Raw genomic sequence first — 57,546 nt, 5'->3', positions numbered from 1 at the left:
GATAATTATCCTTTGCTTGTGTATTTGCTAAAGAACACTCTGAGAAAGCTTGAGTGACTTTACCATCAAGCTGCTCAATTACTTGGCACAGGGCATCCAGTTTTTTGCTTAAAGTCAGGATCTGCTGCTGTAATAGCTCCATTTAATACCTTTATCCGTACATTTTCTATATGTTATTCAATTTACTCCGAATCTTAACAATACTTATGAATTATTTAAGTATTGATAATTTTTGGGGAAAATGTAACATTTAAATCTTTACTTATAAATATAAGTAAAGATTTACTACAAGTAGCACTAAGGAAATTTATGGGGAAAAATTAATGCTTAGGTAGTTATTTGCCGAAAAACTTGCTAATTTGAGTCAAATATTCAGATTTATCCGTATTATTAAGGAAAAATACCGATAATTTTCCAACTCCACTTTTTCAGCTAGTCAGCCTCTGGTGAATCTCTGCTTAATATTAGGTATAATCCAAAATCTCAAATCCAAAATCAATGGATCGACGGTCTTTTTTGCTAGGTACAAGTACACTGGCACTTTCACAACTGCTTTTTGGCTGTGGTGGAAACAAGCAAACGCAACTAAAAGTACAGTTATTAAAAGGTTCTATACCCGGTCAGGTGGTGAATCAGTTCCACAAAGGTTTGCAGCAACAGGTGCAGTTAAAGTTTGCTCCAGTCGAGCAGATACAGGATTTATTTCGGCAATTACAAAATTGGCAGCAGAAACCAAAAACCACTGATGAGCAGGGATGGAGACGTTTTATACCCTTTAGGCAAGGTCAAAAAACGGCTGATGTAGACCTAGTGACATTGGGAGATTACTGGCTAAAAGCAGCTATTGAGCAAAAACTGATTCAACCACTCCAAGAGGTACAGGGAAACCAATTAAATCAGTGGTCTGATCAAAGGTGGAAGAAACTGGTAACGCGTAACAACCAAGGGAACTTGGATACTCAAGGGAAGGTGTGGGGTGCGCCTTATCGGTGGGGTAGCACAGTGATTGTTTATAACCGTGACAGCCTGCAAAAATTGGGATGGACACCCACAGATTGGAGTGATTTGTGGAAAGATGGAATACAGCAGCGCATTTCCCTACTTAATAACCCACGAGAAGTTATTGGTCTGGTCTTAAAGAAGCTAGGAAAATCTTACAATACAGAGAATCTTGACCAAGTACCAGACTTGGAAAAGGAATTACAGATATTAAATCAACAGGTGAAGTTCTACAGTTCCGATAACTACTTGGAACCTCTAATTATGGGAGACACTTGGCTAGCGGTTGGTTGGTCAAGCGATATATTGCCAGTTCTGGGACGTTATCCGCAACTTACCGCAGTTATCCCTCAGTCAGGAACAGCAATCTGGGCAGACTTGTGGGTACGTCCCGCTGGTATTATTAATGATACTTTATCAGGTCTATGGATTGATTTTTGTTGGAAACCAAGTACAGCTAAACAAATTTCGGTGCTGACCAAGAGTAATTCACCAATTTCTACAAATATTGCAGCTGACGATATCCAAGAACCATTATGGAGCCTGTTACAGAGCGATCGCAAAGTTTTTGATAAAAGTGAATTTTTGCTTCCCTTACCCCCATCAGCAATAAAACAATACGAGTCTTTATTCGCCAAAATTAAGGTTTAATTGGGCATTGGGCAATTCAATTTTAGATTTTGGATTGACAATTTTAGATTGAAATTTAATCCAAAATCTAAAATCTAAACTTTCAAATTACTAGAGTGAACGCTGTAACCCGATCTTGTTCTTAACAGTCGTTTGGATACTGCATAAAGCTGGACTTATAGTAAAGTTGCAAGTGTAGGTTGCTAAGGGTTCTTTTTGATAATTAAATACCCGGACGTTGTAACCAAAGTTCCTTGCAGTGCTACCCAAGCGATTTACGAAGTCGTAGCGCTTTATAGTGTCTAGTAAGCTCCAAATTTGCTGATTCACGATCAAGTCTACTCGTGCAGGTTCTTTTTCAGAAGCTGGATATGCTATCCAATTATCCAATAGCTTTGTCTCAAAGTTTTCTTGTGCCCACCATAAACTGGGAACGGTTAATCGTGCTGGGTTTATGGTGTTAGCTGTGATTACATAGTCTTTGGGTTTGGTCAATAAGTCTAGTTCCAGAGGCGCACTAGAAGGCGACGGTATTGGGGGGGTTTGCGCTAGTGAGGGCGGGATTAGTAAAGTGGTGAGGCTAATGGTTAGTAGTAATGAAAACGATATCTGGCGATGGCTGCGCCAACGCCTGCCGTAGGATGCCCGTACCCCTACGGGGAAGCAAGCTACGCGTAGCGTCTCCTTTAGGAGAAGGGCTGTAGGGCGATCGCACAATTTGGGTATATGCATAACTGATACTAATTCGTAATTCGTAATGACGCTGGCGGACTCGCTACCGCTACGCTAACGTAATTAAAGCACAAGTCAAAATTCGCACAATTTAAAGTTTAATAGCAACGATGCGAATTCTTCGATAGTCTGCTGTCCAAGTTCCTTGTTGATACAGCGTCGGCTTGAGATATTCCTCTACGGCGTGAATTACTTGTGTTTGTTGGTCAGCAGGGAGCAATGTTAAAAAAGCACTGGCGAACATCTGAATCCAGTTTGCCATACCTGCTTCTTTGTCTGCTAAAGGAGTTGGACGAGCAAAAAGCATGGCATGAATGACATCAAAGCCTTGCTGTTCCAGTAAGCTGGCGTACTCACCAATACTAGGGTAATACCAAGGATTTAGGGTTTGTGCAGAAATATTAAATGGTTCTAAGGCGCTTTCCAAAGCTGTAATGATCGCCTGTATATTCCCCTTACCACCAAATTCTGCCACAAAACGTCCTCCGGGTTTTAGGGCTTGGTATATAGAAGCGATCGCACTATCTGCTTCTTTCACCCAATGTAGTACAGCGTTGGAAAATACAGCATCCAATGGCTTGTCTACTTGAAAGTTCCTAGCATCAGCAACATCAAAGCCGATATGGGGATAGTTTTGTCTTGCCTTCTCGATCATCGTGGCTGCATGATCAACTCCCATTACTTCAGCCCCAGCTTGGGCAATTTTTTCTGTGAGTTGTCCAGTACCACAGCCAAGATCCAAAATCGATTCTCCTGGCTTAGGGTTGAGGAATTTTAGTAAGTCCTCGCCATACTGCCAGACAAAGGCGTGTTTGTCTTGGTAAAGGGCAGTATTCCAATTATTGGGTATGGAAATATTATGCATAACTATAAAAGTACAAATTGTTAGCTTGCCAATTCTCAACCATATGTCTGAGGTGGATGACTAGCTGATCATCACAGTAAAAAAGATTTTTACTTATATCCAATATATATTTTCACCTTAGAGGATGTTTTAAAGATATCCGACTCAGTAAAATTTTGTACCCGCATTCTTGCGTTAAACCGATCTAAACCGAAGTAAATCGCATCTGCCCCATTTTCCACAGCAGCTTTAACACAATTCTAATTACCTGCTGGCGTGAGTAGTTCAGAACATTGAAGGGAAGGTTGGGGAGCGATCGCTTTTGATCAGATTTAGGGAGGGTTAGGGTTAACTAGCACCATAGTGATTTTATCGAAGTTGGTGGGGGAGGAAGGCGATCGCAGTCTTCATCTCTCCACAACGATTGCCTCCCTCTATTGTCCAATAATTTAGTCAACAATATCTACCCTTGATCCAGCCAAAGCTACAAAATTTGATGAATACTCTCTACAACCTGTTCAAGAAAATTAACTGTATCACCAACCATTGATTCGTCGATATACCAGCGATTACCTATGTTGAGGGTAGGATCTATATCTGCTTCATGAGCAATTTTGTTTCTGCGATCCACAATTAAAGTAAGTTGTTGCTTAATATCTTTAGGAGGTTTACTCATTTTACTAGCAACTTCATCCCACAATTTTTTATCCGAAATTTGCCTAATTGCATCAGCTATTTTGTCAGGCTGCTGAAAGCTTTGATAACTTAGACGTTCTCGAATCTCATCTTCTAACCATGAAGTATTATTTAATCTATTCAAAATACTATTTGATATAGCTGGAATTAAATTAGAAATAGTATGAGACTGCTGTAAAAAATTAGCTCCATAAATCTGCTGTATGTCACTCTCTATCCAAGAGGCGATATCTATGGCTATTCTTCTATCCTCACGAGCGCTTCCTAAGGAAACTTGAAAACGGGAAAAGGCTGATTGAGCAGTATTAGCTGAAGAGACTGGTTCAGCACGTTGTCCTCGATGAATTTATAGCATACCCAATGTGACAACCTCATGGATATAATAATCCAAGGCACTAACAGTTAGAACTAGGGCAGCTCGTAAAATGTCTGAAAGATCCAGAACAGCAGTAGCTTGAGCCTTAACGGAAGTATGAAGAGCAATCAGATCCCGAACACGCTGGATACTAACGCGAAATTGGTCAAGTGCTGACTGCATAACTGGATGATAGTGCAATAATTTTATCTGCTAACTCAGAAAAAGTTTTTCTAAATTCATTTTGCTTTTTTTGATTAACTTCTAACATTACGCCTTTCTGGTCTAATTGTTGAGGTGTTAGCGCATAAACAGGTGTACTATGTTCCTGTGATAAAGCAATTAAGCTACCAAAATCAGAAATTTTTGTCATAATAAAACTACTATTTATACCCTGTTCAGCATAGACTTGCTTTGGTAATAAGAGATTATTTTGCTCTAGAACTGGTAATAGTTTATAAGTAACTGTATTCTCTATTTTTTCTATCCATGTTTGAAATGCTACTGTTTCTTTACCCCTAGTAATTCTATAGTTTTGAACTATAGTTCCTAAAAATTTCAAGGTAAATTCTGGAAATGGATAAGCAGCTTCTTTTAATATAGCGTTTGCGCTTGCCATCCTTGCCCAACCACACCACTTTGATAAAATTCTAGACAGAGAATCAATTGCCATCGCAGAGAAAAAATCAGCCGTTGTGGGCACTAAGAAAAAGTCACTTGTCATCAGTAAATTCTGGTTGATTGCTCCTAAGCTTGGACTCATATCAATCAGAATATAGTCAGCATTAAATTTCTTAGCAGTTTTTTCTAAAAGATCAGAAATAGCACCTGGCAAGTTTTTGAGTGTCTGAATTGAGCCACTGAGTTCCTGCGCGATACCTAATGTTACTTCGTATTCAGCAAAGCCAACATGACCAGGTAATAAAAATAAACCTTCTTGTCCTTCTATCGGAATACAATTTACAGCTTCAATAGCCCGTGGCTGTGACTCAAAAGCAGGAGCCAAGCCAGTTTTGATATTTGAATGTGTGTTGTAGATGTTTTCTATCCTTGCTTCGTCATCTTCAGTTTCTTCTTTTAGAGCTATTCCTGTTAGATTACATTGAGGATCGGTATCTACAAGGATAACTCTTTTACCCTTTGAAGCAAGCATCCAACCTAAGTTAAAAGTCGTTGTGGTCTTACTGACACCACCCTTGTGATTGAACAAGGCAATCTTGTGAACCATCTTATTTTGCTTTTGATACTTCTGAAATTTTTTGAGTACAGGTATCATTTTTGAACCTGTATGACTTAAATATAGCTTCTAAAAAGCTTACAGAACAGCAAGTTATTTAACGTCTCCCTTACCCCAATCCCTCAACATCAGCACTTTCACCTTCGGACTCAACAGGCTCAAACTTCACCTTGTTATATAAATCCTGTAGGGAAATCTCAAAGGGTACGGTTACAAGTGCGATCGCTTCATCTTCTTCATCATATTCACGAAGCGTCCATTGCTTTTTACCAGTTTTGGAAAATTGATCTACATGAATCCGAGTTTGGTCAATTAATAGATATTCTTGGAAAGTGGAAATAGTTCGGTAAGCCTGAAATTTATCTTCGCGATCATAGTCTTTAGTAGACTTAGACAAAACCTCAACAATAACTTGGGGATTTGTAATAATATCTGTACGGTTGTTGAAAAATTCTGGTTCACTGGCTATTACTGTCACATCTGGATACGTGTAAATACGCTTTTGGTGTATCCATAGACGCATATCGCTATTAAAGACTTCGTATTCTTGTTGTCTGAACGCGAAGTTTAACACAGCATAGAAATTACCAGCTATACGATTGTGATTTGCTGTTCCACCCGCCATAGGAATTATTTGCCCGTCAATGTATTCACTTTTGTAATCAGCAGCTTCTTCTAGCTCTAAATATTCCTCTGGGGTATAATATCGCTGTTGTGTTATTTGCATAGTTTTATCGGGTAACAATGTTTAATGATACGGAGCATCTAGGCACTAAAGAGATTTCACCCATGTTTACCGAATAGTTTAACGTGGTTGTATAGAGATATTATGTGCTTTCTACAAAGTGTGCGTAGGCGCAGCCTGCCGTAGGCATCGCTATCTCAATTCACAAAGTCTGTTAGCTTCTTTTCCTATTGATAACCGGCTGCTTGTAAGAGAAACAACTTGGCATAACGTCCTCCTAGCTGTAATAATTCCTTGTGAGTTCCCTGTTCTATAACTTCCCCGTTTTCTATTACTAAGATTTTGTCAGCCATCCGTACTGTCGAGAAGCGATGGGAAATCAAAAGTACCATCTGATTTTGAGTAATAGCGCGAAAATGATTGAAAATCTCAAACTCAGCTTGGGCATCTATTGCTGATGTTGGTTCATCTAACACCAAGATATCTGCTTGCGATCGCATGAAAGCACGAGAGAGGGCAATTTTCTGCCACTGTCCCCCAGAAAGTTCCTGTCCATCTTTAAACCAACGACCAAGCTGAGTTTGGAAGCTTTGGGGTAATTGGTCAATAAAAGATTGGGCCATGCCTTTTTGGGCAGCAGTTTGCCAATTGGTTTTATTTTCGAGATGTTCTACATCGCCCACGCCAATATTCTCACCCACAGTGAACTGGTAGCGGACAAAGTTCTGAAAAATTACACCAATGCGACGCCGCAACACATCCACATCCCATTCCTGCAAATCCAAGCCATCTAAGAAAATTCGCCCAGAGTCAGGAGTGTAGAGTCGGGTAAGTAGTTTGATTAAGGTAGTTTTACCAGAACCGTTTTCACCCACAATTGCCAGTTTCTCTCTGGGTTTCAAATGCAGAGAAATGTTTCTCAACGCTGGCTTGGAACTTCCTGGATAAGTAAATGATACGTTCTCAAAACGGATACCATCTTGGGGATTTAAACCAATGGTTGCCTTACCCCAAGACTTTGGTACTTCTTCTTCTAGGAAATCATAGAGATTTGATAGATATAGGTTGTCTTCATACATCCCTCCAATAGAAGTGAGGGCATTGGAAAAAGTAGATTGTCCTTGGCGAAACACAGTGAGATACATTGTCATATCTCCCAAGGAAATTTTACCTAGCACTGTTTCCAGCACAATCCAAGCATAAGCTAGGTAAAAAGCACCAGTACTGACTAAACCCAGGAGATACCCCCACAGTCCTCGCCGCAGAGTCAAATCGCGGTCTTCGCCATAGAGTTGATCAAATAGGTCGCGGTAACGTCCTAGCAACATCTTTCCTAGCTGGTAGAGTTTGACTTCTGTGACAAAATCTTCTCTTGCTAGGAGACTTTCTAAGTAATGCTGTTCACGAGTTTCTGACGCACGCCAACTAAACAAGCGAAAGGCTTCTCCAGCAAATTTAGTTTCCGCAATAAATACAGGCATGGCTGCCAAAATCAGTACCAGCACCGCCCAAACTGAGAAATTTACTAGCAAAATACCGTAGGTGATTAGGGAAAGAGCATTTTGCACTAACCCAAAGGTGCGGCTTACTAGGGAAAGGGGACGAACTGATGCTTCTCGTCGGGCATTAGTCAATTTGTCATAAAATTCTGAGTCTTCAAACTGCCTAAGATCCAGTGTCAGCGCCTTTTCTAAAATCAGTACATTCACCCGCTGACCCATTAGCGCCCGCAATAACGACTGACAAATGGTGAGTCCTCGCTGACTGCCTGCTAGTAGAATTACAGCGATCGCTTCTAATCCTACATAAAATAGACACGGATAAATATTGACAAAACTATTGTTTTGTGAGTTAACTTGAGATGCAAATACCACTGCATCAACAATTAACTTACTAATGTAGGATATGGCGGCCGGTAAAAGACCAGCAACTAAGGTTAAACTTGCCAGAAGAATAGTAAGCGATCGGCTAGTAGTCCATACCAAGCTTACAGCCCGTCCACTGTAGCGGAAAACCGTCAGCGATTGGCGGAGGATATTTCTTTTTTTTTAATCTTCATTTTTCTTGCCGCGAGATACCCCAGCTTGGGCGGATCTTCCTGACTCTATTAAATCTTTATTAATTTTACATTTTTCTAAGAATGTTGGCTTTAGACCGCTGAGTTACCTGTTGGGGTGTGGCGAAATTAATCCGTTGGATGCGATGCTTAAGTAAGTGTGAATTTCTTATTAGAGATAGTTGAAAAGCGAGCCGGCGCAATCGACTTAGCAAGGTGTTTACACAATTATGAATAAAATTTAAAATGATAACGAGGTTGAGCTATGAATTCTACAGAACCACCCCAGCAGCGTCCTGAAGAAAGTGTGACTTTTGTCATCAGTAAGTCAACTAGGAACGTATTTATTGCGAAGATAGTCATACTTTTAGGCTTAACCCTACTGGCTGGTTATTGGTTTGCAAGAGAGAGTGCCAATAAGTATGAGAAAGGTCGTGAACTAACACAGGAAAAATATCTAGAAAGGTTTGATGAGTACAAAGGCGCTTTACTAAATGCCAAACAGTACGATGATAATCCGCTATTTACAACCTTTATAATGCTTATAGTTGTATCGTTCTTAATTGGTTCGTATGAGTTAACTGCTTTGATAATAGGTTTTATTATTGGGAAAGTGATTAGGCGGTAAGCCCCAGCCCTTTCAACGCGAACAAATGAACTACTAAACCAAGGGCTGAAACCCGCTCCCAGACTACAGCCAAAAATTATGCTTCTGGGCTATCGATGCCAGTTTATGCGATCGCACATCGAAAGCGGTCAATTTATTGCCTCTAGAATTGAGCATTTTTTTGGAGAATCTCGCCTAAGTCTGATTATGTAAGGGTTTATTGAGCGTGTATTTTTGGAGGAAAATATAGTACAAATGATCGCGTTGAAAGGGCTGGCGGTAAGCCCCCTTCTGCTGTACGTCGCGCGGTCTAACAATCCGGTTGTAGCGGACTATCGAAAGTCGATGGTTTGAATGCAAAGGTGACTTGCAACCGTTCAACCGGAACGTTAGCCAGTTGACAACAGGAAACCCAGCATCACTTTTCTCTGGCAGTACTAACCAGAAGCCAGATTGCACTTTAAGCTGCAACCGTGGATGCGATCGCGAGGCTAAAATGAGAAGGCGATCGCTTCCTTTCACCAGCCCTCAGACGAGGAGATTCTCAAATGCCATTAGCTGAACTCATGTCACAAATCCAGGAACTTCCAAAAATTGACAAGCTTCGGCTAATGCAGTTCCTTGCCACAGAACTGGTCAAGGAAGAAGATGCAAACTTCTTTGTTACGAACCGGGAGTATCCAGTCTGGTCGCCGTACAATTGTTCTGAGGCTGCCAATGTCTTGATGAATCTTCTGGCGACAAAGCAGCAAGAGAAGAATGGTTGACACTCAAAAATTTCCGTACAAAATCATTGATAGCAGCCTTGGCATGGTTGATCGAGTGCCATACCTACCTTTAACGCTCAGTCTTGATGGTCAATCTCTGAACACTGAAGGTTTATTGGATACAGGTGCAAGCGTTAATGTTCTGCCCTATGAGTTGGGTTTACAACTGGGCTTAATTTGGGAGGATGAAACTCTCTCAGTTATATTGGCAGGGAACTTGGCTCGATTTGAAGCTCGTGCAGTCGTTGTTGATGCTCAAGTCAGTTCATTCCCCACCATTAATCTTGCATTTGCTTGGACACAAGCACCTAATGTGCCTTTAATCTTGGGGCAAGCTAATTTCTGCTTTGAGTTTGATGTTTGTTTCTTCCGTGCGCGTTCTGAATTTGAAGTTCGTCCCAAACAGGTTGGATAAAATGAAGACAGGAGCGTCGGTTGGCAGCGAACGCTGAGGTACGGTCTAACAATCCCGTTGCACACCGACCGTACCAGATTCAAGCCAATGTGGATGAGGTTTTGCGACTTGTGTGTACACAGTAAGTCTTTAGACCGCAGAGTGTCAACCCCACAATCTCCTACCTACTTTCCCACTTAATTTTTGGTGAGTATCTTCCAATAAAGCTGGAATATCTAACTTTTCTGGACACCGAGGCAAACAGTCACCGCATTCTGTACAGCGGTTGGCTTTCATTCCAGGGAACCAGTGACCAGCATTTTCAAACATTCCGTAACGATATTGTCCATAGTCTTTCATGTCGTATGCTACTGCCAGATTACGTAACCGCAACACCTCTGGAATATTGATATTTTCTGGACAGGGTAAACAAGCATAACACTGGCTACACTTATCAGTTTGCAAAGCAATTTTTTGGTGATTTTCTAATTTCTGGAAAGCATAAATTTCTGCTGATGTTAACTCTCCATCATAGTCAGCTATTCGCAAAGGTTGCTTTAATTCATCTGGGTTTGCTGGCCCGATACTTAAAGTAGTAATACGGCTATCTGCAAGTAAAAAACGATAACTTAGCTCTAAGGGTGAATACGGCTGACACAGGTCTGTTAGGGTTTGGGGTGGCGTATAGAGGCGTCCTCCCTTGTCAGCAGGGGAAATTATAAAAATGCCCATGTCCTTTTCGGCAGCTAGCTGAATCGCTGATGTGTGCCGTTGGAAAAAATAGTAATAATGGAGATAAACAAATTCAAAAAAATCTGTATTGATTGCTGCCTGAATTAACTCTAATGGCCCGTGGGTGGAAAAACCAACGTGTCTGACTCGACCATCAGCGATCGCTTCCTCTACGGCTTGCATACAGCCATTTTTGGCTTGCACCCACTCCAAATGTTGCCAAGTGTTCAAGCCATGAACACCTAAGCAATCTAAATAATCTAGCTGTAATCGTTCTAGGGATTCATCGATGTACCGACGCATGGAGTCAGCATCTGCTGTGGCTGGGATTTTGGTAGTAACGTGAAGCCTCGTTCGGGGTACTGACAACCCAGCTTTTAGCGCCCTACCAAGATACTCCTCACTTTTGCCGTAACCTTTGGCGGTTTCTAGATGATTAATTCCTAGCGCTAAGGCTTGTTCGATAGTCTGGTGAGCATTTTCAAAAGAAGCCAGGTAGCGCATTGTTCCCAGAGAAAAAACCGATAGGCGCAGATTCGTTTTCCCAAAACGTCGGTATTGCATCTTTAACAAAGTTAGGAGCTATTCAATTTTAGATTTTAGATTTTAGATTTTAGATTTTTCCTTCAATCTAAAATCCAAAATTCAAAATCTAAAATTGGCCTAGCTGTCGCCATTACCAAAGCGCTTGATCAAATCTTCAGGACGGAGATTGGAAATAAATTCACGGAAGGCTTGCTGTTCGGCTTCATCTGCATCGCGATCAACAGGGATAGAAGCATCGGCAATAACTTCTTCCATTACCCATATGGGGGTATTTGTACGCAGGGCAATGGCGATCGCATCGCTAGGACGCGCGTCAATTTCTTTTTTGACCTCGCCTTGCTGAACAATTAAAGCTGCATAAAATGTATCCTTTTGCAGGGAATGAATGATCACCTTTTCTAGAGTCATATTCCAAGTCTCTAGAAGATTCACAATCAAGTCGTGGGTTAAGGGTCTGGGAGGCTTCTGATTCTCCAATGCACCCATAATTGCCCTAGCCTGTTCCTGACCGATGTAAATTGGCAAAGCCCGCCGATCTGAAGAATCTTTCAAAAGGACGATCGGGCTGCGGGTTATGGCATCTAATGCTATGCCAGCGACTTTCATTTCAATCATTGCCTAAGCCTCTACCATGCTTTGAGAGCATTGAATGCCGTGTATTAAATAGCACCCCTTTTTAGGCAGTTTTGTGACAGTAATAAACATAAGCATTTGTTCTCTATAATTGCTTCTATTAAACTCCGAACTTGTGGTGAAAACCAGAGTAAGTCAAATTGGTCTTCTTAGACAATAACCTTCTTACCCAAGTATGCCTCGTGAAGGATGCTAATGTGTTAATATTCCTATGCGAACAAAAGTCAGAAAATATACTTGGATGCTCTAAATTTCTGTGACAATTACCAATTGACTTCAGGCACAATTAGGCAATAAATAGAGTTAGTTTGACAAAAAAGCCGTGTTTACAGGATTAATCCAGGCATTAGGAACGATGGAACCCTTAGGGGGTGATTCTTGGCAAATTACTTGTGTAAGCCAGGCGGGTGAAGTAATTATGCAAGATTTGGCTTATGGTGACAGTGTTGCAGTAGATGGCGTTTGCCTGACAGTCGAAAAAGTTTTAAACGACGGGTTTATCGCCACGGCTTCACCGGAAACGCTACGTCGCACGACGTTGGGAGGTGAGCAAACGCAACAGAAATATGTCAATTTAGAAGCGTCGCTAAAGGTAGGCAGCAAAATTGGCGGTCATTTTGTGATGGGTCATGTAGACGGCATAGGTCGATTGCTAGTGGCAGAACAAACGGCTAGTTCTTGGGAAATGACCTTTATTGCATCGGAGGCGATCGCCCGGTACATTGTCCCCAAAGGTAGTATTGCTGTCAATGGCATCAGCCTCACAGTAGCCTCATATGAGCCAGAACTCTGCCAATTCAAGGTGGCAGTAATTCCCCTCACCTATGGCGAGACAAATCTTCGCTATTTGGTTCCTGACAGTTTGGTGAATCTAGAAGGGGATATTCTCGGCAAATATGTGGAAAAATTCTTTTCCTCTGGCAACCCACACACCACAGCCCCTGATGAAACTAGTATAGATGGCATTACACCCGCATTCTTAGCAGAACACGGGTATCTCTGAATTTTAGATTTTAGATTTTGGATTTTGGATTTTAAATTAATCCAGAATCCAAAATTTCCAATCTAGCTGCCTGGTTGTTGGCTTACCTGGGCGGTTTGCGTACCTCGAACTAACTGGCTGAGAGCGCTTTGTAATTGCACGCCTGGGTCAGTCGCAACCCACCCATCTTGTGTTAGGTGGCGAACTTCAAAGTGCAAGTGAGGGCCTGTGGAGTTCCCGGTGCTGCCAACTCGCCCGATCACAGTTCCAGGTTGTACCCACTGACCAGGTTGAACAAGGATCTCTGACATGTGACCGTAGAGAGTTTGTTCAGCGGATTTGTGATTCAGGATAACGGTTAAACCATAACCACCCACCCAGTTAGCAGTATCCACTTGACCAGCAGCTGCTGCCAAAACTGGTGTTCCCATAGGCGCACCCAAGTCTGTACCAGCATGGAAGCGTTGATTACCTGTGATTGGATGAACTCGCCAACCAAACAAAGAAGTAATGGGAGCGGGAATAGATAATGGATACATCATTCCCGTACCACTATAAGCGACTACCCCAGTGTAGGGGATTTGCGGTAATACTGAGGCCAGCGAGAAGTCGTAAGCTACGGTGCTGGGGCGGGGTGCAATGTTGCCATCTGCCATTGGTGGAGGTAAAGTCCCGCCACTCGGTGCGATGGGAGTTGCACTGACTGTTGTGGGGCTGAACTCGCCAGGACTCGGGATAAACCGATTAGGACGAAATGCGCTCTTGGTGACACCACTAGAACCACTTTGAGTAGGATGCCATCTACTAGTGTTGCCAGTAGTTGCAATCTGCCGCACGGGTGGAACTACTGGTAATTGGGCATTTTGACTTCTTCTGAGCCAATTAGGTGCTGGTTTACCATTAGAATCAGCTACACTCCTCTGGGGTATTTTGGCACAAACGCCGCCTAATACGCTTTGCCCTGACGGCAAGATGGCTCGACAACCACTGGCGCGTTCTGTGAGGATTACGGAATTTGGTGCTTGATAAATACCTGTGGCACCACTGTCATAACTATTAGGATCAATATAGGCGTTATTATAATCCTTGGTTTTCCCCGCCGTTGCACTGACAGTGCTGTTGGAGTTATTTGCTGGTTGAGCAACTTCTCTTAGTTTTTCAGGTAAAGAACGGGCAGGGGTATTGGGTTTTTCCAGTCTCACCCTTGCAGGAATAGCCTGGGAGGTTTCTACCTTGGGTTTTGATTGTCTGATAATCACAACAGCTTGGGCAGCTTCGATTTTGGGTGTAGACTGCCTAACTGGCTCTTTTGATTGAGCAACCTTTGGCTTATGTAATCTCTGGCTGAGTCTAACTCGTCGTTGAGAAAATTCCGGTTGCGCTTGAGCTGCTTCGGGTGCTACAGCCTGTTTTTTAACTGGATTTGTAACTGCTGTTGGTTGGGAACTTTCAACAGTGGGAACGATATTGTCTACTTGTGTTTCCGTTTGGGCAAACACAAAGCCGCCGCTGAGAAGGCTGACGCTACTCAGCCAACAAAGGCTCTGAGCTGGTAGCGTTGAGGCAAAACGTTTTTTTGTTAGACCTTGCTGCCATAAGTAATGCAAACGATGATGGGCAGAATTATTGCGCTGCGTCATTTGTTCTCTCAGTTGTGTGTAATTAGCAAGGAAGAGATGATGCTAGTGGTTTGTCTTGCCCAAAGAGCGAAATTTTGAACAAACCTCAAATTTAAACGGAAGATTTTTGGTACCCCAAACTGATTGTACCGGGTTGAATATAAATTTCCGGTGTAATTAGTTCCTTTGTATCATCTGTTTCTAAATCAACTCGTAAATTTCCTTGAGGAGTCACCCCAACTACAGTACCTGAAAGATTATTGACGTACACTTTATCACCCATGTTTGTAAGCAAATCTAGATAGCGAGACAAGAGTATGCTTACTCCTTCTTGACAAAGGCACTCCATACCGGATTCTATTCCCAGTAAAACTTTAGAGGTTAGCATTTCCAAACAAGAAATTGGTCTGAAATCTTGGGAAGCTTGCCACGATTCCAGATTGATTCCAGTTTCCGGTACTGGGTTTGTCCAGTTAATACCAACACCAATTACTGCTTGGGTGATTTGTCCTTTGTTTACTTTGGTTTCTGTCAAAATGCCGCCTAGTTTGCGACCATTTAAAACTAAATCATTGGGCCATTTTATCCCAACATCTACACCGCATTGGCGTAATTGAGACGCAATTCCCCAAGCAGTAGCGAAAGTTAGCTGGTAGCTGTCAGTAGCCTCTATTTTGTAGTCGAAAGAAATTGCTACCGAAACATATAATCCCCCAACAGGAGAAATCCACTGGCGTCCCCATTGTCCCCGCCCAGCAGATTGCACAGTTGCAATTACTACTGTTCCTGAAACAGCCCCTTGGTTGAGCAAGTTCCAGAGGGTTTGGTTAGTTGAGGAGACGCTTTCAAAAAAGTGAAGAGAAAATGGTAAATATGTATACTTACGCCCTGCTTTCAAGGCTGCTTCCAAGTTTTGCAGATTAAATTCCACAGCAATTAAGCCAAATTCGGTTGTTCAAGTTAACATTGATTGGCTGATGAGTGATTTCTGTTTAGGTTTGGTTGAAGATGCACACTTGGTACTGGCGCAATTGGGAAGGACTGCCCTATTTAACTTGTAGTATTCTGGAACATTGGCATCACGGCTTCTTTACACAGCAGTTTTGGCCGCGATCGCCACAAGTGATCACAGAAGTATTGCAACCAGCGGCATCAGTCTATCGCTTAAAGCAGGTTCATGGCAATACTATTCTCACTCCCCAAGAAGTTGAGAGCTTCTTAAGCACTGTTGGGGAGGATTTAGCATCGGCGGATGGTTTAATTAGTGAGCAGCCTTTACAAGCAGTCTGGGTAGCTAGTGCAGATTGTACACCCGTACTGATTGGGGATGTGGTAACTGGACGGGTGGCAGCATTACACGCAGGCTGGCGGGGGACTGCCAAAAAAATTGTGCCCTTAGCGATCGCTCGACTCCAATCTCAAGGCAGCAAACTCGATGATTTGAGAATTGCGATGGGCCCGGCGATCGCTGGTGAGGTTTACCAAGTGTCTATCGAAGTGGCTGCTGAAATTGGGGCTAGTATTATACCACATGATGATCAACAAAAAATTATAACTGGATTACATGAGCTACCCAATTCACCCTTGCTGGAAGATCCCAATCCTGGAAAGGTAAAGCTGGATGTGCGGCGAGTGAATACCTTACAGCTGGAAAATTTGGGGATTAGTGCAGAACAAGTTGCGATCGCACCTTATTGTACTTTTCAAACTCCAGAACATTTCTTTTCTTACCGCCGGGAGAAAGAGAAAAAAGTTCAATGGTCAGGAATTGTCAGCGGCAAAACGAATCAGTAACCCCTATTTTAAAATTAGATTCTCATCTGAGATCGGAACTTGGAGAATGGAAAATATTCTTGGCTTCGTCTTGACTGAATTGGTTTAGGGAACTTAACTGCTCACCACCATATCAAGGGTTAATAAACATTTCGGTTTATTAACGACCAACTGCATGATGTCCAGCCACAAAGAACCTATGATGGTATCAGGGATGTCATCTCCAACATGAACGGGAATTACAAATTCAGTTCCGTCAATGATAAGTTTGCCTTCATAGATATCAAATCGTGCTTCCCCTCGTGCTGTCTGCATCTCTATTTGTGCGCTCATTAATGACCACTCCAATACTTCCAAGTCTTGAGTATTGATGGCTAACCACCCATCTGTAAACCCGGTATCGAATAAAGCTTCAACAGAAAATTTCTGATCATTAGCAGCAACAAGCTGAATTTCAAATAGTAGCTCACCATTATCCCCAAACGAACCTGCAATCATAACCTGCCGCAGGTTCCTGTGTCGTTGAGTCGGAATATGGTGAGTTTTACTTGGTTAGTATTGCCATAAGCATCATGGATTTTTTGCGTTATCCCTAAGAATGTTGGGTCAATGAGGTACTGTTCTGTTTCAGGATCGATGGCAATATGCCAGTTGTAATGCGTTTCGATCAAAGTTGGACGTAAGCGCTCGAAAACAGCACGACACTTCATAGTAAAAGCATCACGTTGTTCCTGACAGTAGGGTACTTCTTCAGGTGCTAAGGTTGATGCTTGTATAATGCGGGTGCGTCGTGGGTGCGATACCTGTGTCATATCAATGAAATGTACGCGCTTGTGTGATTTTATTATGGCGTGATTTCGAGCGCTTCCCACAGACTATCTAGATTTAGGTTTTCTTCCTAAACTTAAAGCACCATCCACCAAAGATTGCATTTTCTCTAATGATAAAGGATCGCCATTGGCGTAATGCTCCATCCAAGTCAAACTAATCAAATTGGGGTCATCTGTGGTAGGTAGTGAGCGGCTCTAGACCTATTTGAAGGACTAGAGCCGCCTTACTACAAACCTTTAATTATTCACGCCCACTTACTTATGACTCTTGATATTCTAAGTTGACACCCGATTCAAAGGTTCAAATTTCATAACCTGTTTTTGACGAAAGGAACTAATTGCTAAGACTAAAATACTTAAGGTGATTCCTAAAACGGCATAACTCGGTAGGGCGAAGATAGTTACTTTCATAATGTATGGCAATTCTCCTGCTTTCACCTTCCAGTTCTTTGCTAAAGAGCCGATGAGCCAGCCATGAATAACTGCTGTTTGCACTGCAAGAGAGCAAACCCCTGCTAACCAAACAGACATTCTTCTTTTAGAGAATGTACAATGCCTGATCTGATACAGCAAATCATTTAGCAAAAAAACCACAGCAGGTATTAACATTACAGAACTAGTTCCCTGTGAATAGTTGATGCCAATACTCAAGCAAGAAACTATTACCATTTCTGCTAAGTAGATTTTTTTTGACCAGGCTGTGAAAGATTGTTGTAGATACCAATACCAACCTGCCAAACCAAGGAGAATCAGAACAATTATATCTGACAAAAGCTTGGCAAAGAATGGGTTATTAGGGAATAATCTTGGACCCACAACCATCAAATCGAGGCGACCGATCGAAATATAAGGGCTAACTGATGGATCATTTTGCCAGAGTGAAAATCCCTGAGCTGCATCCGACAGGAATTGTGTCAAAGAATTGCCCGTTAAGGCTAGACCCAAAAATACTAGAAAAGTGACTGTGACAACAGATACAAAAACTAAATAAAATCTTCTTTTAAGGAGAAAATACAGAATAAATAATGCAGCTAATGTTGGTTTGCAAAGGGCAAGCCCCAAGCAAATTCCTGCTGGAATATCCTGATGTTTTCTAGCCAAGATAAACATCCATAAAATCAGAACTGCAATGAAAATGGCAATATTACCAACTTGAAAATTGCGAACTAGGCCATAAATCAAGGCAACCGAGATTGTGCAAATAGTTCTCAAAGCTGGCGACTTCGACTCTAAGAGGATATTCGCTCCCCATAAGGCCAAACCGATTGCTAATATATGCATCACAATCGAGATTTTAAATGCAGTATTCATCGAAAAATAACCCAGAAACCAGACCAGAGGAATAATATTAGGTGGATAGACAAACGGTGGAAGAGATCCACACACCTTAGTTATGGTACAGAAAGTTTGGTTAAAAATCTCGACATTAAAAGGACTCAAATGTTGATGAGCCAATTTACTCGCCACATAATACCACTGAAAATCCCATAAGGGTGGATGTGGTTGGTTTAGGAAATAAACTAACCAACCTGTATAACAGAGAAATCTTGTAACGACTAATACAACAGTTGCTTGGACGATAAAGTTAACAATTGGTTGACGAAAAAACTGTATCAACCGTTGGCTTACAGAAGATTTTAAGAATAAAGAATTTTTCCAGGCTGCCTTTTCACCATCTAATCGCCAATTATTTTTGAGAACTAAAGCAACTACAATTACTATAATTAGGTTCCAAAAGCCAAAGCTGATCATCTGAATAATCTCAATAATTATTTCTATATTTCGGAAATAATATCGCTAAAGTTAATTTTTCTAACAGATACTTAAGTAATTCTATAATCACTTTATAAAATTTTGACAATGACTTCCTAGTAATTTCATAATCACTTCACAAAATCTTGACAATTATTCCCTTCCCGCCATAAGATTACCAACGAAGACGCGTCTTTCCACGCCACTTGCTTCCAGGTTGGGTACCTTCCGTACTCCTACGGAAAAGCAAGCTAGCAAGAGTGTTTTTGTCCCTTGTGCGTCCCGTTGGCGCAGCCTCTCGTTGAGAAGCTGTAGGGTGTGTTACGGCTTCCATAGGGCACCATTTCAGGTTTTTGGTGCGTTACGCAACACCATCTTCTAATTATTTGCGCTTACTTACTTAAACGAAGTTTTATATTTTTTTTAGTCTTAATTATTAAATAAAGCTTGGCTTAATAACTCACGGTGCATTAACGCTCTATCTACCAAAGATTGTATTTGCTCAGGTGATAAAGGATCACCGTTAGCGTAATGCTCCATCCAAGTCAGACTAATCAAATTGGGATCTTCGGGTAAACTCGCTAAATCCCACCCAGGCATTTCCAAGTCTTCCATAAGACGATTTACCTTAGGGTCATAACTCAGAGCAAAACAGCGACAACCAACAGATGCACCCATAATCAAGCTGTGTAGGCGCATCCCAATTGCCATCTCGACACCGCGAAACACACCTTTCAAAAGTTGCGGATCTTCCAGACACAAAATCTTGCTGACATCTTTAAGTTGGGGTTGAATAGCTTCGGCAATACTTAAATCTTCACTTTTTTGAAACGGCAGTAGTAAAATAAAAGCCTGCGTGGCTTTTTGAAAATCCACCAAAGCACGAGTCAAGTTTGCTAGGCGTGTTTGAGTCAGTTGGGGATGCGATCGCAACGTTAGAGCAACTCTTGGCGCAGGTAAATCCCAAAGTCCTGGTACTGGTTTAGATTCCAACGCCCAAACTGGGTCAGGAGCTATAATACAAGGAATTTGCCAATCAGATAATAAAGCAGCACTGGCGCGATCGCGGACACTAACTTTGGTACAATTAGCAAAGGTTTGCCGTGCTAACCAGTTAGTTTGCGGACGCACTAACGGGCCAATACCCTGCGCCCAAGCAACAGTTTTTAAACCCATTTTCTGCGCCAATGCCATCAGTCCCCCATAATAAAATGGGCTGATAGTACTGGTAACATCCTGAATGAGACTTCCGCCGCCCCAAATCAAGGCATCACAAGAGCGTAAAGCTTGCAGTACAGGTAAGGGAGCCATGCGATTGTAGGTTTCTACATTGTAGCGATCGCGCGTTTCCTCTGGATTCCCCGAAAGCACCACAGGCGTAACATCTGGTGGTAACATTTGCAAAAGCGTTGCCAACAAAGCTTCGTCACCACCATTACCTTTACCGTAATATCCAGACAATAACGCCCGCATCTTGACCATTTTAGATTTTAGATTTTGGATTATCAGCTATTGTTAAATGAATTTCTGTCCCCAATACAGATGGTAAACTCATTCCCAAGTTCTATTTTGAATAGTGCAGAAGATAGTTAGAACTTCTAACTCCCCACTCTAGCGCTGTCAAGGTGAGTTTTGTATTCATTACTAGCTCAAAACTCGGCACTTGAGCCTCTGAGGGTGAAAGTTGAGCCTCTGAAGGTGAACGTTGAGCCTCTGAGGGTGAAAGTTGAGCCTCTGAGGGTGAACGTTGAGCCTCTGAGGGTGAAAGTTGAGCCTCTGAAGGTGAACGTTGAGCCTCTGAGGGTGAACGTTGAGCCTCTGAAGGTGAACGTTGAGCCTCTGAAGGTGAACGTTGAGCCTCTGAAGGTGAACGTTGAGCCTCTGAACTCGGAATTTTCAAAATTCTAAAAGAACAAGTGAAGATTTTGTTTAAACTAATATGAAATTCAAGCTACATATTACGTTGACAGGGCTATTCCCCACTCCTAACTCCTAACTCCCCACTCCCACTGTATGCACGCTCTATCGATTCCCACCTGGATTATTCATGTTTCTAGCGTTATTGAGTGGATTGTCGCCATTTGGTTAATTTGGACTTATGGCGAACTCACTGGTAATCGCAATTGGTGGGGCTTATCCCTTGCCATGTTACCAGCTTTAGTCAGCGCCATGTGTGCCTGTACCTGGCATTATTTTGACAACGCCGAATCTTTAGAATGGCTGGTAACGCTGCAAGCTACCATGACATTAGTTGGTAATTTTACGCTTTGGGCAGCGGCGTTTTTGATTTGGCGTTCTACCAAATCTCCTGACACTGTTGAACCAAAAACTATCAAATCAGAGCAATGATTTCTAAAGAAACCCTATTTGCGCTTTCACTGTTTCCCTACTTGGGTTTCTTGTGGTTTATCAGCCGCAGTCCGCAAATGCCGCGTTTAGCGCTGTATGGATTTTACGGCACTCTCGTGTTTGTTGGCGTCACCATCCCGGTGGGGATTTATGCTGTATTGCATTATGGCAAGTCTTTGGCCAATGTAGATTGGTTGCACGGCGGTGCAGAAGTATTTTTGACCCTTTCTAACATCTTGCTTGTGGTGGGTTTTGGGCAAGCTGTAAGGCAATTAAAAATGAAAAATGAAAAATAGTAAGTTCAGCTATAGCTAGCGGTTTGATTGCATTGAGTTATGAGGAACAAGTAAATGGATGTAATTCCAGCGATTGATTTACTAGAAGGTCGGTGTGTGCGACTGTATCAGGGAGACTACGATCGCTCGCAAGTTTTTAGCGAAAATCCTGCTGATGTTGCCAAACAGTGGGTAGCGCAGGGTGCTACTAGATTACACATAGTTGATTTAGATGGTGCTAAGGCAGGTAAAGTAGTAAACCTGCGGGCAATTGAAGCGATCGCTCATGCGGTGTCAGTACCCATTGAAATTGGTGGAGGATTGCGCGATCGCACCAGCGTGCAACAATTATTTAATCTAGGCGTAGAGTGGGCAATTCTCGGAACCATCGCCGTAGAACAACCTCAGCTAGTGCAACAACTCTGTGAAGAGTTTCCTGGACAGATTATTATTGGCATTGATGCCCGTAACGGTAGAGTAGCAACTCACGGTTGGTTAGAAACCTCGGAAGTTTTAGCAACCCAACTGGCTGTACAAATGCAAGAATTGGGCGCAGCCGCCATCATTTACACAGATATCCACCGAGATGGTACACTCACAGGCCCTAATTTTGAAGCTTTGCAAGAACTTGCAGGGGTAATTTCCATCCCGATAATTGCTTCTGGCGGGGTAAGTTCTGTCACCAATTTGTTGAGTTTATTGGCGTTAGAACCTCAAGGTGTAACTGGTGTGATTGTCGGACGTGCCTTGTATACTGGGGATATTTTACTCAAAGAAGCATTACGAGCGATCGGCCCTGGGCGGATTCAGGATATTCCACCCAATCTAGGTTTTTCTACTTTTGCTTGACATTCTCTGTGTATTTGGTGACATCCACACACTGACTCGGAGTATCGAGTTCAGTGGTGGCTTGCTTAACCAGTCCGGGTATTTGTTTTAGCTTGACTACTTTCGATCCAACCAATCTAAAGTTTGAAATCCTTTGTATAGACCAATATTGGTAAACCTAAATACTTAGGTGTTAAGAATTAAGCCGTATGGTCAGTATTCCCGGATATCATCTTACATTACCTATTTTATCCAGCCACGAAGCGATCGCTGACTCATATATTAAGATTTGTATTTATCCCCTTAAAACTGAAGGTTCCGACAGGGGTAACATTATCTACTAACTTTTTTTGGTTAAACTCAAATTTTCTGTGATATATTTCTGTAATCTCCAATACCCTTGGTGTAGATAATATTGTCGTAAATTTAAAAATTTAGTCTTATGTCTACTCAAGAACCAAATTCCAACCAAGCATTTAAGCTAATACAGGCTACCGGAATAAAGAAAAAGAAACCACAACCTCCTCCAGACATCAAAAAACCAAGTAAAACCGAATAAAAAGCGTTATATAACAATCCTATTTGAGTTGTCAAAACTCAGCCTATCCAAGAGTTGAGAAGAAAATAAACAGATAATTTCATAAATCATTTAGAACTGTTATAGTTCCTTGTAGAGACTTAAATTAAATTAAGTCTCTACAATTCTCATCAAAAAGAAATCAGCTTATTTATTTTTTACTTGAGTTTTCGCTTGTTCTAAAGCTATTTCTTTGATTGCCTGATATGAATTAACGTTTGAAGTACCTTCAATAGCTTTAACTGCCAAATCTTGAACTTGTTTGAGAGCAGATTCAAGTTGTTTAGAAAGATTTTGAATCCGACTCTCTTGATTAGTAATAGTTTGTTCTAGAGATTGCAGTCTTTGTTCATAGAAACGCTTTTGTCCTTCCACTTCCTTAGAATATAAATCTGATTTTACTTTAGCTTGGTAGTGGGCGATGCCTTTGCCTTCTTCTGTAGCTTTTTTTATAGCTGCTTCTTTGTCTTTCGGAAAAGCCTCTACCTTGGCTTTTAATTCTTCAAATTGTTTCTCTCTCTCAGAAATTGCTTTCTCCCGTTCAGCCCACTGTTTTTCTGTTACTTGTAGTAATTCTTCCAGTTGCTTATATAGTGCTTTCTGCCCTTGTTCGTATTCGTCACTTCCCAGTTGCCGCTGGAGTTCTAAATTATATTTATATTCTGATGCATCGCGTTGTCGAGTTTTATTCGAGTTTTCATTCTGTTCTTTTATCGCCCGTTGCTGTTCCTCTTGTTCTTTTCCCCAAGTATTCCTTTGCTCTAGTATTTCTTGGAATAACACTTCAGAACGCTGGCTATATTCTTCCTGATAAATTTTAGTATTATCTTCATAAGCTTGAATGAGAGTATCCAAGATATCATCAGAAATTTCCAAATTGTGCAACCGTGCTAATTGTTTGATTTCCTCTTCTAAAGTTCGCCTGATTACTTCTAATTTAGAGGCTTTTATAGTTAGCTGTTCGGATAATTCATTAGCAGCACTGCCAAAACCTAATTGAATCTTCGCCAAGCTTTCAATTGTATTGTTCATCTTTTGTTGGACACTAGAAAGCTGATTCATAGCTATTTTTTGTTCTAATTTAGGCTGTTCTTTAGTTCCAGACTGGTTTTCTTTAGCAACTTGATCAAGTTCTGATTTCAACGCTGCTTTTTCTTTAGTTAACTCCTCATACGCCTGAAGAATTTCTACTTTAGTATTCTTATCAGTCGGTTTTTTTACCACCACAATAAACCTCCTCTTCAGGAATTAAAAATGATTAAGATGCTACACGACAGACTTATAACTATTTTGAATTAGAATTACCAAAAGCCCTCAGGGCTAGGTCTTGTGCTTGTTTTAATGCAGTTTGCAATTGAGCAGAAATACCTTCTATTTGCTCAGACTGTTTCTTAATTGTTTCTTCCAGAGATAGAATTTTTTGTTCATAACTCTGTTTGTTGGATTCCCATTCTTTTTCAAACAAATCAGCTTCAATTTTAGCTTTTTGACTTGTTTCTTTAATTGCCTCTTCCCTAGCTTTCTTAACGGCTTCTTCCAGTTCGTTAGGAAATGTAGCTACTTTTTGTTGATAGTCTCCAAAGAGTGGTTGGCGTTCAGCAAATATCTTTTCTCGTTCTGCCCAATCTTTCTCTTTCTTTTGAGAATTTTCTTGTATTTCCCTTTGTTGTTGCCGTTTTATGGCTTCATAGCTGTCTGTATTAAGTTTACGGGCAGTTTCTAACTTATACTGAGATTCTTCTTCTTCTTGCTGGCGATCTTTAGCTAATAAATCATTATATGCTTGAACTTTTTCTTCATACTCTGCTTGTTCTTTTTGCCATTCTTTCCGCCTGATTGTAATTTCTTTTTCTAGTACTTCCCTTTTACTGATAGTATCTTGTTCTAAGGTTTTTAATTTTTCTTGATGTTCTTGACTTAAAATGTCTAGAGTATCCGCTACAACTCTGATTTGTTGAAGCTCTTGCAGGCGTTGAGTTTCAATTTCTATAGCTCGGTTTAATTCATCTAACTTAAAGTTTTCCTGAGCTAGTTTTTCAGATAATGCGTTAAGAATACTACCAAACTCCAATTGTAAATCAGCTAAACCTTTGACAATACTATCAACTGTATATGCAGAAGCTGCTTGCAAAATTTCTTGACTTTTAGCCTTATCTGCTTCCTCTTGTTTAGTTGCTATTTTAGATTCCAGCTTTTTTCTTTGAATAATAATTTGTTGAAATGCTTGCATTAGTTGTTGTTTGGTGTCCTTGACTCCAATTGTAGTCATCTTCCAACTCCCTTCAATAGCAATGATTTATGGGGTAGCAAGCCATACCAACGACTACCCTATGCAGACATCAGGGTAGCCTTTGAATAAACATTTTTAACCCAGTGTAAATACTGAAATAACCAACATCTGACACTTAGGTGGGGTAGGAATTTTCCACGCGTGTGTCTTTCTGTTTTTCAGGTATATAGCGTTTCTCAGTTGAGTCTAATAGAAACCTAACAAGAACAGCCCCTTCCCTTATCGGAAAGGGGAGTAAGATTCAAAGCTTCTCTCCTTTAAGTAGAGAGGTTGGAGTGTATTCCATACAAACGAGAAACACTATAAGCTTTCACCAAGAGATGTAGTATTTTTGTACTAAAATAAATATACCTAACCTAATCTGCTCTTGTCAAGACAACCAAAGTCCTTAATTAAAAGCTATTAAAAGCTTGCAGCCACAGTGATTATGATTTAGAAGGGTGCTGTAATATATATTACTTTTTGTAAAGAAAATCTAAAAGAATAAACCCTAGTAGAAGCACGGTTGCACTAAGGCGAGATAATAGATTAAATCATTCTAATTGATACAAGCACAGTCCCAGACTTTTGTGATATCAATGTATACCAGTGAATCGACTAAATATTCTGCCACAACGGATATTGGACAAACCAGCCGTATTCTAGTAGTAGAAGATGAAGAATTAATCCAGGAAATGCTAGCTGTAGCCCTGGAAGAGGAAGGTTATCGGGTGATAACTGCCCCCGATGGGCGGTCTGCTATAGAGTATCTCAAAAGTTTTGAAACCAACTCAGGGGAACTTCCCTTTGATCTGATCATTCTTGATTTGATGCTGCCTCAAATCAATGGGCTAGATATTTGCCGTTTGCTACGTCATCAAGGAAACCCAGTACCTATTTTAATCCTCAGTGCTAAGGGTAGTGAAACTGACCGTGTTCTGGGGTTAGAGGTGGGAGCAGATGACTACCTAACCAAACCCTTTAGTATGCGCGAGTTAGTGGCTCGTTGTCGCGCTTTACTCCGCCGCCAACGTCTAAGTAATTTACCACAACTACCAGTATTAAAATTCAAGGATGTCACCTTGAATCCCCAAGAATGTCGCGTGCTGGTTCGTGGTCAAGAGGTGAATCTTTCCCCCAAAGAGTTCCGCTTGCTGGAACTGTTTATGAGTTATGCCCGTAGGGTATGGTCACGGGAACAATTGCTCGACCAGGTTTGGGGGCCAGATTTCGTCGGCGATAGTAAAACCGTAGACGTTCACATTCGGTGGTTGCGCGAAAAATTAGAGCAAGACCCCAGTCATCCTGAATATATTGTGACTGTCCGAGGTTTTGGCTATAGGTTTGGATAATTAGTTTGGATAGTTGTTAGTTTTTAGTAGTCACGAAGAAACTAACAACTCAAATGCTTTTATTGGGATTTTTTCTGGGTTTAGCGGTAGGCATTGGGTTTTGGGTTTGGCAACAGGTTCAACTTAACCGCTACCTGGGGCGCTTACTCCGACCGTTAACCTCGCATTCTGACAAAATGGGACTGCTGCTGATTCCTGCATTGCGGCAGGAAATAGCGATGGTGAAACAGCAGTGGCAAGATTTGCAGCAGTCGTTGCAAACTTACCAAGACCTACTAGATTTTGCACCAGTGGGATATTTGCAGGTGGATGAAGAAAATCAACTGCTGTGGTGCAATCAGCAGGCGCAGGAAATTTTGTATCTGCAAAGGTGGCAACCAGAACAGGTGCGCTTGTTACTAGAGTTGGTAAGGTCTTACGAACTTGACCATTTAATTGAGCAAACTCGTGATCGGCAAAAACCACAGACGCGAGAATGGATATTTCATCCATCTTGTGATGATGCGGCAGAGATGGCAACAATAAAATCTTTGGCTTTGCGGGCGTCTAGCTTGCCTTTACCCAATGGACAAGTGGGAGTCTTTTTAGAAAATCGTCAACCCCTATTAGATATAAATCAAATACGCGATCGCTCTTTTTCTGATCTAGCACACGAACTCAGAACGCCGCTAACATCGATTCGCTTGGTTGTAGAAACGCTACAAACCCGCTTAGAACCACCTTTAGATCGCTGGGTTAACCGCCTAATGCAAGAAGTTGATCGGCTGATTAACTTAGTGCAAAGCTGGTTAGAACTTACCCAAATGGAAGCAAACCCAAATATGCAATTGCAAGCCAAACCTGTAGAATTGCGATCGCTGATTGCATCTGTTTGGGAAACACTAGAACCCTTGGCAGTGCGCCAACATTTGTCTCTTACTTATTCTGGCCCAGAAAATCTTTGGATTAAGGCAGATGAAGCCCGTATTTACGAGGTTTTTCTCAACTTGCTAGACAATAGTATTAAGTACAGTCCTCCTGGTACAAGTATTCACGTTGAAACAAAAATCTTATCAACAAAGGATAATGATCCCGCTTCCCCAATCCTAGAAATAAATCTGATCGATTCTGGTGTCGGGTTTTCTGAGGCAGATTTACCCCACGTTTTTGAGCGATTTTATCGAGGAGATAAAGCGCGAACCCATTCGCCACAAGATAGTAACTCCATCGGGGCGATCGTTGGCAATGGTTTAGGATTAGCGATCGTTGAGCAAATTCTTCTCGCCCACGGTGGTTCAATCAAAGCTATGAACCATCCAGAAACTGGCGGTGCGTGGATGCAACTCCAATTTCATGAAGTTATGGCAAACTCCTTAAGCCAAGACTATAGTTAATTATATCTTCACGTTTGAGACAACAAGTGTGAAAGCTGTCGATTATACTCCGAATCCTCAAAGACCCCAACTCGCACGCGCCATTAGGCGCTTAGAACGGGATGTATTACGCATGGGTGCTTTGGTAGAACAATCATTTCGCCTCAGCCACCAAGCGTTATTTGCTCGTAACTTAACAGCAGCTGAGGAACTTCCCCGATTAGATAAAAAGATTGATCGCTTTTATCGTCAAATAGAATCAGACTGTACGGCGATTATAACGCTGCAAGCGCCTACAGCCCAAGATTTGCGCTGCTTGAGTGCTTTTATGCAGTTGGTGCGAGACTTAGAGCGCATTGGCGATTATGCTAAGGATTTAGCTGAGATTGCGATTAAAATCTTTCCTTATGCGCCTCATACGTGTTTGCCAGAGATTGAAACTATGTCCCTTCACGCGCAGGCGATGCTAGCAACTAGCTTGAAGGCTTTGGGAGATTTCGATGAGGCTGGTGGACGCCGTTTAAAGCACCTAGATGATACTGTAGACGATGCCTACGATCGCGTTTATCAGACTTTAGCTCAACAACGCGATGTGCCAGGGGTAGTCGAGCCAATTCTGCTGCTGGCACTGGCAATTCGTTGTCTGGAACGCATGGCAGATCATGCCACTAATATTGGTCAGAGGGTAGCATATATTGTCACCGGTCAACGCTCTTAATTGACGTGCTGCCCAGATCCCCGACTTCTTCAATAAGTCGAGGATCTAAATCGTGCTTAAGTAAGCGCCATTTCACCCTATATCTTCATAATTATTTGCGCCTACATACTTACTCAGTCTTCAAAAAATACCAAATTATTAAAAATAAGTTAACTAAATATTTTACTAAAAGCTTACCTTTTCTTAAACTTGCACAATTAAAGTAACAGAGAAATAACTGAAAAATTCCGGTCTATCTCACTGATAGATACCTGAAAGCAGAAGTTGTTGCCATGAAAAGATTTGGAATTAGTCCCTAGCTCTGATTGAGAAGAATACACTTTCAGATATTCAGGTAAATTTTGCTCCAAATCATTAGAGTTGCTTAATCATTATAAATAGCGAGATTCCCTGATAATAATGTTACCCATCAAGATATTGCTGAAGTGTTAAATACCATACGAGTAACAGTTACCCAACTCCTACAACAGTTGCAGGAAGAAGGAATAGTTTTACCTCACAAACGCCGCATTATTTTGCGCTTACCAAATAAATTAATTGAAAATTATAGTTCAGCACTATATTAAATGACTTGTATTTATCACAGTATAAAGGTATAATCCAGACTGTGATTGTGTGTAAAATTCCTGAAAGTAAAGTGTTATAAGCATTTTACGATGATTGGATTAGTAGGTGTGAGTGAGACTAAAAAACATGACAAAACGATTCTGGAATCTTTTTAAGGTTAGTCCGGTTATTGTCGCTGCTACATTTTTTGTTGCGAATAGTGCTTTAGCCGCTGAAGTCAACGAACAGGTTACAAATGTTGCCCAGTTATCTGAAGCTCAAGACTCTAACAGCATGAGTCAGGTAACATCAGTTTCGCAATTTTCGGATGTGCAGCCCACAGATTGGGCATTCCAAGCTTTACAATCCCTAGTTGAGCGGTACGGCTGTATTGCAGGTTATCCCAACAGTACCTATCGTGGGAACCGGGCTATGACCCGTTATGAATTTGCCGCAGGTTTGAATGCCTGTTTAAATCGGGTTAACGAACTGATTGCTTCAGCTACTGGCGATTTGGTCACTAAACAAGACTTGGCTACTTTACAGCGTTTACAAGAAGAATATTCTGCTGAACTAGCAACCCTGCGCGGTCGTGTAGATGGACTAGAAGCTCGCACTTCTGAGTTGGAAGCCAATCAGTTCTCCACTACCACCAAATTGGTTGGAGAAGCAGTTTTCGCCGTGTCTGATGTTTTTGGTAACAATAGAGCAGTTCCTGGTGGTAATCCGACTCAAGACTTGGATTCTAACACCACTTTTTCTGACCGCGTTCGTTTGAACTTGTTGAGCAGTTTCACTGGTAAAGACCAGTTGCAAATTCGTCTGAATGCTAATAACACCATCTCTAATGCTGGTGTAAGCGGTACTAACATGACCCGGTTGGCCTTTGACGGTAATAACAACAACTCTGTTGTGATCGATAAAATCAATTATGCTTTCAACTTTAATAATGCAGTGCGTATCAAAGTTGATGCTACTAATGCTGAGTTATACGAAAACGTTAATACCTTCAACCCTGACTTTGCTAGCTCTGCTAGAGGTGCGCTCTCTCGCTATGGACGTTTCAGCCCCATATATCGTCAAGGTCAAGGTGGCGCTGGTTTGACTGTTACCTTCAATCCTAATGGCCCTATCAGCTTGACTGGTGCTTATATAGCTAGGACTGCTAATGACCCTACCCTTAATAATGGGCTGTTGGATGGTGATAACGCCATATTTGGTCAGTTATCTTTCCAACCCACCAAAGCCTTTAACATTGGTCTAACCTACGCCCGCACTTATCAAACTAATCTTGTTAACAATAACGTTAACAACAACCTTTTCCAAGGTACAGGTAGTACTTTTGCCAACAATCCCTTTGGGAATAACACTCGTACCGAATCCAATAACTACGGTGTAGAAGCTACCTTCCAATTTAGCAAGTTGGCTATTAGTGGTTGGGGAGGTTATACAACTGCTGATGCTATTACTGGTGCTAATGCAGGTACAGACGCAGATATTTGGTACTGGGCTGGATCGCTTGCTTTGAGAGACTTTGGTGGAAAAGGTAACGTCTTAGGTGTTATTTTTGGTCAACCACCCAGAGTTACTGGTGGTAGCATAAAAAATGTCGCCGCCAATACTAACTTAGATGACGATAAATCTTATCACTTAGAGGGTCTTTATAAGTTCAAGGTTTCCGATAATATTCAAGTCACTCCTGGCTTGTTGGTAATTTTCAATCCAGAGCATAACGATGCTAACGACACCGAATACGTAGGTACTCTACGTACTACCTTCACCTTCTAAAATTGGTGATGGTAAACAAAGCTCAGAATTAGACAAACAAAAGCCCACTTTCAAGTGGGCTTTTGTTTATATTTAACAGCTTTTTCCAATTCTTCTCGGCTCTGTTTAATCTCAACTTGCAATTTGAGAGCCATCACACATGTACCAAATATACCCTTATCAATAATTTAGCGCAGCTTCATACAGAAACAATATAACCAGCTAATATCAGCTTAATATCAAGGTATAGTAAATTTAATATAAGTAAGTCGGCGCGAACAAACTAACTTATGTAAAGATAAGTAAATACGGAGAATGGATCTACCGAGGTGACTAAGATATGGGCGCGTAGTTTTTGGGTGTTTTTGACTCGCGATCAAGATAAAACTCTATTAAACAAGTGGGAAACTTAGGATTTATACATTTTGTTTCTACGTAAATATTGCTCTGAGATGAATCCAATTGAACTGGAGTGGCACCATCTCAAAAAAAGCGAATTAACAGGGAAAATGTTTGATGATGAGTACCATCAATTGCCTATACGATAATTGATGGTATTCAAGCTAGAGGAGAAAGAGGTAACTAGAGTACACAGCGTGTTAAATTTAATTCTAATCTGAGTGTTTAATTTTTGTTATACAATTAGAAATTTTCCAACCGACTTACTTAATCATGTTTTTAGATGAGACGATTGGGCAGTTAGACAATCTCCGTCCTTATTTGCAAACATTTAATGCTTGGGTAGCATCCGGTTATCAGGATGAGTCATGTTTACTGCAAGGGCAGGCATTGGAAGAGGTCTTAGACTGGGCGCAAGGCAAAAGCTTAAGCAATTTAGAATATCAATTTTTGGTAGCTAGCCAACAAATAGAGCGTCGCCAACTTCAGCAAAAACTAGAAGCGAAGAATGAAAAATTGCAGCGATTAGTTACTATAGCTAATATTGATTTCTTAACTCAAGTTGCTAACCGCCGACGATTTGAAGAGTATCTTGATATTGAGTGGCGGCGCATGGCACGCGAAAAACAGCCCCTCTCCCTGATCCTTGTTGATGTAGATTTTTTTAAATCCTACAACGATACCTATGGTCATCAAGCAGGCGCTCATTGTCTTAAGGAAATTGCTAGAGTCATCTTCAATATTGTTCAACGTCCTGCTGATTTAGTTGCCCGTTATGGTGGGGAAGAATTTGCTGTAATTTTGTCTAACACAAACGCATTTGGTGCGGCTCACATTGCACAAAGAATTTGCTTTGCTGTGCGGAAACTGGTAATTCCCCATCAAAAATCACAAGTTAGTTCTTATGTAACCTTGAGTGCTGGGTTAGCCACAGTAATTCCTATATCTAACTCTAGCTTTCAAGAAATAATTGCGGCGGCGGATAAAGCATTGTATCAAGCAAAGGCAGCAGGACGTGATTGCTTTGTGTACAGTACTGAGCAAACTGAAAATTTAGAAGAAAAGCAGATTGCAACTCTTGCAAAACTGTCCGTCTGTGATGAGTTCTTGAGAGAGTCATTATGGCTGTCTAAACAGAAATTGCAGCAGACTATGAGGAAAAACCAAGAGATAATGAAGCAAGTCCAACAGGCTATGGAGAAAAACAAACAGATTAGGGAGAAAAGCCAGCAGCTTATGAGGGCTTAATCAACAGTAATATATAGTCAGTGAAACAATTACACCAGAACACATTGCTTCCCTTACTTCTTACGACTTTATTCTCGAAGCTTTATTTAGCGCAGCTTCATAAAGAATTGGTATTAGATTTCGTTCCTCAAGCAAGGAGGTAGAGTTTTATAAGTTATTTAATCCACTTTCCTATGTGGGATTATAATCTGGCTGATTAGATATATCTTTTGGGGGGCGATCGCTACTCCAAGCCCACCATACAGAACCACAGTGACAGTAGTAAAACTCTTGCCATTTGCGACGACGGTCTTCTGTAAGTACAGGCGATCGCCGATTTAGCCAAACTTTTTCGGCTTCTCGGCTACTTGAGTGGCAGCTAGGACAGCAAAACTTATAGGCATGTATTGCCTTATTCGTCCATTCAGGCGGGAGGGTAGCAAAAACGTCCATGTATTTACAAGTATAGTCTCAATGGTTATCCAAAACTTTGAGGTTTTAAACTTGGGGGCAAACCGATACCATAAAATCCCGCCATCCTATAAAACTGCTTAATCAATATTTTTATGGCTTTATCTGGTCTATTCACAAATCGCAATTTGTAGAGGTTTTCAATAATAGAACAGCTATTTTTAAAGACTGCTAAAGTATGTCACAAATAAAAGGTTAACACGAATGGTAACTAAAATAGTTACCATGCACATTATGGCTAATAATTAAATTTATGGAGCCAAATGTTGAAATTCGCCGTTTGTTAGATGTGATGCCTGCTTCTGGTCGGATGACGACAAAAGTCGTTAGTAAGCCAGAGCAAGCAAAAGTGATTGACGCCTCCTTTCCCCAACCCTGGAATCAGGCGCGACCGATATATATTAATTTTGATTTGTGGCGTCGCTTGACAAAGCCGCAACGAGACTTGCTGCTGTTGCAGATGGTTAGCTGGTTAACGGGGGTGAAGTGGTTTAAAGCTGACATTTATCAAGGTGTGCTGCTGGCGGGGCTGTTAGGCGGATTCTTGGAAGCAGCACAGTCAGATGTGGTGGGTGTAGTCGTAGCTGGGGGATTAAGTGCGATCGCCGCTTTTCGGATCTGGCGTACTAACAAATCTCAAGAGTCAGAGTTAAATGCCGATGCAGCAGCAATTCGGATAGCACAGCGGCGCGGTTATTCAGAAGTTGAAGCAGCGCAGCATCTGTTATCTGCAATTGAAGCGGTAGCCAAAATTGAAGGGCGTTCTGGTTTAAATTTTACTGAGTTGATTCGTTGCCAAAACTTACGAGCGATCGCAGGTTTGTCACCAGTGGGTATGCCAGAAAGTTATAAGTAGAAATCAGGAGGTGGTTACTGAGCGGCTGGTGAGCATCTCGGCTTCTCTACGAGACGCTACGCGAACGCTCGATGGAGCCGCAGTTGAACTATGCCCTCTACCAGATCAGAGGCGTTAGCGGTAGCCTGCGGCAAGCCGCTACGCGTCTACGATAGTTTTCACAACTCATTTAGGATTGCTATATAACTTTGATCCAAATAAATTTTATTTTTAACTAACAATGTTAAACGAAAAAATTATCAAATATACTTCAAGATTACCTTTTCATTCTCCTTGGTTTATTATCATTATTTTTTCGGTTCTTGGTTTAATAGGTATTCTCAACCATTCGATGTGGCGAGATGAACTAAATCCCTGGCTTATTGTCAGAGATAGTGAATCTTTAGGGGATTTAGTTGCAAATATCCATTATGAAGGTCATCCTGTTTTATGGTATTTTTCTCTGGCACTTCTGAGAAAAATAGTGGACAATCCTATTATTATGCAAATTTTTCATTTGGCAATTACTGTTGTTTCGGTTACTGTTTTTTGCCTATATAGCCCTTTTAACTATCAACAAAAGTTTCTGTTTTCCTTTGGTTTCTTTCCTTTTTATGAATATCTTTTAATTTCTCGAAACTATGCCTTTAGTATGTTGTTTATTTTTGCTTTTTGTACAGTTTTTTCATCGAGAAAAATAACTTATGCTTATTTGGCCATTTTATTGGGTTTACTAGCAAATAGTAATGCTTATGGTTTGCTCGTATCATTTTCTTTATTATTGACTTTGCTAGCTGAATTTAGTTTTGATAGTGAATATCGCCAGCAGTATTTTAGTCAAAGCCAAAAATACGACTTATATTTAAGTATTTTAATTATCATATTTTCTTTTATTTTATCCATTTATATTATTACTCCTCCAATAGATAGTTATCTTTATGGTGGGTTAAATAATGGTTGGATAATACAATTAGATATCCGTCATTTATTGAAAAGCATAGGTAGAATATTTGGTAGTTATTTATTAATTATTCCTCAACACAAGAGATGGCTGGATTTAATTATTTGTACGACAATTGCTCTATTTATTGTAATTTTAACCTTGATTAAATTATCTAAAAAGCCAATTCCTTTCTTTTTCTACATTATAGGAAATTGTGTAATATTTGCCTTTACATACTTTAGATTTATAGGTATGCCTCGGCATTTTGGACATTTCTATTTAGTTTTGATAGCAGCTTTATGGCTGGAAAGTTATTATCAAGAGTCTAGAGTTTTACTCAATAAATTTTTTGTTCGTCCAAATTCAATTGCATTTGTTCAAAAATGGCATCATATCGCTTTGATGCTAATTCTTTATGTCCAGTTTTTCGGAGGTATTTATAGTTTTTCAAGAGATTTAGTTGTACCATTTTCTGCCAGTCGCGAAACATCTCAATATCTTCAAAAAGCTGGGTTAGATAATAAGTTTATTGTTGCCAGCCGAGATGCAAATATGGCTCCTTTATCGGGTTATCTGAATCGAAAGTTTTACTATCCTGAGCTTCAGAGAATGGGAAGCTTTACCCTATTTAAAAAAGGTCGTCAAGATGTTGAAGAAGCTGAAATATTAAGCCAAATTAATTCTCTACTAAAAAATCAGGATGACCAAAAGAAAATTTTGCTGATTTTAAATAAAAAACTAAATGTCAACCGCAATGACTTGAAGATTATTCCAATCAAAGATTTTAAGAGAGGCTGGGTGGATAGTGAACGATATTATCTTTATTGGGTAGATGAAGCATAAAGATAATCTGCCACAGAATTTTGAAATTCTTAGGCAGATTGCGGTAATCGATAGTAAAAGATATTTTATTAAAGCTATAGTAAGCAACTAATCCTGCTCTGTTGGGCATTTTACAGCCCTGTTCTGTTTTAGAAACTATAGGCTTGATTGTTATACAAGCAACATGTATCGCCAAAAAACCCTAGAAATAAAGCTTTTACATCTTTTGACCTAGCTTGCCATCACTGATAACTAGCTGCAACACGTGAGGCTAATCTACACTGGAATAAGAGAATGTATGTTTAACTGACTTAGGTGTCAAATAGTGAGGAGTTTTGTCATACTTTCTCGGTGTTGGTTATGAAGTGTTTACCTGGTGTGGTAAAACTTAACTTAAATTCTGTCAGTTACTAACGGAGTTGATGGGAATGGGTAACTTTATTTTTTTTGTTTTGATAGTAGTTTACGGAGGCGGCGTTTGGAAGTTTTGGAATGGGTTTGGGCGGACTAATTTTAATCCAACTCTGAGCAATCGCATTGGTTTAGCTTTGCTATGGCCAGCTTTGTTTATTACAAATCAATCCTATCGTCGAAACTTTAGAAAGGCGTTGAAGGGTTAGAGTTTACTATTAAGTCTAACGTCATCCATTATTGACGGTGGCATCTATCTCAATATAAATCTAACCCCCCAACCTCCCTTCCTTACTAGGGAAGAGAGGTTGGGTTTGCTCCTTTTAGAAAGGAGAGGAATTAGGGAGGGATAAGTTCGTTAACGGTTGGAAAGTATTTCAACCGATGAATTTAGGAATTATTTGTGATTGGTTAATAGATGGATTGCTCCACCTACAGCTGCACCATCAATAGCATTGCCAACGGTATGTCTGCCATCACCAGTAACTGCGCCAGTCAATGCGCTAGCCCCTGCACCGACTCCGACATCTTGAACAACGTTCCGGTTACGACGATGGTGATGGCTTCTCAGACCATTTGCACCATTGACAGCTGCACCAGTGACACCACCTTTGGCAGCATTGCCTAATACACTACCATGTCCCCTAACAGCCCCTGTTACTACATTAGTAACAGCCCCAATACCTACATCTCTTAGTACTTGGTCATCAGCAGCAGCTGGTTTTGCTGGAACTAGGGTGACACCAGCTAAACTTGCAGCCATGAGGCTGGGTAGAAGTGTGCGCTTAAGGATATTATTCATTGTGTTACCTTCTCAAAACATCAAACAATTGGCTAAAAACCAAAGTTACTAGAGTTGGATAAAATCTGAATTTTTTTATCTGAACAACAGCAACTATTTTTGTTCGAGTACATATATATAATAATCGCATTTGCAAAGTCATAACTGCATCCACTGAAAGCATGAATATAAATTCAGTCTAGAGAAGGCCTTGCTGATTTCTTAAGCAATGCTGGGGATTACACCTTGACAAAATAAATGAAAAGTGCATTGATGACTTGTCGGTATGAAAGTTGCATTTTTTCATTACTAGCAAGGGATTTCTGATGATCTACCGCATAGTGTTTACCCTATCTATCTAAAGATGGTTGCCAAAATAATTAAACTAACTGATCGAGGTTAATATTTAATTCTCTTAGTTTAGTAGCCAAGCGTTCCGCTCGTGCTTCTGTTTACTGCGATCGCTCCCATCCTGTCTGTAGCAAATTACTCTGATTATCCCAGCAGCGCAGCCAGGGTAATTCTAGATTTTGATAGCGCCCTTGCCAAATTCTCAATTCTACACCCATCGCTTCAGTTTATTTTTAAACCCAAGGAACTGCTTCGATATTTTCCTGATAGAATTCCTTATTTGCTATACGGTTGAAGTAGTCGCCTTTGTACTCAAAAAGATTTAACAGAATCAGTTCTAAATACCATAAGCCAAGTTTATAAGCATCTATCTGTTCTGGAAAGGGTTGACAATGTTTGTATCAAGTAAATAAGTCACTTTGTCTATTTTCTTTTTACTGCTTCATCGTACATTTTTATTTGCTCTGGCGTCAAATCATTTAAAGTACCTGAAACAGCTTCTAAAACTAGGATACTATCAATCCTACGTGTTAAATCATCATCTTTAATCGCTCGCATTTCTTCTGGTGAAAATTTACCAAACAGGTCTACCAGCATTTCAATCATTTCCCATTTTTTTAATTTCACCAAGTACAAGCTATTGCTTTTAAATAGGTTGTCTACAATTGGCGATATCCGGTTAGTAAGTTCCTGATGATAGCTATAAACTTCTTGCATAACTTCCTCCCAGTATTTAACTAATTACTCTAATTATAAATAATCTCGCTCTGCATAAAAAAGGTGGACAAGATGCCCACCTCACACAATTTCGAGAATATTCTGTTGTTATTAACCCAACAATTGTTTAGCCTTAGCGAACACATTATCAACACTAAAGCCAAACTTCTCTAGACAAACATTGCCTGGAGCCGAAGCACCAAAGCGATCAATACTAACGCAATCGCCTTCAGTACCTACGTACTTGTGCCAACCGAAACTGCTAGCAGCTTCTACAGACAAACGCTTGGTGACAGCTTTCGGCAAAATGGACTCTCTATAAGCCGCATCCTGTGCTTCAAACAGTTCCCATGAAGGTAGGGAGACAACACGGGCTTTCTTACCTTCAGCCGTGAGTTTTTCGGCTGCGCTGACGGCGAGGCTCAGTTCTGAACCAGTGCCAATCAGGATGATATCAGGTGTACCTTCGCTATCTACCACGGTGTATCCACCCTTCGCCACGCCCTCAACCGATGTACCTGCCAAGTTCGGGACGTTTTGACGGGTGAATGCCAACAGGGTAGGAGCATTTTGCTTCGCTTTCTCGATCGCTATTTTATAAGCGCCAGAGGTTTCGTTACCGTCTGCGGGACGAAACACGGTTAAATTAGGAATGGCTCGCAAGGAAGCCACAGTTTCAATGGGTTGGTGCGTGGGACCATCTTCACCTTGTCCAATGGAATCGTGAGTCATCACCCAAATCACCCCAGCTTGGGAAAGCGCGGATAAGCGGATGGCAGCACGCATATAATCTGTGAAGATCAAGAAAGTAGCACCGTAAGGAATTAATCCCGAACTGTGCAGCGCTATCCCATTACAGATTGCGCCCATAGCATGTTCCCGTACACCAAAGTGGATGTTGGGGTTTTCGTATTGCCCTTTTTGAAAGTCGCCTTTGCCTTTGACTTCGGTAAGGTTGGAGTGGGTTAAATCAGCCGAACCACCAATCAATTCAGGTAAAACCCCTGCCAGTTTGTTGAGGCAATTTTCTGAGTGTTTGCGGGTGGGCAGTCCTTTGTCCTCTGGGGTGTAGGTAGGTAGTACTTTATCCCAACCGTCAGGTAGTTTGCTGCTTATGTAGCGTTCAAAGTCAGCCGCTTCTTGGGCATACTTAGCTTTGTAGTCTGCAAAAGTCTTGTTCCATTCGTCTTCGTAACCTGCGCCACGTTCTACTGCTTTGCGCGTATGGTTAAGGGCTTCTTCTGGGACTACGAAAGGTTCGTATTCCCAACCCAAATTTTTCCGAGTCAATGCGATTTCGTCTCCACCAAGGGCAGCACCGTGAACACCAGCAGTGTTTGCTTTATTGGGAGAACCGTAACCAATAATGGTTGTTACCTTAATGAAAGAAGGCTTATCGGTGACAGCTTTGGCTGCTTCAATTGCTTTGGCGATCGCTTCTAAGTCAGTGTTGCCATCCTCGACGTGTTGGACATGCCAGCCGTAAGCTTCAAAGCGCTTAGAAACATCTTCGGTGAATGCCACATCGGTGGAACCGTCGATGGAGATGTGGTTGTCGTCGTAGAGAGCGATGAGTTTGCCTAATCCCAAGTGTCCTGCAAAAGAACAAGCTTCACCAGAAATTCCTTCCATGTTACAACCGTCACCCACAATCACGTAGGTGTAATGGTCAACAATCTTGCTATCGGGTTTGTTAAATTTAGCGGCAAGGTGGGCTTCGGCGATCGCTAAACCGACTCCATTGGCAATTCCTTGACCCAAGGGGCCAGTTGTGACTTCCACGCCTGGTGTCATGAAGTTTTCGGGGTGTCCAGGGGTTTTAGACTCCCATTGACGGAATTGCTTAATATCTTCAATGCTGACGCTATCGTAGCCTGTAAGGTACAGTAGGGCGTACTGTAACATCGAGCCATGACCGGCAGACAAGACAAAGCGATCGCGGTTGAACCATTTGGGATTCTTGGGATTAAACTTCATAAAGCGATCCCAGAGGACAAAAGCCATCGGAGCCGCGCCCATCGGCAGTCCTGGGTGTCCCGATTTGGCTTTTTCTACGGCATCAATAGCCAAGAAGCGGATCGAGTTAATAGCCAGTTCTTCGACGGACAATTCTTTGGCGGATTGGGTTGCAACAGTCATAATCTCTTATATTTAACGACGGGTTAGCACTCTTGGTAGCTTCTCTTGCTGGGGTTATTTTAGATTCCCCACAGTATCCTCATCATCCCACTCCCGCTTGTCGATGGACAAGCGGGATCTCCTGAGTTTCTGGTGATAAATCAAGCTGATAATTGGGTCATGTTGAACGCTTAAGTTATAGCGGAATGATATCTATCATACTTTTGGCACAGTCATCTCAGGAGAGCCGACCAGCAATAAAATGGGAAATTTTTAGACGTATTTCTTAAAGACTAGTGTGACATTATGACCGCCAAACCCAAAAGAATTGGATATTGCCACCTCGACTTTTTCAGCGCGGCTAGAGTTAGGCACGTAATCTAAGTCACACTCTGGATCGGGATTTTCCAGATTGATTGTCGGTGGAATTTGGTCATTAGCGATCGCTAGTACTGTTGCCACTGCTTCAATACCTCCAGAACCGCCCAATAAATGACCTGTCATCGATTTGGTGGAGCTAATTGCCACCTTATAGGCATGTTCTCCCAAGGCTTTTTTGATTGCTGAGGTTTCAGTTGAATCATTAGCTGGGGTACTAGTGCCGTGGGCGTTAATATAGCTAATTTGTTCGGGAGTTATCCCGGCATCCTTGAGCGCTAGTTCTATCGCTCTAGCGGCTCCCAGTCCACCAGGAACGGGGGAGGTGATATGGTAGGCGTCACAGGTCATACCATAGCCGATCATTTCCGCATAAATGTGAGCGCCGCGACTGATAGCGTGTTGCAGTTCTTCTAGAATTAAAATTCCTGAACCTTCACCCAAAACAAATCCGTTGCGATCGCGGTCAAAAGGACGGCAAGCATGAGCTGGGTCATCATTGTTAAAAGAGAGTGCCTTGCAGGCGGCGAACCCAGCTATCGACAATGGTGTGACAGCTGACTCCGTTCCCCCGCAAATCATCGCCTGGGCATATCCCCCTTGAATGAGACGAAAAGCATCTCCTATGGCGTTAGAGCCAGCAGCGCAGGCAGTTACAGGACAGGAGTTTGGCCCTTTAGCACCCGTGTGAATTGCCGTTAATCCTGCGGCCATATTGGCGATCATCATCGGAATCATGAATGGACTACAGCGATCGGGGCCACGGTTGAGGTAGATAGTTTGCTGGTCTTCTAATACCTTAATGCCACCAACGCCAGAACCGATCATCACACCTACCTGTTCTGCATTCAGTTCATTAATAACTAACTCCGCGTTAGTTAGAGCCTGTTTTGCTGCCGAAACCCCAAATTGGGCAAATCGATCCATGCGCTTGGCCTCTTTACGCTCCAAGTAATCATGCGGATCGAAGTTTTTCACCTCACCAGCAATGCGGCAATCATGGCGAGACGCATCAAAAAGTGTGATGTAGTCAATGCCATTGCGTCCACTTAATAATCCGTTCCAATATTCTGTTGCTGTGTTACCTATAGGTGTAATCGCGCCAACACCAGTTACAACAACGCGTTTACGTGTATGATCTGTCATGATTCATTTAAAAATGGCGAAAAAGCAGCAGGCAAAAAATTCGAGATTAGTGACTAGGTACTGGGTAAGCCAGCGTGGTCTTCTCCCATGCGTAGCCCAAGGTAGAGAAGGCGCTAGCCTCTCACGAATGGGAGAAGACCGTAGTGGCTGCCCATGAGCGACTGACGTTAGCAACGTTAGAAGCGTCACCCGTACCCCTACTCAAAAGCAAGCTAGCAAGAGCGACGACCACAGGAGAAGGGTGACTAGGTGCGGGGAAAATCTTCCCAATCCCCAATCCCCATTACCCCTTATCCCCAGAGGGGGCCCCGAGTTCCCCAATCCCCAATCCCTAATTAAGCTGATGCGGTAACTTTGTTATTGATGTAATCTACTGCGTCTTGAACCGATATAATCTGCTCGGCAGCTTCATCGGGAATTTCGATATCAAATTCTTCTTCCAAGGCCATCACCAGTTCAACGGTATCTAAGGAATCTGCTCCTAGATCGTCCATAAACTTGGACTGGGGTGTGATTTTGGCAGGATCGTCAACACTCAATTGTTCGGTGACGATTTTCTTGACCTTTTCAAAAAGTTCCGTTTGGCTCATAAATAATAAAAGTCCTTAACCATTTGCTAGGATCTGCTCTTTAGAGGAGACATTGTTTTGAGCATATACATCTTATCGTCAAGCGCGATCGCCCGCATACTGCCAAGGGTTTTTCTGTTAGAAAACCTTTCTTCTAAAAAGAATAGGGTAAGTTTTCTCTTAACACTTGGGCAATGGAGTGGGCTATGCCATCGCCGATACCGTGTAAATGCTTCGGTTTTCCAATTATTGCTAAAATTTTTTACAATGTCTCTATCAGTATTTACAGCCTTGCTAGCAATTAAGAATATGTAGATGCTGCGACTTTGAACCTAGACGGTTAAAGGGTCGTTGAACGTCAAACATCAGAACTTCGGTGCTAACAAGGGATGATAAAACAGTTATTGTTTAGAGCGATCGCTCTAACCCAAACATATTTCTATGCTATCTCACACCCTGAAATACGCTTACTTCCCCGGTTGTGTTGCCCAAGGGGCCTGTCGGGAACTTTACCAGTCAACTCAAGCGCTTACCCAAGCACTGGGTATTGAACTAGTTGAACTTAAAAAAGCTGCTTGCTGCGGTTCTGGCACATTTAAAGAAGATTCCCAACTGCTAGAAGATACAGTCAACGCCAGAAATATTACCCTAGCAGAAGAATTAAATTTGCCTTTACTTACCCATTGCAGCACTTGTCAAGGTGTTATTGGTCACGTCAACGAACACCTGAAAGAATGCCAGACTTCTGACCCTACCTACATTCAACAGGTTAATGGCTTGCTGCACAAAGAAGGCTGTTCACCTTATCGCGGCAGTACCGACGTAAAACATCTCCTCTACGCCTTGGTAACAGATTACGGTTTAGAGGAAATTACCAAACGTGTCACCCGGAAGTTAACTGGATTAAAATGCGCGGCTTTTTATGGCTGTTATCTCCTCCGCGCCCAAAAGTACATGCCCTATGACGATCCCTTCCAACCGGAAGCGATGGAAAATATGTTTCGGGCAGTGGGTGCAACACCAATTTATTACCGAGGCCGCACACAATGTTGTGGTTGGCCTCTGGCTAGCTATGCCACTACCCAATCTTTCAAGATGGCGGGGATGCATATTCAGGACGCTTTGACTTCTGGTGCTGACTGTATAGTTACGCCTTGTCCACTGTGCCACTTAAATTTAGATTCGCGTCAGCCAGAGGTGGAAAAGGTTATTGAACAGAAGCTAGGTTTACCAGTGTTGCATTTACCCCAGTTGATTGCTTTGGCACTTGGGGTTAGTCCAAAAGAACTGGGTTTAGAACGCCACGTTGTTTCCACAAAGCCAGTGTTGGAAAAATTAGGATTTTAGTTTATGGAGTACAAGGTAGGGGCACAACAATGTTCATTGGGATCAACTTAAGCGAAAACCTGCTTAGTTTCAACGTTTTGCCCTTACCCCCTCTTCAACATTTTCAATAGTCAGTAGCAGCTTATCGGCAATCGGCACTACTGGCTGATTATTGCCTCTACCCAGCAGGGTTTAATGATTAAAGATAATTTGTCAATGACCGCAATCTCGCCAGGGGTATGCACTATTTGTCTGTCTCTGACTGCTGCTCAAGAATAAACTTACGTATTTATACGATTCTATTTTTTTTTAGTACTAATGTACTTTAAAAAAGTAATTTTTAGAGGCAATAAAATCATGAAAAAATTTATTATTTCATATGACCTAGTAGGACAAGGCAGAAGTATAGATTATCAACAAATTGAAAATTTACTTTCCAGTGTAGGTGCTGAAAGAATTTTGATAAACTTCTGGCTTTATGACGGTTATTTTTTTGAAACTGCTGAAGGCATAAAAAATATAGCAATCCTAAATCATTTGTAAAAAATCACAGTTGTTGATACTTTGAACAAATTCAGGTGAAGGCGCAGAAAAAATCAATGAATCAGCCCGAAAAATGTAGTAAATACACATAAGCGTGTGGAGTGCCGACGGGTATCTGGGAAACGCTTCGCTAAGAGCCGTCGGTCAACAAGAGCCCTGGAATTAAGTTCTAGATGTTGCAATAAGGGTGATCGCTCTTAGCAGAAGCTGCCGCGTCTGAATTCCCAGATACCCTTAATTGTAAAAAGTATTTTCAATTATCTTTTCTTCAAGTTTTTTATTTTCAGGGTGCTTAACAATTGCGAAAATATGAAAACTTGCAACTGCCCAGCAATTATATTCAATTTCCCCGTCTGCGTTCAAAGATTCTTCAGCTAATGGATGCCAGAAAGGTCTATCACTATGCATTTTTGATTTATATTGTGCTTAAGCTCTTTCAGCTAATTGTTTATATAATTCTACATCCAAACCTCTATAAGGTTAGTATTTAGAGTACAATCTCTTTACCATAGACAATATCCTCGCTCGCTAACAACAATAGGAGTAAATCAATGAAAACGACTAGTCCTGATCATAATAAGATTAGCCCGACTGCCAAGTTGGTGGCTTATTTCCGGCAATTTTCAGATATTCCCTTTACCAGGGATGTTGCTACACTGATACATGCAGAAGATGTTTTAAAAAATTTCTCACAAGGAACGAACCTCACACCAGAATTTTTGAAATGGGCAGCTCTTGCTGCTGAGATACGTTATAAAAGTATTGTCAGCGCGATAAGGAAAGAGGGCATTACGCAGGTTTTGGAATTAGCCAGTGGGCTATCATTTCGTGGACTAGCTATGACTGAAGACCCAGAGTATATTTATGTGGAGACAGATCTTCCTGAGCTAATGCAAGAAAAGCAACAAATCCTGTCAAGAATTATATCTAATCACGGTCTAAGAGAGCGTAAGAATTTATTCTTTGATGCCGTAAACATTCTTTCGTTTCCTGAAATTGAATCAGCCATCCGTCACTTTAAGCCAAATCATCCAGTAGCCGTCATCCACGAAGGACTTTATCATTACCTTTCAATGGAAGAAAAGGAGAGGGCAGCACGCAACATCCATTCGGTTCTTTCCCACTTCGGTGGTGCGTGGATCACTCCTGATTTTCTAACAAACGCTGAACATGAAGGACGTTTACAGACTCACTCAGAATTGCAGAATATCGCGCGAGGGGTCCAAGGCACAACGCAGCGTGATGTGTACAAAACAGGCTTTGATAATCAACAACAGATTGTGGACTTTTTTTCACACTTAGGTTTTAGGAGTTGCATCTCTCCACAAATAGACGGAAGTTATCAGCTAACTGCAATGCAAAAATTAGACATATCTGAAGCCGAGTTCAAAAACTATAAATCCCTGAACTTTAATATTTGGACATTAACAGTGGAATAGTGAGGGCATTGAGCCGAGATGTTTTTCAGAGGGAACAGACACTTAGTCAAGGAATTGACATTAAATTTCCAGGTGCAAGATGTGAGTATAGCTATCCGTGCAGGAGTTGTGAAAAAATGAGCCATACATAAATATTTTCGGAAACTCAAAAACTTGATAATGAGTTACAAGTTCAAATAATCTTTTGATATGAGAAAATGATTTACATAAGTGGTAAAACTCTCGAATAAAGTTTTTAGCATACAACCAGACGTCCTCTACAGGATTTTGTGATGGGTCATTAGGAGCAAAGCGAATACAAGTCACTTGATATTCGTTTTCATTTAATCCTTGATTAATCTTATTTAAATAAGCTTTAAACTCGGCAGAACGATGATAGCTGGCTCCATCCCAAATGATGGCTATACGACTTTTTGGATATTGAGAAATTAAATATTCTACGAAAGCAATTGCATTGCGACTATTGCCTTTTTCACAAGGCTTAATCAAAAATTATTGTGTGTAATAATTTAGAGCGCCGAAATATGTCTGTCGTTCTCGTTCATTGATTACTGGAACTTCAATCCTTTCTTTTTGACTACCCCAAATATAACCACAAATGTCTCCCCACAACAGATGACACTCATCTTCAAAGAAAACTACGAGTTCTCCAGATGCTATCTCACGCTTATGTGCATCCAGCCATGCGCTTATTTCTAGTTTTTTTTTGTAACTAAATCTGGATCTTTACGAGGATTCTTTTTTTGTGTTTTTTTCCAACTTATATGGGCCTCTTTAAACAAGTCGTAATAGCTTTGAAGAGACTCAAAGATTATATTAAAATTATCTTCTATGTACTTTTTCAATTCTGAGAGGTGCCAGTAATTCCTCTGTTCAAGCCAATTTAATACCATTTGTTTTTGTGCCGAATCAAGATAGCTCTTTGACCCTTTATACGATAGCCTCAATCCCGTGATGCCCTGTTCTACAAAAATATATTTCCATTTGCTTACAAAACCTGCAGACACTCCTAAAATGTTTATAATTTTTGAATGGTTATAATTTTGCATCACCATTTGTACAGCAAGTGCCCGCTTTAATTCTCTAGGGTCTGGGTTTGATTGAATGAACTCTATCAACTCTTCCATCCGTACTGTTATGTGCCTTATTACTACCAGCAGTATTCACTTTATCAACAACTGTGATTTTTCACAACTCATTTAGGATTGCTATACATTAATGAGATATGTCAGGAAGAATGATAGATTGGTTGTTACAGAAAGCTTAGACGGGGCTGCCTATATTGGAACTCCAATGACATCGCCTCGGTACGCCTCACTATTTGGCAGTTAACAAATCTGATCGAGTTCAACGAATCTCTCCCTGCCTTGAACTTTAGTTCAAGTCTGTCCCTCTCGCCCGTTGGAGAGGGACGGTTTTAGGCAGTAAAATCTCTTAGAGGTCTTTTGATTCAGCTAATTAGACGAACACTATATGAGCCGTCGAATTCACGTCCGGTTATGGTATACATGCTTTTGGGAATGTATTTGCCACACCGAAATCAAATTCATCTAAACCTCCAGGATACCCCCACTACATCTGCACTCAGATTGGTGGTGGGAGAAATGCAGGTTTAGATGAAGTTAATCATTGCTATTTTTAAATTTACGTTGCAATTGTTTTAGCGATTGATACATCTCTGGCAGGCGACCATAAACAGCAGATACCTTGAGATATAGTTTGTAAGGAAGGGCTGGAGTTCCGCAGACAATTTCTCCTGGTGCAACATCGTTGTGAATTCCAGTTTGAGCAGATGTCATTGACCCATCTCCCATCTTCACTTGATTAACTATTCCTGTTTGTCCAGCTAAAATAACGCGATTTCCCAGTTGAACACCTCCCGCCATGCCAACTTGACCTGCGATCGCACAGCCAGAACCAATTTTGCAACCGTGACCTATTTGCACTAAACTATCAATTACTGTATTCCGACCTACCCGTGTTTCTCCAACAGATGGGCGGTCAATGCCACTGTTGCAGCCAACTTCTACACCATCTTCTAAAACTGTATAGCCGGATTGTTCCATTTTGAACCAACCAGTCCGGGTAGGAACAAAACCAAAACCTTCTGCACCGATGACAGCACCACTGTGAATGACGCAATCTGCACCGATGTGGGTGCGTTCGTGGATGGTGCAATTGGCGTGTAAGGTGGTGCGATCGCCTATTTTAACATCTGGATAAATCACCACATTCGGATGAATGATTGCGCCATTGCCAATTTCTACCCCTTGTTGAATCACAGCATGGGGGCCAATGTAAACATCGCTACCAACTTTTGCGGTGGAGTGAATCACAGCGGTGGGATGAATTTCTGGGACGGGGCGATATGGTTGGTAAAAAAGTGCGATCGCTTTGGCAAATAATAATCGCGGATCTGGGGTTGCTAGCCAAGCAATACCGTTCTCCTGTGCAAGCGCCTGTAATTTTTCGTCCTGGGGCAAAATTAAAGCACTAGCATTAGTCTTGCCAATAAAAGACCCAAATTTTGCACTTTCTACGTAGCTGAGAGTACCGTTGCTAGCTTCATCAATGGCTGCTACACCTGTAATTTCTGGGTCATGGTCTGGGTTGCTAGTCAGGCTATGATTGGTGGGCGCGTCACCGAATTGGCGGAGGATTTCGCTGAATTTCATTGTTGGGTGTGTTCAAAATTGATCTACAAAGGATGGTAGCTTTATTTTTGCCGCTTTGTGCTAATCGCTAGTCGCCATTGCTACCCCTGCTAAATACCCGGTTGTCCAAGCACTTTGGAAGTTAAACCCACCGGTGACGCCATCAATATCTAAGATTTCTCCGGCAAAATAAAGACCAGGAACTAACCTACTTTCCATCGTCTTGAAGTTGACTTCTTTGAGGTGGACGCCGCCACAGGTAACAAATTCTTCTTTGAAGGCTCCTTTACCGTTAGTTAAGTATTGTCCTTGAGTAAGTTCTTGCACCAGTTGATTTAAGGTTTTACTAGATATTTCTGCCCAACGGTCTTCTGTGGTAATGCCTGCACGGGCGATGATATATTGCCAAAGACGATGGGGTAGATCAACGCCGCGATGCAATGCGATCGCTTTCTTTCCCCATTCATCCTTAACTGCTAAAATTTTTTCTCGCACTTGTTCTTGGCGCAAATGGGGCAGCCAATTAATCAATAATCTGGCTTGATAGCGGCTTTCGTGCAGAACTCTTGCACCCCAAGCAGAAAGCTTCAGAATTGCGGGGCCACTCAAACCCCAGTGGGTAATTAGTAATGGCCCAGTTTGTTGTAATTGGGATTTTCCGCCCACAGATAACCGCAATTGGGCAGGGTTAACGCTAACTCCAGCTAACTCCCTCAACTTTTGATCGACAATGTTGAAGGTAAATAACGAGGGTACTGGCGGTTCAATTTGATGACCTAACTCTTGGACAATTTTATAACCCACAGGGCTACTGCCGGTCGCAAGAAGTAGGCGATCGCATTTAATCGGATCTCCCGACTTCAGAAAAATATCAAACCCTCCATCTGCTGCGGTCACCGAAGTTACAGGTGTACCGATACGAAGTTTTACCCCAGATGTCGCCAGCGATTTAATCAGACATTCCACAATAGTTTCTGAAGTATTGGTGACAGGAAACATCCGGCCATCAGCTTCAGTTTTGAGATAAACTCCACCAGCAGCAAACCAAGCTACTGTATCTTGAGGCCCAAACCGAGTCAAAGCACCTCGCAAAGCTTTTGCCCCTCTGGGATAATTTTGGACTAACTCCTCAGGGTCAAAGCAAGCGTGAGTGACGTTGCAGCGGCCGCCACCAGAAATTAGCACTTTCGCCAGGGGTTGGCGACTGGCTTCGAGTAAAGTAACTTCGGCATCAGGATTGGCTTTAGCACAAGCGATCGCGCCAAAAAATCCCGCTGCCCCACCCCCAATAACTACGATTCGTAACGGTAGCAAGTTTTAAAATTTCTCAATAGCATGTACCTTACTAGGCTAGCCGTTATCTTCACTCTTCAACTGGTTCAAATTGGTCTTTTGTGACACCGCAAACTGGACATGACCAATCATCTGCTATATCTTCAAAGGCTGTTCCCGGTGCTATGCCGCTATCTGGATCGCCTTGTTCTGGGTCATATTCATAAGCGCAAACAGTACATATATACTTTGCCATGTTCGTTTCCCCTAGTAAATTGTTGGACTTGCTTCCCTATTAAATCCTTTTGGCTGTGTGTCAAAATAGGCACGCCACAATTCTTAAGAGGAGACTAGTACGCCACGGCGGAAATAGAGCAACCATTTAAAAACCCTAAAAAGCCCATTCCGTAATACTTTTGACTTTTGACTTTTGATTTTTGACTTCCGCCTTGCGGTACTAAGGCATGAAAATCATCAAATAAAGGCGTGTACCCTTGGGGGAAATTTCCGAGATTATCCCAGCTATCCTCAAAAGAAATCAGATTAAATCCGCCACCATCTCCTTTGGGCGTAACTGATAATCGCGATCGCGATCGCCCCTAGTAGTAGTAGCCAAATAATTCCACCTGGAAGAAAAGTGAGAATACCTAAGCCTCTTAGTACCCAGACAGCTACACTAATGCCAAGAAGAATACCAAAAATCTGGATTAATCTACGATTTAAAGAAGATTGACTCACCTAGTTTTCCTCTCAACTCAACAGAGATTACACTTGATATTGACAAGAAGATATGAACTTACGATGAATTTGCAGTTTCATCAGAAATAACACGTAAAAATAGAGAGACACTATCCAAACGCTGGGGTAAGGTGCTTGATATTAGGTTGTGTTTGTGCCATTCTAGCTGTTAACAACGCAGTTTTTCATTTCCAAATATTGCTCTGATAAAATTAACTTAAGTATTAATTGTGTTAATTGTAATAAGAACTACAGTTTTTACAGTAAAGTGACTGAAATAATTACTGAAAATTCACTGTTTATGGAAAACATAGGGATTAGACTAGAACTAAAATTTAGTGGGTTGGATCTAAATCAAGTTTTATAGCTTGCAGTTTCAACTCCGTTAGGTGGATGAGTTGAGGAGTAACTAAAATCATTATGTCTGCATCTTCTTATATATCAGACTCAATTATTGCAGGTTCAGATATGGCTTGGAGTCAAGACAAGCAAAGGTTACTGGTACAGGGTGAAATTTTGGTAGAAACGCGATCGCACAAGATGTGGGGTGGCGCTGTGACAGCCTGGATGTATTTGCCGATGGTGCGATCGCAAGTTTGGCAGCAATTAACTGATTATCCCCGGTGGGTGCAATATTTTCCTGACATCACTAAAAGCGAAGTCATGTACAGAGGTGAAGTTAAGCATCTGTATCAAGCAGCACAAAAAGCCTTTTTCTTTTTCACCGCTCAAGTTGAAATTTACCTCAACGTCATGGAAGTGCTGGGGCAGCAAATCCAATTTCGCATGGAAAAAGGGACTTTTGAGGACTTTCACGCCAATTTAGAACTAAAAGATTGTGGTAATGGCACAATACTTGCTTATACTGTGCAAGCTACACCTCTTATACCGATTCCATCAATTTTTATTCAACAAGCAATGAACTTAGAGTTGCCTGCAAATATGCGTAAAATGCGACAAGTGCTTTGTAAGAATCAGTAAAAGCAATGTCACAAAAAAACGCAAAGACGCATTTGTTTAACTTTGCGTCTTTGCGGGAGGTTATTACTTACTGAATTAACTAGTAAATACCTCAACAGGTAGGCGACTAAAAGAAAGACGCTCATTTTGCACATCTACAAAAATAGTGTTGCCGTCGTTGAATTCGCCGCGCAAGATGGATTTAGCAATTTGAGTTTCTAACTCCCGCTGAATCGCCCGCTTCAGTGGACGCGCCCCATATACGGGGTCATAGCCTACTTCTGCTAAAAAGTCAAGTGCAGCATCCGAGAGCTTGAGGGATATTTTGCGATCGCTGAGTCTTTGCCGCAATCTTTCCACTTGCAATAGCACAATTTGCCGCAATTCCTTCTTATCTAAACCGTGGAAGATGATGATTTCGTCAATCCGGTTCAGGAACTCTGGACGGAAGCTATTCCGCATCGCCTCCATGACTCGACGGCGCATTTCGTCGTAGTGGGCGTTATCCCCAGCGATATCAAGAATGTATTGCGAACCGATATTGCTGGTCATGATGATAATAGCGTTTTTAAAGTCCACTTTATGACCTTGGGCATCAGTGACGCGACCATCATCGAGAATTTGCAAGAAGATATTGAAGACATCGGGGTGTGCTTTCTCGATTTCGTCGAAGAGAATCACTGAGTAAGGACGCCGCCGAATCGCTTCTGTAAGTTGTCCGCCTTCTTCATAACCTACATATCCTGGAGGCGCACCAATAAGCCTTGAAACGGCGTGTTTCTCCATATACTCAGACATATCGATTCGCACTAGCGCATCTTCGCTATCGAACATATACGCCGCCAGCGCTTTCGCCAACTCGGTTTTACCTACACCTGTCGGCCCAAGGAAAATAAAGCTAGCGATGGGACGATTCGGATCAGCTAGTCCAGCCCGCGATCGCTGAATTGCATCCGCTACGGCTGTGACTGCTTCTTCTTGTCCAACCACCCGGCGGTGCAGTTCATCTTCTAAATGCAGCAGTTTTTCTTTCTCAGATTCCACCAACTTGCTGATGGGAATTCCTGTCCATTTAGAAATAATTTCAGCAATATCACCTTCTGTAACTTCTTCCCGTAATAGTGATTTACCACTTCTTTGGGCATTTGCCAATTCAGTTTCTACTGCTTCCAATTGACGATGCAAACTGGTTAAATTGCCGTATTTCAACTCCGCAGCACGGTTAAGGTCGTAATCGCGTTCTGCTTGCTGAATCTCTAGATTGACCTGTTCAATCTCTTTTTTAACAGACTGAATTTTGTCAATGATATCTTTTTCTGATTGCCATTGAGTATTCAATGTTCTTTGGTCTTCTTTGAGATCAGCAATTTCTTTTTCGAGTCTTATTAGACGTTCACGAGAAGCGGCATCACTTTCTTTTTGTAGCGATAGCTTCTCCATTTCCAATTGCAGAATCTTACGATCAATTTCGTCGAGTTCTTCTGGTTTGGAGGTAATCTCCATTTTTAATCTTGCGGCGGCCTCGTCCACCAAGTCAATTGCCTTATCTGGTAAGAAGCGATCGCTAATATATCGACTCGACAATACGGCTGCTGCAACTAAAGCACTATCAGAAATCTTCACCCCGTGGTGGTTTTCATAACGTTCTCTCAACCCGCGCAAAATCGAAATACTATCTTCGACACTAGGCTGATCGACATAAACTTGTTGGAAGCGTCTTTCCAGTGCGGCATCTTTTTCAATATGTTTGCGGTATTCATCCAGAGTTGTCGCCCCAATACAGCGCAATTCGCCCCGCGCCAACATCGGTTTTAATAAGTTACTAGCATCCATCGCGCCTTGGGTTGCACCAGCGCCGACAACAGTATGAATTTCATCAATAAATAAAACAATCTTGCCAGTAGATTCAGTAACTTCTTTTAATACTGCTTTCAGCCGTTCTTCAAATTCACCCCGGAATTTTGCCCCTGCAATCAAAGCACCCATATCTAAAGCAATTAGCTTGCAGTCTTTGAGGGATTGGGGTACATCACCTGCGATAATGCGCTGTGCTAATCCTTCGGCGATCGCAGTTTTACCAACACCCGGTTCACCAATTAGCACAGGGTTATTTTTGGTACGGCGAGATAGAATTTGCACAGTGCGGCGAATTTCATCATCTCGCCCAATCACTGGATCGAGTTGACCTTTACGCGCGGCTTCTGTAAGGTCACGCCCGTATTTTTCCAGTGCTTCGTATTTGCCTTCTGGATTTTGGTCGGTCACTTTTTGACTCCCACGAATTTGTTTAATAATATTTTTGAGTTTGCCTTCGTCTAAACCAAACTCTTGGAATAAACCTTTGCCAAAGCGGTCATCTTTAGCATAAGCCAGCAATAAGTGTTCAATTGAAATATATTCGTCTTGAAACTCTTTGCGATATCCGTCTGCTCGATCTAACAGTGTATCCAAGCTGCGTCCTAAGTATACTGAGGTACTATTACCAGATACTTTCGGCTGACGTTGAAAAAATTGCTCAGTGCGATCGCGCAGTTTTTGGAGGTTAACACCCGCTTTGGTGAGAATCCCAGTTGCTAGACCATCTTGTTCTAGCAGCGCTTTCATCAGGTGTTCACTTTCTATCTGCTGTTGTTGATATTGTTTAACAATATCTGGGGTATGGGTGATCGCTTCCCAGGCTTTTTCTGTAAATTGATTTGGATTAGTTGGTTGCATAGGCTTTTTTGAGGAACGTAAACGCCCAACCATGAGACAATGCTGCCCAGAGTTATCTGAGTACCGACTTCCGACATAATCGCCCGGACAGCAGCTTGTCTTCAGATATCAGAACTTTGGGGGAACACTTTTTGGGCGAAGTGTCCATCGCATACAGAACAAGAATCAGTTTTGTTCTGATATCGTCATTGTAAAAACATGGAGGTGACTAGCTGGATCGGTCTTTACATCTTTATAGAGTAGTAGTATTACCGCTCGTGGAAAAAAAATTCCTTATTTTACTTTTTAGGCAGTCGTGAGATGTTTGAGGCAATGAACTAGGCGATCGCCTTAAATGGTGTCAAGCCCATCTTTACTTTCACGCCTCTATTGCGTAAAACAGTCGATCGACACTGTAAGTATAATTAGCTTCATTGATCTGACGAGCATAATTCTCGTCTCAGATTCAATTTGCTTACAGCCTTGGAGAAAATCATGTTACTTGATAATTTTCGCCGCCAGTTGCGTCAAGAAGCGCAACTATGGCAGGATGAAGGACTTATTGATGCCGATTTTTACCAAATACTCGCACAAAGGTATCAATTTAATAATTTAGAAACTGCCGCTCGCGATCGCTTCGTTTTTATCTTGATCGCTGTGGGTGCAACATTGTTAGGCTTAGGTGTAATTACTTTTGTAGCTGCCAACTGGCAAGCTTTGAATAGAGAAGCCAAGTTAATACTACTGTTAAGTTTATTTCTGATAACTAATATTGCTGGTTTTATTTTGTGGAGACAACCTGCAAGCAATAATATTTCCCCAAGGAGCCGAAAACGCCGCCAACAGGTCTTCGGAGAAGGCTTGCTACTTTTAGGTGCGTTGACGATAGGCGCAAATATAGGGCTGTTGGCGCAAATGTTCCATATTAGCGGTTCAAGTTACGAACTGTTCTTAATTTGGGGGTTGGCTGTTTTACTAATGGCTTACGGTCTGCGCTTGACTTCCTTGGGGATGCTTGCCCTGATTCTAGTGCTAATCGGGTATTCGATAGGATTATTTGATGGGTACTTTGCACAAAATGAGCTGACATGGGCGCGGCTGGTAATGCAACATCTGCCCCTACTCTTAGGTGTAGTGTTTGTACCTCTAGCTTACTGGTGTCGTTCCCGTTGGATTTTCAGAATTGCAGCGATCGCATTTGTTACATCCTGGCAATTTCATCTCCAGTCGCTGCAAGTTCTGACATATAGAGATGCTCCACCTTGGATTGCTATAGCTGCCTTTGCCCTCCCCCCAGCATTATTGTGGAGTTATGATGACTTACTATTTTGGCGAGTTTCTTCCAGGCTATTTCAGCCCTTTGCCAGAACTCTAACTAGGGTGTTTTTCAGCATCACGTTTTACTACCTGTCTTTCCGTTGGTTATGGTCAGCTCCATCTGTTGCTTATTACACTGAATTTCAAAATAATCACTTAGCAACTTCGCTATCCTTTCTTGATGTGGCAATTTTCACAGCTTTAGCTCTGTGGCAATGGTGGCATTTGCTACGGTCAACAAGCAACAGGGAACGCCAAGGAATAGATATCAAGACAATCTTTATTGGCAGCTTGATTGTTATAACTGCCTTATTAATCTTCGTTCATCAAGCTATCACTTTGATTCCAGCCATTCCCATATTTGCTTTTAATGTCCTTTTAGCAGTGTTAGGTTTTGAACTAATTCGGGAAGCGCTGGAGTTAGGACAACGACGCGATTTTTGGGGTGGAGTAGTATTATTAACACTACAAATTATCAGCCGAACCCTAGAGTACGACACCGCTTTACTCTTCAAATCTTTAGTTTTTGTTTTGTGCGGTGTCGCTGTAATTTTTGCTGGATTGTGGTTTGAACGTTATTTGTCATCTTTACCAGTTTTATCAACTTCTGATGAGAATCGGTCATAATACAAATTCTCTGTCAAGAAAGCACTAATTACTTGAACCATATCTTCCGTTGTATCTTTTGCGGTTCGTTTAATAAATATCAAGTGCATTGCAGAATTTGTGTAAGAATTTTATGAATTCAAAAAAGCTGCTCATTCAATAGTTAAAACTCATTTTTAGGATTATTCTCTATGGAAACTAATCAAGCATTACCTTTGCAAAATGAACCTTCAGAAAAGCCTATAGTTCTTTGGCAGTTTGTAGTTCCCCTGGTAATTCAAACAGCAATCATCTTGGCAGTACCAGCCCAATCAGTTTACACACTTGTTACAGGTAAAACAGTTATTTTGCAAACTCTACCTGTAGATCCTTACGATTTGCTGCGCGGTTACTCTGTGACGCTAAATTATCAAATTTCTCGCATAGATAATTTAAAAAAACTTCCTGGTTGGGAAGATTTGGTAAAGCAAAATCCTGCAACCGACAAACGAGGCGAGCCTTTGGCTCAGGGAACCAACTTGTATATAATTTTGGAAGAGCAAAAATCCTCTGGTGGAATTCCTCAAGCTTGGAAACCTGTGCGCGTAAGTGGACAACTCCCAACTTCTCTAGCTGCAAATCAGATAGCCTTAAAAGGTCAATATAGTGGCTATAATTCGATTACTTATGGCTTAGAAACTTACTACATCCCAGAGGATCAACGGAACGATATTAACAACGATATCTCTAAAGCCCGATCAATCAAACCAGGACAGCCGCAACCAATAGTAGTGGAAGTGAAAGTGAATGCACAAGGTAAAGCGATACCTATAAATATGTGGGTACGCGATCGCAAATATCATTTTTAATTCTCAGCAGTGCAAGGTGTTGTTAAACTCCATCAACTTTCAAGTCAATAGTACAAAACCATTTCCGTATCTTCTCATTCCCCTGCCCCCACACAGAGTTACCATAATTCCAGGTCGCCTAGTGGATGCTAAAAATGATTGACCCCTACGACTTTGAAAATGATAACTTTGATTTTGAGGATGAGGATTTCTTGAAAATAAAACCCATCAGCCAAATGACTGAAGGGGAAAAGCTACAGAGGTTTAAGCGGTTCTTCGACAGCAGCAGCCGTGCTATGTTGCAAGAGTGTCTATTTCGCATCGTCAATTATGAAGATGGTATGGGCACGTTAGAAATTCTTTGCCCTAATGAAGTCGTAAGACAACGCCTTTCTAAGAAAAAGCGCAAAATTACCAACAACATCAACACCTGCTGGAGCCATATCAGATGGTTTTCGCTATGCGTCCAGCAAGATAGTGAGTTGCATTGTCAGAAGTTTACCCGTAACGGCGATTTGGTTACATCTTAGCCGTAGGAGTGAGGAGCAGGGGGCAGAAGAAGAATAACAATGCCCAATGCCCAATAACAAATGACTAAAAAACAAATGACTAAAAAACCGAAATTTCCTTACCTAGTTGGTTCTAAGTGGACAGCACAGCAAAAAGTAGACGGTTGGCGGCACTTCCAAGTTGTCAACCGGAAAAATCAGGCTAAGTGGGTTTACGCCGAAATGGTTGCTGCTTGTGATCCTAAAGTCCGTTTCTGGATAAATGCCAAATTATTACAAGATAACTCCCAGTGGCAAGCAGGCTGGCAAACATTACAGGAAATCCAGGAACTTGAAACTGAGGTGTCCTAATTTGCCTCGTTTCCAGTCAGAGAGCGGGAATGCCCATTAGTAGGATGCCACATCCTTCACTGGCGGCAGCAGAACAATAACATGTATTTCTAAGTATAACCTGAGTATGACGTTTTAATCAGCACATTAGAAAGAATTTAATAATCTTATACCAATTCTCTATGAAGATGCATAGAATAAAGCTTCATGAAATAGAGCTTCGAGGATAAAATCATAACTGGTCAAACAGGAGATTAACTC

58 protein-coding genes and 3 pseudogenes (1 of these 61 only partly in view) are annotated in these 57,546 nt (G+C 41.6%); 26 read left to right on the top strand and 35 right to left on the bottom strand.

The genetic code is table 11. From position 1 onward, the window contains the following. Positions 1-142, bottom strand: the 5' end (the start) of a protein-coding gene (locus V7K46_RS25885) for a hypothetical protein (RefSeq protein ID WP_335118262.1). The gene continues 230 nt to the left of window position 1, outside the view; only the first 142 of its 372 coding nucleotides appear in the window; it begins with the start codon at positions 140-142; the stop codon falls past the left edge of the window. Positions 143-498: 356 nt separating this feature from the next. Between V7K46_RS25885 and V7K46_RS25880 the strand changes: the two genes are divergently transcribed. After that, positions 499-1,650 (top strand): extracellular solute-binding protein, encoded by a 1,152-nt coding sequence (locus V7K46_RS25880; RefSeq protein WP_335118260.1) that lies wholly within the window; start codon positions 499-501, stop codon positions 1,648-1,650. 90 nt (positions 1,651-1,740) lie between these two features. On the opposite strand, the gene V7K46_RS25875 is transcribed toward V7K46_RS25880, so the two are convergent. The 7 genes from V7K46_RS25875 to V7K46_RS25845 form a co-directional block, all read right to left on the bottom strand. Continuing rightward, entirely contained in the window at positions 1,741-2,361 is a 621-nt protein-coding gene (locus tag V7K46_RS25875; RefSeq protein WP_335118258.1) for a hypothetical protein, read from the bottom strand. Positions 2,362-2,452: 91 nt separating this feature from the next. Next, a complete protein-coding gene (locus tag V7K46_RS25870; RefSeq protein ID WP_335118256.1) occupies positions 2,453-3,226 on the bottom strand; it encodes a class I SAM-dependent methyltransferase in 774 nt (257 codons plus the stop codon). Positions 3,227-3,689: 463 nt separating this feature from the next. After that, positions 3,690-4,061, bottom strand: a complete 372-nt coding sequence (locus V7K46_RS25865; RefSeq protein WP_442939874.1) for a HEPN domain-containing protein — start codon at positions 4,059-4,061, stop codon at positions 3,690-3,692. A gap of 186 nt (positions 4,062-4,247) precedes the next feature. Then, positions 4,248-4,439: a hypothetical protein gene (locus tag V7K46_RS25860; protein WP_335118252.1), complete on the bottom strand. Its 192-nt coding sequence runs from the start codon at positions 4,437-4,439 to the stop codon at positions 4,248-4,250. Further along, positions 4,423-5,532, bottom strand: a complete 1,110-nt coding sequence (locus V7K46_RS25855; protein ID WP_335118250.1) for a ParA family protein — start codon at positions 5,530-5,532, stop codon at positions 4,423-4,425. The genes V7K46_RS25860 and V7K46_RS25855 overlap by 17 nt, the downstream gene beginning before the upstream one ends. Before the next feature lie 70 nt (positions 5,533-5,602). Further along, on the bottom strand, positions 5,603-6,220 hold the full coding sequence (locus V7K46_RS25850; protein WP_335118248.1) for a Uma2 family endonuclease: 618 nt from the start codon (positions 6,218-6,220) through the stop codon (positions 5,603-5,605). Positions 6,221-6,405: 185 nt separating this feature from the next. Then, complete coding sequence (locus V7K46_RS25845) at positions 6,406-8,214, bottom strand: ABC transporter ATP-binding protein (RefSeq protein WP_335118481.1); 1,809 nt, start codon at positions 8,212-8,214, stop codon at positions 6,406-6,408. Between the two features lie 285 nt (positions 8,215-8,499). On the opposite strand from V7K46_RS25845, the gene V7K46_RS25840 reads away from it, so the two are divergent. Then, positions 8,500-8,862 carry a hypothetical protein gene (locus V7K46_RS25840; protein ID WP_335118246.1) on the top strand — a complete coding sequence of 121 codons (363 nt, stop codon included), beginning with the start codon at positions 8,500-8,502 and terminating at the stop codon, positions 8,860-8,862. A gap of 174 nt (positions 8,863-9,036) precedes the next feature. On the opposite strand, the gene V7K46_RS25835 is transcribed toward V7K46_RS25840, so the two are convergent. Continuing rightward, positions 9,037-9,363: a hypothetical protein gene (locus V7K46_RS25835; RefSeq protein ID WP_335118244.1), complete on the bottom strand. Its 327-nt coding sequence runs from the start codon at positions 9,361-9,363 to the stop codon at positions 9,037-9,039. Between the two features lie 26 nt (positions 9,364-9,389). Between V7K46_RS25835 and V7K46_RS25830 the strand changes: the two genes are divergently transcribed. Together V7K46_RS25830 and V7K46_RS25825 are read left to right on the top strand one after the other, a co-directional pair. Next, on the top strand, positions 9,390-9,608 hold the full coding sequence (locus V7K46_RS25830) for a hypothetical protein (RefSeq protein WP_335118242.1): 219 nt from the start codon (positions 9,390-9,392) through the stop codon (positions 9,606-9,608). Continuing rightward, positions 9,601-10,023: an aspartyl protease family protein gene (locus V7K46_RS25825; protein ID WP_335118240.1), complete on the top strand. Its 423-nt coding sequence runs from the start codon at positions 9,601-9,603 to the stop codon at positions 10,021-10,023. The genes V7K46_RS25830 and V7K46_RS25825 overlap by 8 nt, the downstream gene beginning before the upstream one ends. A 144-nt stretch (positions 10,024-10,167) precedes the next feature. Here the strand turns inward: V7K46_RS25825 and V7K46_RS25820 are convergent, their stop codons facing one another. Both V7K46_RS25820 and V7K46_RS25815 read right to left on the bottom strand, forming a co-directional pair. Further along, the gene (locus V7K46_RS25820) at positions 10,168-11,298 is read right to left on the bottom strand and encodes an aldo/keto reductase (RefSeq protein WP_335118238.1); all 1,131 of its coding nucleotides are present in this window, start codon (positions 11,296-11,298) and stop codon (positions 10,168-10,170) included. Positions 11,299-11,397: 99 nt separating this feature from the next. Continuing rightward, the gene (locus V7K46_RS25815; RefSeq protein ID WP_012406891.1) at positions 11,398-11,895 is read right to left on the bottom strand and encodes a bifunctional nuclease family protein; all 498 of its coding nucleotides are present in this window, start codon (positions 11,893-11,895) and stop codon (positions 11,398-11,400) included. A gap of 340 nt (positions 11,896-12,235) precedes the next feature. Between V7K46_RS25815 and V7K46_RS25810 the strand changes: the two genes are divergently transcribed. Next, positions 12,236-12,916 carry a riboflavin synthase gene (locus V7K46_RS25810; protein WP_335118236.1) on the top strand — a complete coding sequence of 227 codons (681 nt, stop codon included), beginning with the start codon at positions 12,236-12,238 and terminating at the stop codon, positions 12,914-12,916. Between the two features lie 62 nt (positions 12,917-12,978). On the opposite strand, the gene V7K46_RS25805 is transcribed toward V7K46_RS25810, so the two are convergent. Beyond that, on the bottom strand, positions 12,979-14,535 hold the full coding sequence (locus V7K46_RS25805) for a M23 family metallopeptidase (RefSeq protein WP_335118234.1): 1,557 nt from the start codon (positions 14,533-14,535) through the stop codon (positions 12,979-12,981). A gap of 91 nt (positions 14,536-14,626) precedes the next feature. After that, positions 14,627-15,445, bottom strand: coding sequence for a biotin--[acetyl-CoA-carboxylase] ligase (locus V7K46_RS25800; RefSeq protein WP_335118232.1), 819 nt, complete (start codon positions 15,443-15,445; stop codon positions 14,627-14,629). A gap of 77 nt (positions 15,446-15,522) precedes the next feature. Here V7K46_RS25800 and pgeF point away from each other — a divergent pair, with 77 nt between their 5' ends. Beyond that, a complete protein-coding gene (gene pgeF, locus V7K46_RS25795; protein ID WP_335118230.1) occupies positions 15,523-16,308 on the top strand; it encodes a peptidoglycan editing factor PgeF in 786 nt (261 codons plus the stop codon). A gap of 93 nt (positions 16,309-16,401) precedes the next feature. Here the strand turns inward: pgeF and V7K46_RS25790 are convergent, their stop codons facing one another. The 5 genes from V7K46_RS25790 to V7K46_RS25770 all read right to left on the bottom strand — a co-directional run bounded on the left by V7K46_RS25790 (position 16,402) and on the right by V7K46_RS25770 (position 20,769). Next, on the bottom strand, positions 16,402-16,785 hold the full coding sequence (locus tag V7K46_RS25790; protein WP_335118228.1) for an aspartyl protease: 384 nt from the start codon (positions 16,783-16,785) through the stop codon (positions 16,402-16,404). Further along, positions 16,782-17,099, bottom strand: a complete 318-nt coding sequence (locus V7K46_RS25785; protein ID WP_335118226.1) for a hypothetical protein — start codon at positions 17,097-17,099, stop codon at positions 16,782-16,784. The genes V7K46_RS25790 and V7K46_RS25785 overlap by 4 nt, the downstream gene beginning before the upstream one ends. Before the next feature lie 294 nt (positions 17,100-17,393). Then, positions 17,394-18,869: a glycosyltransferase family 87 protein gene (locus tag V7K46_RS25780; protein ID WP_335118224.1), complete on the bottom strand. Its 1,476-nt coding sequence runs from the start codon at positions 18,867-18,869 to the stop codon at positions 17,394-17,396. A 429-nt stretch (positions 18,870-19,298) separates the two neighbouring features. Further along, the gene (gene csaB / locus V7K46_RS25775; protein ID WP_335118222.1) at positions 19,299-20,342 is read right to left on the bottom strand and encodes a polysaccharide pyruvyl transferase CsaB; all 1,044 of its coding nucleotides are present in this window, start codon (positions 20,340-20,342) and stop codon (positions 19,299-19,301) included. A gap of 91 nt (positions 20,343-20,433) precedes the next feature. Then, a complete protein-coding gene (locus V7K46_RS25770; protein ID WP_335118220.1) occupies positions 20,434-20,769 on the bottom strand; it encodes a hypothetical protein in 336 nt (111 codons plus the stop codon). A 113-nt stretch (positions 20,770-20,882) separates the two neighbouring features. Here V7K46_RS25770 and V7K46_RS25765 point away from each other — a divergent pair, with 113 nt between their 5' ends. Genes V7K46_RS25765 through hisA form a run of 3 tightly spaced genes read left to right on the top strand, consistent with a single transcriptional unit; the run spans position 20,883 to position 22,342 of the window. Beyond that, the gene (locus V7K46_RS25765) at positions 20,883-21,218 is read left to right on the top strand and encodes a DUF2499 domain-containing protein (RefSeq protein WP_334864206.1); all 336 of its coding nucleotides are present in this window, start codon (positions 20,883-20,885) and stop codon (positions 21,216-21,218) included. Then, entirely contained in the window at positions 21,215-21,514 is a 300-nt protein-coding gene (locus V7K46_RS25760; RefSeq protein WP_273768584.1) for a DUF3593 domain-containing protein, read from the top strand. The genes V7K46_RS25765 and V7K46_RS25760 overlap by 4 nt, the downstream gene beginning before the upstream one ends. A 54-nt stretch (positions 21,515-21,568) precedes the next feature. Then, positions 21,569-22,342, top strand: a complete 774-nt coding sequence (gene hisA, locus V7K46_RS25755; RefSeq protein ID WP_335118218.1) for a 1-(5-phosphoribosyl)-5-[(5-phosphoribosylamino)methylideneamino]imidazole-4-carboxamide isomerase — start codon at positions 21,569-21,571, stop codon at positions 22,340-22,342. On the opposite strand, the gene V7K46_RS25750 is transcribed toward hisA, so the two are convergent. The 3 genes from V7K46_RS25750 to V7K46_RS25740 form a co-directional block, all read right to left on the bottom strand. Beyond that, a complete protein-coding gene (locus tag V7K46_RS25750; RefSeq protein ID WP_335118215.1) occupies positions 22,329-22,457 on the bottom strand; it encodes a hypothetical protein in 129 nt (42 codons plus the stop codon). The genes hisA and V7K46_RS25750 overlap by 14 nt on opposite strands. Before the next feature lie 588 nt (positions 22,458-23,045). Continuing rightward, complete coding sequence (locus V7K46_RS25745) at positions 23,046-24,125, bottom strand: hypothetical protein (RefSeq protein ID WP_335118213.1); 1,080 nt, start codon at positions 24,123-24,125, stop codon at positions 23,046-23,048. Positions 24,126-24,183: 58 nt separating this feature from the next. After that, a complete protein-coding gene (locus V7K46_RS25740; protein WP_335118211.1) occupies positions 24,184-25,167 on the bottom strand; it encodes a hypothetical protein in 984 nt (327 codons plus the stop codon). 599 nt (positions 25,168-25,766) lie between these two features. Between V7K46_RS25740 and V7K46_RS25735 the strand changes: the two genes are divergently transcribed. From V7K46_RS25735 to V7K46_RS25710, 6 genes and pseudogenes are all read left to right on the top strand, one after another. Beyond that, a complete protein-coding gene (locus V7K46_RS25735) occupies positions 25,767-26,519 on the top strand; it encodes a winged helix-turn-helix domain-containing protein (protein WP_298917235.1) in 753 nt (250 codons plus the stop codon). Positions 26,520-26,572: 53 nt separating this feature from the next. Beyond that, positions 26,573-27,892: a sensor histidine kinase gene (locus V7K46_RS25730; protein WP_335118209.1), complete on the top strand. Its 1,320-nt coding sequence runs from the start codon at positions 26,573-26,575 to the stop codon at positions 27,890-27,892. 28 nt (positions 27,893-27,920) lie between these two features. Continuing rightward, a complete protein-coding gene (phoU, locus tag V7K46_RS25725; RefSeq protein ID WP_335118207.1) occupies positions 27,921-28,589 on the top strand; it encodes a phosphate signaling complex protein PhoU in 669 nt (222 codons plus the stop codon). A gap of 392 nt (positions 28,590-28,981) precedes the next feature. Then, positions 28,982-29,155: pseudogene (locus V7K46_RS25720) on the top strand (helix-turn-helix domain-containing protein); the annotation flags it as partial. A 127-nt stretch (positions 29,156-29,282) separates the two neighbouring features. Continuing rightward, positions 29,283-30,923, top strand: a complete 1,641-nt coding sequence (locus V7K46_RS25715; protein WP_335118205.1) for an iron uptake porin — start codon at positions 29,283-29,285, stop codon at positions 30,921-30,923. A 651-nt stretch (positions 30,924-31,574) separates the two neighbouring features. After that, a complete protein-coding gene (locus tag V7K46_RS25710; RefSeq protein WP_335118202.1) occupies positions 31,575-32,549 on the top strand; it encodes a diguanylate cyclase in 975 nt (324 codons plus the stop codon). A 171-nt stretch (positions 32,550-32,720) separates the two neighbouring features. Here the strand turns inward: V7K46_RS25710 and V7K46_RS25705 are convergent, their stop codons facing one another. Continuing rightward, complete coding sequence (locus V7K46_RS25705) at positions 32,721-32,981, bottom strand: hypothetical protein (protein WP_335118199.1); 261 nt, start codon at positions 32,979-32,981, stop codon at positions 32,721-32,723. A gap of 271 nt (positions 32,982-33,252) precedes the next feature. Between V7K46_RS25705 and V7K46_RS25700 the strand changes: the two genes are divergently transcribed. The 3 genes from V7K46_RS25700 (at position 33,253) to V7K46_RS25690 (ending at position 36,219) form a co-directional block, all read left to right on the top strand. Beyond that, positions 33,253-33,855 carry a DUF3318 domain-containing protein gene (locus tag V7K46_RS25700; protein ID WP_335118197.1) on the top strand — a complete coding sequence of 201 codons (603 nt, stop codon included), beginning with the start codon at positions 33,253-33,255 and terminating at the stop codon, positions 33,853-33,855. A gap of 220 nt (positions 33,856-34,075) precedes the next feature. Then, positions 34,076-35,620: a hypothetical protein gene (locus V7K46_RS25695; RefSeq protein WP_335118195.1), complete on the top strand. Its 1,545-nt coding sequence runs from the start codon at positions 34,076-34,078 to the stop codon at positions 35,618-35,620. 401 nt (positions 35,621-36,021) lie between these two features. Then, positions 36,022-36,219, top strand: coding sequence for a hypothetical protein (locus V7K46_RS25690; protein ID WP_335025937.1), 198 nt, complete (start codon positions 36,022-36,024; stop codon positions 36,217-36,219). 188 nt (positions 36,220-36,407) lie between these two features. Here V7K46_RS25690 and V7K46_RS25685 read toward each other — a convergent pair whose 3' ends face one another. From V7K46_RS25685 to acpP, 6 genes and pseudogenes are all read right to left on the bottom strand, one after another. After that, entirely contained in the window at positions 36,408-36,812 is a 405-nt protein-coding gene (locus tag V7K46_RS25685; protein ID WP_298917214.1) for a hypothetical protein, read from the bottom strand. Positions 36,813-37,171: 359 nt separating this feature from the next. Then, positions 37,172-37,360 (bottom strand): annotated as a pseudogene (locus V7K46_RS25680) (Uma2 family endonuclease); the annotation flags it as partial. 205 nt (positions 37,361-37,565) lie between these two features. Beyond that, on the bottom strand, positions 37,566-37,859 hold the full coding sequence (locus V7K46_RS25675; RefSeq protein WP_335118192.1) for a hypothetical protein: 294 nt from the start codon (positions 37,857-37,859) through the stop codon (positions 37,566-37,568). Positions 37,860-37,970: 111 nt separating this feature from the next. After that, positions 37,971-39,998 carry a transketolase gene (gene tkt, locus V7K46_RS25670; RefSeq protein WP_335118190.1) on the bottom strand — a complete coding sequence of 676 codons (2,028 nt, stop codon included), beginning with the start codon at positions 39,996-39,998 and terminating at the stop codon, positions 37,971-37,973. 252 nt (positions 39,999-40,250) lie between these two features. Beyond that, positions 40,251-41,501: a beta-ketoacyl-ACP synthase II gene (gene fabF, locus V7K46_RS25665; RefSeq protein WP_335118188.1), complete on the bottom strand. Its 1,251-nt coding sequence runs from the start codon at positions 41,499-41,501 to the stop codon at positions 40,251-40,253. Positions 41,502-41,836: 335 nt separating this feature from the next. Beyond that, positions 41,837-42,091: an acyl carrier protein gene (gene acpP, locus V7K46_RS25660; protein ID WP_273768562.1), complete on the bottom strand. Its 255-nt coding sequence runs from the start codon at positions 42,089-42,091 to the stop codon at positions 41,837-41,839. 420 nt (positions 42,092-42,511) lie between these two features. On the opposite strand from acpP, the gene V7K46_RS25655 reads away from it, so the two are divergent. Further along, complete coding sequence (locus V7K46_RS25655; protein WP_298917196.1) at positions 42,512-43,417, top strand: CoB--CoM heterodisulfide reductase iron-sulfur subunit B family protein; 906 nt, start codon at positions 42,512-42,514, stop codon at positions 43,415-43,417. Positions 43,418-43,753: 336 nt separating this feature from the next. Next, positions 43,754-43,939 carry a hypothetical protein gene (locus V7K46_RS25650; protein WP_335118185.1) on the top strand — a complete coding sequence of 62 codons (186 nt, stop codon included), beginning with the start codon at positions 43,754-43,756 and terminating at the stop codon, positions 43,937-43,939. Positions 43,940-44,173: 234 nt separating this feature from the next. Here V7K46_RS25650 and V7K46_RS25645 read toward each other — a convergent pair whose 3' ends face one another. After that, positions 44,174-44,347 carry a hypothetical protein gene (locus V7K46_RS25645; RefSeq protein ID WP_335118183.1) on the bottom strand — a complete coding sequence of 58 codons (174 nt, stop codon included), beginning with the start codon at positions 44,345-44,347 and terminating at the stop codon, positions 44,174-44,176. Between the two features lie 143 nt (positions 44,348-44,490). Here V7K46_RS25645 and V7K46_RS25640 point away from each other — a divergent pair, with 143 nt between their 5' ends. Further along, complete coding sequence (locus V7K46_RS25640; RefSeq protein WP_335118180.1) at positions 44,491-45,378, top strand: class I SAM-dependent methyltransferase; 888 nt, start codon at positions 44,491-44,493, stop codon at positions 45,376-45,378. Positions 45,379-45,438: 60 nt separating this feature from the next. Here the strand turns inward: V7K46_RS25640 and V7K46_RS25635 are convergent. The 5 genes and pseudogenes from V7K46_RS25635 to V7K46_RS25615 form a co-directional block, all read right to left on the bottom strand. Further along, positions 45,439-46,505 (bottom strand): annotated as a pseudogene (locus V7K46_RS25635) (IS630 family transposase). A gap of 495 nt (positions 46,506-47,000) precedes the next feature. Beyond that, positions 47,001-48,053, bottom strand: a complete 1,053-nt coding sequence (lpxD, locus tag V7K46_RS25630) for a UDP-3-O-(3-hydroxymyristoyl)glucosamine N-acyltransferase (RefSeq protein WP_335118178.1) — start codon at positions 48,051-48,053, stop codon at positions 47,001-47,003. A gap of 60 nt (positions 48,054-48,113) precedes the next feature. Next, a complete protein-coding gene (locus V7K46_RS25625) occupies positions 48,114-49,346 on the bottom strand; it encodes an NAD(P)/FAD-dependent oxidoreductase (RefSeq protein ID WP_335118176.1) in 1,233 nt (410 codons plus the stop codon). Between the two features lie 49 nt (positions 49,347-49,395). Continuing rightward, positions 49,396-49,560: a rubredoxin gene (gene rd / locus V7K46_RS25620; protein WP_335118174.1), complete on the bottom strand. Its 165-nt coding sequence runs from the start codon at positions 49,558-49,560 to the stop codon at positions 49,396-49,398. Between the two features lie 287 nt (positions 49,561-49,847). Beyond that, positions 49,848-50,042, bottom strand: coding sequence for a hypothetical protein (locus V7K46_RS25615; protein ID WP_335118172.1), 195 nt, complete (start codon positions 50,040-50,042; stop codon positions 49,848-49,850). Between the two features lie 420 nt (positions 50,043-50,462). Here V7K46_RS25615 and V7K46_RS25610 point away from each other — a divergent pair, with 420 nt between their 5' ends. Next, positions 50,463-51,023, top strand: a complete 561-nt coding sequence (locus V7K46_RS25610) for an SRPBCC family protein (RefSeq protein ID WP_335118170.1) — start codon at positions 50,463-50,465, stop codon at positions 51,021-51,023. Between the two features lie 75 nt (positions 51,024-51,098). On the opposite strand, the gene clpB is transcribed toward V7K46_RS25610, so the two are convergent. Then, entirely contained in the window at positions 51,099-53,717 is a 2,619-nt protein-coding gene (gene clpB, locus V7K46_RS25605; RefSeq protein WP_335118168.1) for an ATP-dependent chaperone ClpB, read from the bottom strand. A 474-nt stretch (positions 53,718-54,191) separates the two neighbouring features. Here clpB and V7K46_RS25600 point away from each other — a divergent pair, with 474 nt between their 5' ends. The 4 genes from V7K46_RS25600 to V7K46_RS25585 all read left to right on the top strand — a co-directional run bounded on the left by V7K46_RS25600 (position 54,192) and on the right by V7K46_RS25585 (position 57,306). Then, a complete protein-coding gene (locus tag V7K46_RS25600; protein WP_335118166.1) occupies positions 54,192-55,640 on the top strand; it encodes a DUF2157 domain-containing protein in 1,449 nt (482 codons plus the stop codon). 170 nt (positions 55,641-55,810) lie between these two features. Continuing rightward, entirely contained in the window at positions 55,811-56,467 is a 657-nt protein-coding gene (locus V7K46_RS25595; RefSeq protein ID WP_335118164.1) for a GDYXXLXY domain-containing protein, read from the top strand. Between the two features lie 134 nt (positions 56,468-56,601). Continuing rightward, positions 56,602-56,976 (top strand): hypothetical protein, encoded by a 375-nt coding sequence (locus V7K46_RS25590; protein WP_335118162.1) that lies wholly within the window; start codon positions 56,602-56,604, stop codon positions 56,974-56,976. Between the two features lie 75 nt (positions 56,977-57,051). After that, the gene (locus V7K46_RS25585; protein WP_273769533.1) at positions 57,052-57,306 is read left to right on the top strand and encodes a TIGR02450 family Trp-rich protein; all 255 of its coding nucleotides are present in this window, start codon (positions 57,052-57,054) and stop codon (positions 57,304-57,306) included. Positions 57,307-57,546 lie beyond the last annotated feature (240 nt).

Source organism: Nostoc sp. (assembly GCF_036917395.1).
In the GTDB taxonomy this organism is placed as follows: Bacteria; Cyanobacteriota; Cyanobacteriia; order Cyanobacteriales; family Nostocaceae; genus Nostoc.
Note: the sequence above shows the minus strand (reverse complement) of the source record. Positions and strands in the feature narration are given on the sequence as shown.

Excerpts from the sequence above, each read along its gene's own strand:
- V7K46_RS25820 (WP_335118238.1), bottom strand. The coding sequence starts at position 11,298 with ATGCAATACCGACGTTTTGGGAAAACGAATCTGCGCCTATCGGTTTTT.
- V7K46_RS25675 (WP_335118192.1), bottom strand. The coding sequence starts at position 37,859 with ATGCAAGAAGTTTATAGCTATCATCAGGAACTTACTAACCGGATATCG.
- V7K46_RS25640 (WP_335118180.1), top strand. The coding sequence starts at position 44,491 with ATGAAAACGACTAGTCCTGATCATAATAAGATTAGCCCGACTGCCAAG.
- hisA (WP_335118218.1), top strand. The coding sequence starts at position 21,569 with ATGGATGTAATTCCAGCGATTGATTTACTAGAAGGTCGGTGTGTGCGA.
- V7K46_RS25760 (WP_273768584.1), top strand. The coding sequence starts at position 21,215 with ATGATTTCTAAAGAAACCCTATTTGCGCTTTCACTGTTTCCCTACTTG.
- V7K46_RS25805 (WP_335118234.1), bottom strand. The coding sequence starts at position 14,535 with ATGACGCAGCGCAATAATTCTGCCCATCATCGTTTGCATTACTTATGG.
- V7K46_RS25765 (WP_334864206.1), top strand. The coding sequence starts at position 20,883 with ATGCACGCTCTATCGATTCCCACCTGGATTATTCATGTTTCTAGCGTT.
- fabF (WP_335118188.1), bottom strand. The coding sequence starts at position 41,501 with ATGACAGATCATACACGTAAACGCGTTGTTGTAACTGGTGTTGGCGCG.
- V7K46_RS25610 (WP_335118170.1), top strand. The coding sequence starts at position 50,463 with ATGTCTGCATCTTCTTATATATCAGACTCAATTATTGCAGGTTCAGAT.
- V7K46_RS25650 (WP_335118185.1), top strand. The coding sequence starts at position 43,754 with ATGAAAAAATTTATTATTTCATATGACCTAGTAGGACAAGGCAGAAGT.
- V7K46_RS25825 (WP_335118240.1), top strand. The coding sequence starts at position 9,601 with ATGGTTGACACTCAAAAATTTCCGTACAAAATCATTGATAGCAGCCTT.
- V7K46_RS25700 (WP_335118197.1), top strand. The coding sequence starts at position 33,253 with ATGGAGCCAAATGTTGAAATTCGCCGTTTGTTAGATGTGATGCCTGCT.
- V7K46_RS25645 (WP_335118183.1), bottom strand. The coding sequence starts at position 44,347 with ATGCATAGTGATAGACCTTTCTGGCATCCATTAGCTGAAGAATCTTTG.
- V7K46_RS25880 (WP_335118260.1), top strand. The coding sequence starts at position 499 with ATGGATCGACGGTCTTTTTTGCTAGGTACAAGTACACTGGCACTTTCA.
- pgeF (WP_335118230.1), top strand. The coding sequence starts at position 15,523 with ATGCACACTTGGTACTGGCGCAATTGGGAAGGACTGCCCTATTTAACT.
- tkt (WP_335118190.1), bottom strand. The coding sequence starts at position 39,998 with ATGACTGTTGCAACCCAATCCGCCAAAGAATTGTCCGTCGAAGAACTG.
- csaB (WP_335118222.1), bottom strand. The coding sequence starts at position 20,342 with ATGCGGGCGTTATTGTCTGGATATTACGGTAAAGGTAATGGTGGTGAC.
- lpxD (WP_335118178.1), bottom strand. The coding sequence starts at position 48,053 with ATGAAATTCAGCGAAATCCTCCGCCAATTCGGTGACGCGCCCACCAAT.
- V7K46_RS25690 (WP_335025937.1), top strand. The coding sequence starts at position 36,022 with ATGGGAATGGGTAACTTTATTTTTTTTGTTTTGATAGTAGTTTACGGA.
- V7K46_RS25710 (WP_335118202.1), top strand. The coding sequence starts at position 31,575 with ATGTTTTTAGATGAGACGATTGGGCAGTTAGACAATCTCCGTCCTTAT.
- V7K46_RS25735 (WP_298917235.1), top strand. The coding sequence starts at position 25,767 with ATGTATACCAGTGAATCGACTAAATATTCTGCCACAACGGATATTGGA.
- V7K46_RS25685 (WP_298917214.1), bottom strand. The coding sequence starts at position 36,812 with ATGAATAATATCCTTAAGCGCACACTTCTACCCAGCCTCATGGCTGCA.
- V7K46_RS25790 (WP_335118228.1), bottom strand. The coding sequence starts at position 16,785 with ATGATTGCAGGTTCGTTTGGGGATAATGGTGAGCTACTATTTGAAATT.
- V7K46_RS25850 (WP_335118248.1), bottom strand. The coding sequence starts at position 6,220 with ATGCAAATAACACAACAGCGATATTATACCCCAGAGGAATATTTAGAG.
- V7K46_RS25780 (WP_335118224.1), bottom strand. The coding sequence starts at position 18,869 with ATGATCAGCTTTGGCTTTTGGAACCTAATTATAGTAATTGTAGTTGCT.
- clpB (WP_335118168.1), bottom strand. The coding sequence starts at position 53,717 with ATGCAACCAACTAATCCAAATCAATTTACAGAAAAAGCCTGGGAAGCG.
- V7K46_RS25830 (WP_335118242.1), top strand. The coding sequence starts at position 9,390 with ATGCCATTAGCTGAACTCATGTCACAAATCCAGGAACTTCCAAAAATT.
- V7K46_RS25860 (WP_335118252.1), bottom strand. The coding sequence starts at position 4,439 with ATGCAGTCAGCACTTGACCAATTTCGCGTTAGTATCCAGCGTGTTCGG.
- V7K46_RS25815 (WP_012406891.1), bottom strand. The coding sequence starts at position 11,895 with ATGATTGAAATGAAAGTCGCTGGCATAGCATTAGATGCCATAACCCGC.
- V7K46_RS25600 (WP_335118166.1), top strand. The coding sequence starts at position 54,192 with ATGTTACTTGATAATTTTCGCCGCCAGTTGCGTCAAGAAGCGCAACTA.
- V7K46_RS25715 (WP_335118205.1), top strand. The coding sequence starts at position 29,283 with ATGACAAAACGATTCTGGAATCTTTTTAAGGTTAGTCCGGTTATTGTC.
- V7K46_RS25855 (WP_335118250.1), bottom strand. The coding sequence starts at position 5,532 with ATGATACCTGTACTCAAAAAATTTCAGAAGTATCAAAAGCAAAATAAG.
- V7K46_RS25595 (WP_335118164.1), top strand. The coding sequence starts at position 55,811 with ATGGAAACTAATCAAGCATTACCTTTGCAAAATGAACCTTCAGAAAAG.
- V7K46_RS25590 (WP_335118162.1), top strand. The coding sequence starts at position 56,602 with ATGATTGACCCCTACGACTTTGAAAATGATAACTTTGATTTTGAGGAT.
- V7K46_RS25730 (WP_335118209.1), top strand. The coding sequence starts at position 26,573 with ATGCTTTTATTGGGATTTTTTCTGGGTTTAGCGGTAGGCATTGGGTTT.
- V7K46_RS25785 (WP_335118226.1), bottom strand. The coding sequence starts at position 17,099 with ATGACACAGGTATCGCACCCACGACGCACCCGCATTATACAAGCATCA.
- rd (WP_335118174.1), bottom strand. The coding sequence starts at position 49,560 with ATGGCAAAGTATATATGTACTGTTTGCGCTTATGAATATGACCCAGAA.
- V7K46_RS25875 (WP_335118258.1), bottom strand. The coding sequence starts at position 2,361 with ATGCATATACCCAAATTGTGCGATCGCCCTACAGCCCTTCTCCTAAAG.
- V7K46_RS25695 (WP_335118195.1), top strand. The coding sequence starts at position 34,076 with ATGTTAAACGAAAAAATTATCAAATATACTTCAAGATTACCTTTTCAT.
- V7K46_RS25870 (WP_335118256.1), bottom strand. The coding sequence starts at position 3,226 with ATGCATAATATTTCCATACCCAATAATTGGAATACTGCCCTTTACCAA.
- acpP (WP_273768562.1), bottom strand. The coding sequence starts at position 42,091 with ATGAGCCAAACGGAACTTTTTGAAAAGGTCAAGAAAATCGTCACCGAA.
- V7K46_RS25740 (WP_335118211.1), bottom strand. The coding sequence starts at position 25,167 with ATGACTACAATTGGAGTCAAGGACACCAAACAACAACTAATGCAAGCA.
- V7K46_RS25705 (WP_335118199.1), bottom strand. The coding sequence starts at position 32,981 with ATGGACGTTTTTGCTACCCTCCCGCCTGAATGGACGAATAAGGCAATA.
- V7K46_RS25840 (WP_335118246.1), top strand. The coding sequence starts at position 8,500 with ATGAATTCTACAGAACCACCCCAGCAGCGTCCTGAAGAAAGTGTGACT.
- V7K46_RS25585 (WP_273769533.1), top strand. The coding sequence starts at position 57,052 with ATGACTAAAAAACCGAAATTTCCTTACCTAGTTGGTTCTAAGTGGACA.
- V7K46_RS25655 (WP_298917196.1), top strand. The coding sequence starts at position 42,512 with ATGCTATCTCACACCCTGAAATACGCTTACTTCCCCGGTTGTGTTGCC.